The organism is Streptomyces sp. NPDC046727 (genome assembly GCF_040645635.1).
Taxonomy (GTDB): Bacteria; Actinomycetota; Actinomycetes; order Streptomycetales; family Streptomycetaceae; genus Streptomyces.
The window spans coordinates 284,250-341,920 of the sequence record NZ_JBEYYR010000005.1 but is presented as its reverse complement, the minus strand read 5'-3'; the positions used below and the strand labels follow the sequence as shown (position 1 = coordinate 341,920).

Annotated in this window: 40 protein-coding genes and 4 pseudogenes (1 of these 44 only partly in view); 25 read left to right on the top strand and 19 right to left on the bottom strand. The window is 70.0% G+C overall.

Annotation, left to right across the window (positions count from 1 at the left end; all coding sequences use genetic code 11):
• The 4 genes and pseudogenes from ABZ937_RS08930 to ABZ937_RS08915 all read left to right on the top strand — a co-directional run.
• Positions 1-344, top strand: partial view of a MarR family transcriptional regulator gene (locus tag ABZ937_RS08930; RefSeq protein WP_361687775.1) — the 3' portion only. It extends 19 nt beyond the left edge of the window; the window shows 344 of its 363 coding nt (coding positions 20-363); its start codon lies off the left edge, out of view; the stop codon is at positions 342-344.
• A gap of 50 nt (positions 345-394) precedes the next feature.
• Complete coding sequence (locus ABZ937_RS08925) at positions 395-2,110, top strand: MFS transporter (protein WP_361687735.1); 1,716 nt, start codon at positions 395-397, stop codon at positions 2,108-2,110.
• Positions 2,111-2,582: 472 nt separating this feature from the next.
• Positions 2,583-3,938 (top strand): phosphatase PAP2 family protein, encoded by a 1,356-nt coding sequence (locus tag ABZ937_RS08920; RefSeq protein ID WP_361687732.1) that lies wholly within the window; start codon positions 2,583-2,585, stop codon positions 3,936-3,938.
• Between the two features lie 351 nt (positions 3,939-4,289).
• Positions 4,290-4,439: pseudogene (locus ABZ937_RS08915) on the top strand (Sua5 family C-terminal domain-containing protein); the annotation flags it as partial.
• 59 nt (positions 4,440-4,498) lie between these two features.
• Here the strand turns inward: ABZ937_RS08915 and ABZ937_RS08910 are convergent.
• Positions 4,499-5,140: a carbonic anhydrase gene (locus tag ABZ937_RS08910; RefSeq protein ID WP_361687729.1), complete on the bottom strand. Its 642-nt coding sequence runs from the start codon at positions 5,138-5,140 to the stop codon at positions 4,499-4,501.
• 195 nt (positions 5,141-5,335) lie between these two features.
• Between ABZ937_RS08910 and ABZ937_RS08905 the strand changes: the two genes are divergently transcribed.
• Positions 5,336-6,595 carry a SpoIIE family protein phosphatase gene (locus tag ABZ937_RS08905; protein ID WP_361687726.1) on the top strand — a complete coding sequence of 420 codons (1,260 nt, stop codon included), beginning with the start codon at positions 5,336-5,338 and terminating at the stop codon, positions 6,593-6,595.
• Positions 6,596-6,930: 335 nt separating this feature from the next.
• Here ABZ937_RS08905 and ABZ937_RS08900 read toward each other — a convergent pair whose 3' ends face one another.
• Positions 6,931-9,306 (bottom strand): hypothetical protein, encoded by a 2,376-nt coding sequence (locus ABZ937_RS08900; RefSeq protein ID WP_361687723.1) that lies wholly within the window; start codon positions 9,304-9,306, stop codon positions 6,931-6,933.
• Positions 9,307-9,777: 471 nt separating this feature from the next.
• Between ABZ937_RS08900 and ABZ937_RS08895 the strand changes: the two genes are divergently transcribed.
• Positions 9,778-10,251 carry a DUF5959 family protein gene (locus tag ABZ937_RS08895; protein WP_361687720.1) on the top strand — a complete coding sequence of 158 codons (474 nt, stop codon included), beginning with the start codon at positions 9,778-9,780 and terminating at the stop codon, positions 10,249-10,251.
• Between the two features lie 458 nt (positions 10,252-10,709).
• Here the strand turns inward: ABZ937_RS08895 and ABZ937_RS08890 are convergent, their stop codons facing one another.
• Complete coding sequence (locus ABZ937_RS08890) at positions 10,710-10,859, bottom strand: hypothetical protein (protein ID WP_361687717.1); 150 nt, start codon at positions 10,857-10,859, stop codon at positions 10,710-10,712.
• Positions 10,860-11,960: 1,101 nt separating this feature from the next.
• Here ABZ937_RS08890 and ABZ937_RS08885 point away from each other — a divergent pair.
• The 6 genes from ABZ937_RS08885 to ABZ937_RS08860 are packed head-to-tail and all read left to right on the top strand — an operon-like array spanning position 11,961 to position 18,024.
• Positions 11,961-12,992, top strand: coding sequence for a ketoacyl-ACP synthase III (locus ABZ937_RS08885; protein ID WP_361687714.1), 1,032 nt, complete (start codon positions 11,961-11,963; stop codon positions 12,990-12,992).
• Positions 12,989-13,729 carry a glycosyltransferase family A protein gene (locus ABZ937_RS08880; protein WP_361687711.1) on the top strand — a complete coding sequence of 247 codons (741 nt, stop codon included), beginning with the start codon at positions 12,989-12,991 and terminating at the stop codon, positions 13,727-13,729. The genes ABZ937_RS08885 and ABZ937_RS08880 overlap by 4 nt, the downstream gene beginning before the upstream one ends.
• Positions 13,729-15,207 carry a class I adenylate-forming enzyme family protein gene (locus tag ABZ937_RS08875; protein ID WP_361687708.1) on the top strand — a complete coding sequence of 493 codons (1,479 nt, stop codon included), beginning with the start codon at positions 13,729-13,731 and terminating at the stop codon, positions 15,205-15,207. Before ABZ937_RS08880 ends, ABZ937_RS08875 begins: the two co-directional genes overlap by 1 nt.
• Positions 15,204-15,980 carry a glycosyltransferase family 2 protein gene (locus ABZ937_RS08870; RefSeq protein WP_361687705.1) on the top strand — a complete coding sequence of 259 codons (777 nt, stop codon included), beginning with the start codon at positions 15,204-15,206 and terminating at the stop codon, positions 15,978-15,980. The genes ABZ937_RS08875 and ABZ937_RS08870 overlap by 4 nt, the downstream gene beginning before the upstream one ends.
• The gene (locus tag ABZ937_RS08865; RefSeq protein ID WP_361687702.1) at positions 15,977-17,113 is read left to right on the top strand and encodes a cytochrome P450; all 1,137 of its coding nucleotides are present in this window, start codon (positions 15,977-15,979) and stop codon (positions 17,111-17,113) included. The genes ABZ937_RS08870 and ABZ937_RS08865 overlap by 4 nt, the downstream gene beginning before the upstream one ends.
• Positions 17,110-18,024 (top strand): NAD(P)-dependent oxidoreductase, encoded by a 915-nt coding sequence (locus ABZ937_RS08860; protein ID WP_361687699.1) that lies wholly within the window; start codon positions 17,110-17,112, stop codon positions 18,022-18,024. The genes ABZ937_RS08865 and ABZ937_RS08860 overlap by 4 nt, the downstream gene beginning before the upstream one ends.
• Before the next feature lie 212 nt (positions 18,025-18,236).
• Here ABZ937_RS08860 and ABZ937_RS08855 read toward each other — a convergent pair whose 3' ends face one another.
• The gene (locus tag ABZ937_RS08855; RefSeq protein WP_361687696.1) at positions 18,237-19,589 is read right to left on the bottom strand and encodes a monooxygenase; all 1,353 of its coding nucleotides are present in this window, start codon (positions 19,587-19,589) and stop codon (positions 18,237-18,239) included.
• A 377-nt stretch (positions 19,590-19,966) separates the two neighbouring features.
• On the opposite strand from ABZ937_RS08855, the gene ABZ937_RS08850 reads away from it, so the two are divergent.
• Complete coding sequence (locus ABZ937_RS08850) at positions 19,967-21,091, top strand: alpha-hydroxy acid oxidase (RefSeq protein ID WP_361687693.1); 1,125 nt, start codon at positions 19,967-19,969, stop codon at positions 21,089-21,091.
• 223 nt (positions 21,092-21,314) lie between these two features.
• On the opposite strand, the gene ABZ937_RS08845 is transcribed toward ABZ937_RS08850, so the two are convergent.
• Positions 21,315-21,449, bottom strand: coding sequence for a hypothetical protein (locus tag ABZ937_RS08845; protein ID WP_361687690.1), 135 nt, complete (start codon positions 21,447-21,449; stop codon positions 21,315-21,317).
• Positions 21,450-21,697: 248 nt separating this feature from the next.
• Here ABZ937_RS08845 and ABZ937_RS08840 point away from each other — a divergent pair, with 248 nt between their 5' ends.
• The gene (locus tag ABZ937_RS08840; protein WP_361687687.1) at positions 21,698-25,177 is read left to right on the top strand and encodes a tetratricopeptide repeat protein; all 3,480 of its coding nucleotides are present in this window, start codon (positions 21,698-21,700) and stop codon (positions 25,175-25,177) included.
• Between the two features lie 528 nt (positions 25,178-25,705).
• Here the strand turns inward: ABZ937_RS08840 and ABZ937_RS08835 are convergent.
• Complete coding sequence (locus ABZ937_RS08835; protein WP_361687684.1) at positions 25,706-26,023, bottom strand: hypothetical protein; 318 nt, start codon at positions 26,021-26,023, stop codon at positions 25,706-25,708.
• 19 nt (positions 26,024-26,042) lie between these two features.
• Between ABZ937_RS08835 and ABZ937_RS08830 the strand changes: the two genes are divergently transcribed.
• Positions 26,043-26,720 (top strand): hypothetical protein, encoded by a 678-nt coding sequence (locus ABZ937_RS08830; RefSeq protein WP_361687681.1) that lies wholly within the window; start codon positions 26,043-26,045, stop codon positions 26,718-26,720.
• 173 nt (positions 26,721-26,893) lie between these two features.
• On the opposite strand, the gene ABZ937_RS08825 is transcribed toward ABZ937_RS08830, so the two are convergent.
• Positions 26,894-27,769, bottom strand: a complete 876-nt coding sequence (locus ABZ937_RS08825; protein WP_361687678.1) for a PhzF family phenazine biosynthesis isomerase — start codon at positions 27,767-27,769, stop codon at positions 26,894-26,896.
• 466 nt (positions 27,770-28,235) lie between these two features.
• Between ABZ937_RS08825 and ABZ937_RS08820 the strand changes: the two genes are divergently transcribed.
• The 3 genes from ABZ937_RS08820 (at position 28,236) to ABZ937_RS08810 (ending at position 32,708) form a co-directional block, all read left to right on the top strand.
• On the top strand, positions 28,236-30,308 hold the full coding sequence (locus ABZ937_RS08820) for an FAD-dependent oxidoreductase (protein ID WP_361687675.1): 2,073 nt from the start codon (positions 28,236-28,238) through the stop codon (positions 30,306-30,308).
• Entirely contained in the window at positions 30,305-32,134 is a 1,830-nt protein-coding gene (locus tag ABZ937_RS08815; RefSeq protein WP_361687672.1) for a thiamine pyrophosphate-binding protein, read from the top strand. The genes ABZ937_RS08820 and ABZ937_RS08815 overlap by 4 nt, the downstream gene beginning before the upstream one ends.
• A gap of 64 nt (positions 32,135-32,198) precedes the next feature.
• Positions 32,199-32,708: an inclusion body family protein gene (locus tag ABZ937_RS08810; protein WP_361687669.1), complete on the top strand. Its 510-nt coding sequence runs from the start codon at positions 32,199-32,201 to the stop codon at positions 32,706-32,708.
• Between the two features lie 156 nt (positions 32,709-32,864).
• Here the strand turns inward: ABZ937_RS08810 and ABZ937_RS08805 are convergent, their stop codons facing one another.
• Positions 32,865-33,824, bottom strand: a complete 960-nt coding sequence (locus tag ABZ937_RS08805) for a hypothetical protein (protein ID WP_361687666.1) — start codon at positions 33,822-33,824, stop codon at positions 32,865-32,867.
• On the bottom strand, positions 33,821-35,236 hold the full coding sequence (locus ABZ937_RS08800) for an AMP-binding protein (protein WP_361687663.1): 1,416 nt from the start codon (positions 35,234-35,236) through the stop codon (positions 33,821-33,823). The genes ABZ937_RS08805 and ABZ937_RS08800 overlap by 4 nt, the downstream gene beginning before the upstream one ends.
• Before the next feature lie 598 nt (positions 35,237-35,834).
• On the opposite strand from ABZ937_RS08800, the gene ABZ937_RS08795 reads away from it, so the two are divergent.
• Together ABZ937_RS08795 and ABZ937_RS08790 are read left to right on the top strand one after the other, a co-directional pair.
• Positions 35,835-39,920 carry a hypothetical protein gene (locus ABZ937_RS08795; protein WP_361687660.1) on the top strand — a complete coding sequence of 1,362 codons (4,086 nt, stop codon included), beginning with the start codon at positions 35,835-35,837 and terminating at the stop codon, positions 39,918-39,920.
• 87 nt (positions 39,921-40,007) lie between these two features.
• Positions 40,008-40,244, top strand: a pseudogene (locus tag ABZ937_RS08790) (transposase); the annotation flags it as partial.
• Between the two features lie 432 nt (positions 40,245-40,676).
• Here ABZ937_RS08790 and ABZ937_RS08785 read toward each other — a convergent pair.
• The 4 genes and pseudogenes from ABZ937_RS08785 to ABZ937_RS08770 form a co-directional block, all read right to left on the bottom strand.
• Positions 40,677-41,789 carry an ABC transporter substrate-binding protein gene (locus tag ABZ937_RS08785; RefSeq protein ID WP_361687772.1) on the bottom strand — a complete coding sequence of 371 codons (1,113 nt, stop codon included), beginning with the start codon at positions 41,787-41,789 and terminating at the stop codon, positions 40,677-40,679.
• A 270-nt stretch (positions 41,790-42,059) separates the two neighbouring features.
• Positions 42,060-42,437, bottom strand: a pseudogene (locus ABZ937_RS08780) (transposase family protein); the annotation flags it as partial.
• 35 nt (positions 42,438-42,472) lie between these two features.
• Positions 42,473-43,414 (bottom strand): GNAT family N-acetyltransferase, encoded by a 942-nt coding sequence (locus tag ABZ937_RS08775; RefSeq protein ID WP_361687769.1) that lies wholly within the window; start codon positions 43,412-43,414, stop codon positions 42,473-42,475.
• Between the two features lie 306 nt (positions 43,415-43,720).
• Positions 43,721-44,314 (bottom strand): TetR family transcriptional regulator, encoded by a 594-nt coding sequence (locus ABZ937_RS08770; RefSeq protein WP_361687657.1) that lies wholly within the window; start codon positions 44,312-44,314, stop codon positions 43,721-43,723.
• A 109-nt stretch (positions 44,315-44,423) separates the two neighbouring features.
• Here ABZ937_RS08770 and ABZ937_RS08765 point away from each other — a divergent pair, with 109 nt between their 5' ends.
• Positions 44,424-45,434 (top strand): NADP-dependent oxidoreductase, encoded by a 1,011-nt coding sequence (locus ABZ937_RS08765; RefSeq protein ID WP_361687654.1) that lies wholly within the window; start codon positions 44,424-44,426, stop codon positions 45,432-45,434.
• Between the two features lie 157 nt (positions 45,435-45,591).
• On the opposite strand, the gene ABZ937_RS08760 is transcribed toward ABZ937_RS08765, so the two are convergent.
• From ABZ937_RS08760 to ABZ937_RS08750, 3 genes are all read right to left on the bottom strand, one after another.
• Positions 45,592-46,272, bottom strand: a complete 681-nt coding sequence (locus tag ABZ937_RS08760; RefSeq protein WP_361687651.1) for a DUF998 domain-containing protein — start codon at positions 46,270-46,272, stop codon at positions 45,592-45,594.
• A 176-nt stretch (positions 46,273-46,448) separates the two neighbouring features.
• Positions 46,449-46,886 (bottom strand): LuxR C-terminal-related transcriptional regulator, encoded by a 438-nt coding sequence (locus tag ABZ937_RS08755; protein WP_361687648.1) that lies wholly within the window; start codon positions 46,884-46,886, stop codon positions 46,449-46,451.
• 387 nt (positions 46,887-47,273) lie between these two features.
• Positions 47,274-48,977: an amidohydrolase gene (locus ABZ937_RS08750; RefSeq protein WP_361687645.1), complete on the bottom strand. Its 1,704-nt coding sequence runs from the start codon at positions 48,975-48,977 to the stop codon at positions 47,274-47,276.
• 665 nt (positions 48,978-49,642) lie between these two features.
• Between ABZ937_RS08750 and ABZ937_RS08745 the strand changes: the two genes are divergently transcribed.
• From ABZ937_RS08745 to ABZ937_RS08730, 4 genes are all read left to right on the top strand, one after another.
• A complete protein-coding gene (locus tag ABZ937_RS08745; RefSeq protein ID WP_361687643.1) occupies positions 49,643-50,470 on the top strand; it encodes a maleylpyruvate isomerase family mycothiol-dependent enzyme in 828 nt (275 codons plus the stop codon).
• Positions 50,471-50,863: 393 nt separating this feature from the next.
• Entirely contained in the window at positions 50,864-51,298 is a 435-nt protein-coding gene (locus tag ABZ937_RS08740; RefSeq protein ID WP_361687640.1) for a type II toxin-antitoxin system prevent-host-death family antitoxin, read from the top strand.
• Between the two features lie 198 nt (positions 51,299-51,496).
• Complete coding sequence (locus tag ABZ937_RS08735) at positions 51,497-52,426, top strand: DUF4232 domain-containing protein (protein ID WP_361687637.1); 930 nt, start codon at positions 51,497-51,499, stop codon at positions 52,424-52,426.
• Positions 52,427-52,656: 230 nt separating this feature from the next.
• Complete coding sequence (locus tag ABZ937_RS08730) at positions 52,657-53,559, top strand: NAD-dependent protein deacetylase (protein ID WP_361687634.1); 903 nt, start codon at positions 52,657-52,659, stop codon at positions 53,557-53,559.
• An 869-nt stretch (positions 53,560-54,428) separates the two neighbouring features.
• Here ABZ937_RS08730 and ABZ937_RS08725 read toward each other — a convergent pair.
• The 3 genes and pseudogenes from ABZ937_RS08725 to ABZ937_RS08715 all read right to left on the bottom strand — a co-directional run bounded on the left by ABZ937_RS08725 (position 54,429) and on the right by ABZ937_RS08715 (position 57,421).
• Positions 54,429-54,911, bottom strand: a complete 483-nt coding sequence (locus tag ABZ937_RS08725; RefSeq protein ID WP_361687631.1) for a transposase — start codon at positions 54,909-54,911, stop codon at positions 54,429-54,431.
• Positions 54,912-55,314: 403 nt separating this feature from the next.
• A pseudogene (locus tag ABZ937_RS08720) lies at positions 55,315-55,941 on the bottom strand (ISL3 family transposase); the annotation flags it as partial.
• Positions 55,942-56,104: 163 nt separating this feature from the next.
• Entirely contained in the window at positions 56,105-57,421 is a 1,317-nt protein-coding gene (locus ABZ937_RS08715) for a hypothetical protein (RefSeq protein WP_361687628.1), read from the bottom strand.
• Positions 57,422-57,671: the final 250 nt, after the last annotated feature.

Below are 57,671 nucleotides of genomic sequence, written 5' to 3'. Positions count from 1 at the left end.
CCACCCTGGCCACCCTGGACCGGACCGGCCCGCGGCGCATCACCGATCTGGCCGCGGTCGAGGGCGTCACCCAGCCCGCGATGACCGCCCTGGTCCGGGTGATGGAGGAGTCCGGCCTGGTCGAGCGGCGGGGCGACGCGTCCGACAAGCGGGTCACGCTGGTGTGCCTGACCGAGGCCGGTGCCTCCTATGTCCGGACGCGGCGCCAGGCGGGCATCCACGCGTTCGAGCGGTTGATCGGCGAGCTCACCGACGACGAGGTCGAAGCGCTGGTGGCGGCCCTTCCGGCGCTGAAGCATCTGGCAGAGCTCGAATGCCAGGACCGCGAAGGGCCGAAGCGGTGACCGGGCAGCCGGTCGGCCCGGTCGGCCCCGTCCCAGTGAAGGCGTTCCCGGTGGCGCGTTCCGAGGCGCGGCTGCTGGTGCCCGCCCTGATGTTCATCGCTCTGGTCGTGGCGGCGGTGGCCAGCCTCGGGACGCCACTCATCACCAGCGTGGCGACCTCGTTCCACGTCTCGCTCGGCAGCGCGCAGTGGACGCTGACCGTCGCGTTGCTCAGCGGCGCCGTCGCCACGCCGGTCCTGGGCCGGCTCGGAGCCGGCCGGCACCGGCGGGCCACGATCCTCGCCACGCTGGCGGTCGTCGTCGCCGGCAGCGCGCTCACCGTGCTGCCGCTGCCGTTCGCGTGGCTGCTGGCCGGCAGGGCGGCCCAGGGCGTCGGGCTCGGGCTGACGGCGCTGATGATGGGCGTGGCCCGGGACCACCTCCCCGAGGAGCGCAGCGCGGCCGTGATCGCCCTGATCTCGGTGGTCTCGATCATCGGGGCCGGCGTCGGCTACCCGCTGGCCGCACTGCTCGCCGAGCTCGGCGGGGTACGGGCCGCCTACGGCCTCGGCCTGGTCGTCACCGCCGCCGCCCTCCTGACCGCCTGGCGCTCCATACCCGAAGCCCCCGAAGGCCGCTCCGCCCACGTGGACGTGGCAGGCGCGGTCGTCCTGGCCGCTGCGCTGCTCCTGGTGCTGTTCCTCGCCGGCGAACGGAACCTGTGGAGCCGGCACCTCGCCGTGGCGGCGGGCCTCGCCGTCGTCGCGGTGGTGCTGCTCTGCGTCTGGGCCGTCATCGAGCTGCGCAGCACGACGCCCCTGGTCGATGTGCGGGCGGTGCGGCACCCGGCGGTCGCCGGGGCGAACCTCGCCATGTTCGTCGGCGGGATCGGCATGTACCTCCTGCTCACGCTCATCACCCGGTACGCGCAGACGCCGCACGGCGCCGGCTACGGCTTCGGGCTGACGACCTTCGTCGCCGGGCTGGTCCTCATCCCGTTCTCGGTGCTGGGGTTCGTCGCCGGCAAGCTCACGCCGCGGGTCCGGACGCGGATCGCCGACCCCCTACTCCTGGCCGGCAGCGCCGTCGTGGTCGGCGGCGGGTTCGCCCTGTTCGCGGGGGTCCGGTCGGACCTGGCCGAACTGTTCGTGGCGATGGGCGTGCTCGGCTTCGGCGTCGGCGGCTTCTCGGCCGCGATGCCCGGCGTCATCCTGGCCGTCACCCCCAAGAGCGAGACGTCGAGCGCCATGAGCTTCAACTACGTCGTCCGCAGCGTCGGGTACTCCCTGGGCAGCGCCATCGGCGGCCTGATCCTCGCCGCGGGCACCGGCCCCGGCCGCCTCTTCCCCGACGACAGCGCCTACACCACCGCGGCGCTGGTCGGCATCGGCGCCATGGCGATCACGACGGTGACAAGCCTCGCTCTCGCCCGCCGACGCTCGTCCGAGACCAACCCGTACGTCAGATGCACTCATCCCGACACTGGAGGTTCCATGCCCAAGGGCTACTGGGTCAGCGTCTACCGCACCATTTCGGACCCTGAGAAGCTGGCTGCTTACAACAAGCTGGCCCGCCTGGCCGTCGAGGCCGGGGGCGGTCGGACCATCGTCCGCGGCGGTCGGGTCGTGGCGCATGACGCCGGAATCGCCGAGCGCACCGTCCTGGTCGAGTTCGACAGCTTCGAGCAGGCCGTCGCGGCGCGCGAGAGTGCGGCCTACCAGGAGGCGCTGGCCGCCCTCTCCGACGGCGTCGAGCGCGACTTCCGCATCGTCGAAGGCATCGACTGACCGAGGTCCAGGCAGATCTTCGCTGAAGGACCCCGCCGGGAATCCTGAGGGCGGGCAGTCAACGATCGTGACGTTGCAGGCAGATGTCGGCGAAGAACGCCGCCACAGCGGCCAATGGCGCGTAACCGACTGTCCGCCGCGCAGGTTCACCACGCAGCGATCCCAGACCGTACGCCACCGCCGCTGTCGCCAAGGCGAAGACGCCCGACCCCGCGTCCGGCCCCGGGTCACCGCCGCCCAGATTGGCACAATTCGATCGATTTACCTCTCAAGGACCCACTTCATGCCATTACTGCACACAATAAGGACAATGCCGCGCCATAAACATTCCGCTCACCGCTCAGATAGCATGTTCGAACCGACGTCGACCACCCCTCCGTTCGACACCGGAATCCAGGCCACTCAGTACGAAAAGCGGCTTGGTTAACTACACAACAAATCCGCCGGACAGTTGACATCTAGAGAATTGCGGATGTTTTCGCAAATAAACGGGAGAACGACACTCGCCGTGTGGCGTCAACCACGCACGATACTGTGGGCCTCGGCTGGTGTGGCGGCACTCGGCTTCCTCATCACGCTGGAGATCGTCGCGCGCCGCTGCGCCGGCATACCGGGGCCGTTGACCGAACAGGCGAAAGAGACGATATTCGCCCCCAAACCGGGACCGCTGTACGCCGGTCTGGCATTGACGATGGTGGTGCTCACCTGGCGGCAACGGTTCATCGCGGCTGGTGTCGCGATCGGCATCGACGTCGTCTTCGGACTGGTGCGGTGGGCAGCGGGCGCCAAGGTGGCCGACGGCCATTCCTTCGGCAACGGCGCATTGTGGGTGATGCTGGGCTGTGCGGTCATCGCCGTCACACGCCGCACCGGCGAGGAACGTGTCCTGCTGCTGAAGGGCGTCGGGCTGGGCCTGCTACTGGCGGTCGGCCGCAAGACGGGTGACATCTGGCTGCTCATCACATCGAAGACCCGCCCGGCCGTCCTCGATCAGTACGTGGCAACCGCTGATCAAGCGCTGGGCAATCCCTCGTGGCTGCTAGGCCGGATCGTCGCGGCCACCAGCCCGATCAGCACGAATCTTCTCGGCCTGGTCTACGCGCAGCTTGCGGTGGCCGCGGTCGCCGTCGCGCTGTACCAGCTGCGCAACGTGGGGGTCGAAGGCCGCTTCCCGCGCCATCATCTGGTGCGCACCTTTCTGGTGATCGGCCTCCTCGGCCCGGGCATCTACATGCTCTTCCCTGTGGTCGGACCGGTCTTCGCCTACGGCCCGGGCGCCTCCGGCACCGGCGGCGTGCACTGGGCAGTGGCCAACCTGTGGCCCCACACGCCACCACCCATCGGTGCTCCGCACCCGATGACGTACGACCAGATCACCCCTCGCAACTGCATGCCCAGCCTGCACACGGCCTGGGCCACCGCGATCTTCATCCATACCCGCAAGGGCCCACGGATTCTGCGGTACGCGGGCGCGTTCTGGCTGATCGCCACGCTCGGCGCAACGCTGGGCTTCGGCTACCACTACGGCACGGATCTCGTCGCCGGGGTGGTGTTCGCGCTCACCATCGAGGCAGCCCTGCGCTCGCTCGACCGCGGCTGGGACCGGTCAGGTATCCAGCTCGTCACCTACGGGGCAACGGTCTTCGCCGCACTCTTGGTGTCTTATCGCTACCTGCCGGTGCAGATGGCCGAACATGCGTGGGTGTGCGGACCGCTTCTCATTCTGGCGATGGCCTCAGTGGTCCACGGCTACGTACGGATCCACGGCTTCTCGGAACCCAAGGCCGCGTCGGCGCGACGACCGGAACCGCAACCCGAGCTGGTATGAGATGTCTCAGCAAATGTAACCAGGGTGGCCCGCTGCTTCCGAACTCCGTACGGCACCGCGCCGAGCCCCGCTCCCTGTCGTGCGGGCCGTCGTGTTCGCGGTCGTCGGGACGGTCCTGGGGGTGAGCGCACACCACCTCGTCGCAGACGGGGCGGTGCCGTGGCAGCAGATCGGAGCCGCGGTTGCGGTGCTGTTCGCCGTGCGCAGCCCAGACTGGCGAGTGTGTCGGCGACGGTGTCATACAGGCGTCCGTCGTCACCGGCCAGGTGCCGGGGACCGACCCCAGTACGCGGTCGGGACACTCGTTGGGCTGGGTGGGACGAACGGGAAGCCGGGATGCAGGCACCTCCTCCCGCTTCGATGGCCGCCTACGCGCGCGGGCCGTACGGGTTCCTGCGCGAACTCGACCAGCAGGGGTGCGACCGCATCATCGCCTCCCTGCCGGCGGAGGAAGGATCGGGGCTCGCGATCGCCAACCGGCTGCGCCTCGCCTCGGGCCCCGGCTACCGTGTGATCAGCATCGGATTGGTGGCGTGCCCGAGCAGCCACGACCGTGACGGTCAGGACGCGGCGGGCACTGCCGCATCGACGCCGCGGGCCGCGACGAGCTGCGCACTGCCGTCGGCCAGGCGGTAGCACAGGCCCACCACGGCGGCCTGTCCGGCGGCGACCTTCTCGGCGAGCACCCGGGAGCGATCCAGCAGCAGGTCGACGGTGTGCCTTATGTGCTCGGCAAGGATCTCCTCCGGCTCCACATGTCCGGCGGCCCGCGCCGCCAGCACGCTGGGCGTCACCCGCTCCACGACGTCCCGGACGTATCCGGCCGGCGCCATGCCGTCCTCAAGCGCGGCGCACGCCGCGCCGACCGCTCCGCACGAGTCGTGCCCGAGGACCACGACCAGCGGGCAGCCCAGGATGTCCACGCCGTATTCGATACTGCCCAGCACCTCCGGGCCCATGACGTGGCCCGCGGTGCGCACCACGAAGAGGTCGCCCAGGCCGCGGTCGAAGATGATCTCGGCGGCCAGACGGGAGTCGGAACAGCCGAACAGCACGGCGAAGGGCTGCTGGGACGGTGCGATTTCGGCGCGGCGGGTGGAGTCCTGGTTCGGGTGCTCGGGCGTGCCCGCGACGAAGCGCTGGTTACCGGCCAGCAGCAGCTCGAAGGCGTCGCGGGGCGACGGGGTCTTGATCTCGGTCATGCCCGCAGCCTAGGACCCAGCACCAGGCGCCGCATCGACTGGCCAGGCTAAATCCTCCTCCCGCGACGCCGTCACACACCTTCCGCGACACCGCCGCGGGCCCGGGGCGCCACCCGCTGCCCGGGAGCAAGGTCGGTGGGCGCGGGAGCTGGACCTTTCGTAGATTGAAGAGAGAGCCGCTGGCAGGGAATCCGTGTGACACCGAAGATCGACTACCCGGGGGTGTTCGCCGCCCTTCCGAGCCCGTGCCTGGTGCTCAGCACGGACCTGGTGATCGCTGCTGCCAACCGGGCCTTCTGCGAGGTGACCGGACGGAGTCGGGGCGAGCTGGTCGGGCAATACCTCTTCGATGTCTTCCCGGACAACCCCGCCGACGCGGAGGCCGACGGGGCGGCGACGCTGAACGCCTCCCTGCACCGTGTCCTGTCCTCAGGCCAGACCGATCACATGGCGTTGCAGAAGTACGACATTCCGGTCGCCGGGAACCCCGAGGTGTTCAAGGAGCGGTGGTGGACCGCGATCAACGTGCCCGTCCTCGGCCCGGACGGAAAGGTCGCATGGATCATCCACCGGTCCGAGGACATGACCGACATCGTCCGCGCCCGCCGCACGGCGCTGCTGCCGTCGGTCAGGCCCGGCCGGGAAGCGGCCATGGAAGCCGAGCTGTACGCCCGGGCCCGGCAGCTGCAGCAGCTGAACGAGGAACTGCGGCAGGCCCACGCCCGTGAACGGCGCATCGCCGTCGCCCTCCAGGAAGCCATGCTCCACTCCCCGGACCTGGCCCGGCACCCGAATATCGCCGTGCGCTACCTGCCCGCGACCGGGTCACTGAACGTGTGCGGTGACTGGTACGACGCGGTCGACCTGCCCGCGGATCGCTTCACCGTCGCGGTCGGCGACGTGGTCGGCCACGGGCTGATGGCCGCCACGGTCATGGGCAGGCTCCGCAGCGCGCTGAGCGCCGCCACCCGCACCGTCCACGGCCCCGCTCAGGCACTGGAGGTCCTGGGGCTGTACGCGCGCTCGGTCGAGGGAGCACTGGCCGCCACCGCCGTACAGGTCCTCGTCGACTGCCACAGCCACCTGCTGATCTACAGCAGCGCCGGCCACCCCCCACCCGTCCTGCTGCACCCGGACGGCTCCTGCGAGCTGCTCGACCAGGCCACCGATCCGCCGCTGGGCGCCCGCCCCGAACACGTCCCCCGCCCCCAGGCCAACGCCACCTACGCTCCCGGCGACACTCTCATCCTCTACACCGACGGCCTGATCGAACGCCGCGGTGAGGACATCGAGGCCGGCCTTACCCGCCTGACCTCCACCCTCGCCACCTGCACCGAGTTCGGCGCGGAGCACCTGGCCGACGCCCTCCTCGCCCGCCTGGGCCTCGCCAGCGGCGCCGGCGACGACATCGCCATCGTCGTCGTCCGGCTGGAGCGAACGACTCGACCGTACTGATCGGGCCGAGGCCGTGGTCAGTGCCCGTACGGCGGTGGGGGAAGGCGGCCGGTTTGGTGCGGTCGCATGAGGGCCCTGGCAGTCCGCCCCGTCAACACAGTCGAGAGGGGGCAGGGCTTTTGTCACGATGCCGGTCATGCAGCAGCTGCCGATCCCCCACCTCATGGGCGCAAGGCAGCGGCATGCATCCGGCCGGAGGCGTGGCAGGGCCGCCTGCGGGACCAGCTGGCCGCCGCACCGGCGTGGCCGCCCGCCGCGCACGACACAGAGGGGCCCCTGCGGACCACAAGGTCCGCGGGGCCCCTCTCGTTGCTCGCAGCGGCTATACGCGAACGCTACGGGATGCCGGGCGGTGCGCCGCCTGACGTCGCCAGGCTGAACGCGTCCTGGTCGATGACGCGTTCCTCGCCGTAGAACTTGCCCAGCAGGCTACCGCTGTGCGAGTTCTGCTTCGCGTCGATCATGCAGACGCTGTATCCGTCAGGGCCGGTGGTGATGGGCAGATCCTTGACGTTGCAGTTGTCGTGAACGGTGCGGCCCAGGTCGGGATGGGCGGCTGCGCCTTCGTTGCTGGACGCGAACGGGTATTCGTCGCAGGACCGGCCGGTCAGGCGTCGGGCGTCAGCGACCGCGCCCTTACGGGGGCAGGAGAACTGACGGTTGATGTCCCGCTTGGACTTGTCGGCCTGCCGGTGAAGAGGCCTGCCGGCCGAACCAGGAAGACCGGATGCGATCGCCTCGGCGACGTGCCAGGTCTGCTCGGGGGTGACGGACGTCAGCTTGAACTCGGGTGTCACGCCGTAGAACACGCACCCCTGACGGAACGTCCCGTTGGACAGCTTCATCATGGAATCGCACCGTACGTCGGCGACGCGGATGTTGCCCCACTGCCGGCCGGGGACGATCTCGGGGTCCAGGTTCCCGAAGTTCCACGCGATGTTGACGACCGGGTACTTCAGCGCCTGATCGGCCATCGCCTGTTGCTTCCACTTCACGACGATGACTTTCGACTGACCCGACTTGATCAGTGACCCGTCGTCGGCTCCGTCGACGCTGTACGACCCGGCAGGCGCGTTGTTGTACGTCAGCTTGTACCGGAACGTCGGCTTGCCCGTCTTACCCGTCAGGCCATGGAAGTCGACGCGGAACTCCTGCTGGAACTCGCCCGACTTGTGCGACGTCAGGACGCCGGTCTTCACGGTGAAGGGGATCGACCCGACTTCAGCGCCCTTGGTGTCGATCACGTCGACGTCCAGGTTTTTCCAGATCATGCACGCGTGCTTCCGCCCCGTACGCCACCGCCCGTCCCACGGCTGGTCAAGGCACAGCGGGGAGATGAACGTCCCCTGTGTGTCGGGGCCGTCGATGATCGGATCGTCCGGCGGGTCGTCGTCGGCGACCGTCGTCGCGCCGTCGTGCATGCAGGACTCGCCTGCGGTGCAGGGCTCCAGCGTGCCGGGCTTGTCCTGGATCACCGGTCTGCCAGCACCTTCGGTGTTGGCGTCGGCGGCGAAGTCCGCCCACGTCACCGGGACCTGGTCTCCCACGGTCGGGTCCGCGTCCCCGTCGTCGGGGTCGACGGCCGCGACCGGATCAGTCGGGAACCCCATCGTCCCGAACTGAAAGTCCTGATCCCACGATGATCCACGCGGCTGCTGGTCAGCGACCGGATACCCGTACGGGCCCTTCTCGTAGCCGGACAGTTCCCACTTGGTCAGCAGCCCGCCGCTGACCGGATGCGCCCCGTACGCGGCAGTCCAGTAGATCATTCCGTGCTCGAACCTGGCGCCGCTGCCGATCCCGTCCGGCGTGGTGAACTCGTCGGATATGGGGTAGCCCAGGTAGCCGGCCTCCCATCCGGCTTCGGCCCACTTGTCGCGGATCGCGCCGCGCACGGCGTACGCCTCGTTCAGCTTCCAGTAGATGTCACCGGATTCGAAGTGCTGGCGGCGGCCGACACCGTCAGGGTTCACGATCTCGTCCGATGTGGGGTAGCCGATCGGTCCGGCCTCCCAGCCGTTACGGGCCCACGCCGCGAAGAAGTGGTTGACGACCGGGTGCGCGCCGCCCTGCGGGGACCAGTAGATCGGCCCGTTGATGAACTCGGTGCGCTTACCGACCCCGTCGGGGTTCGTCAGCTCGTTGGAGTTCGGGAATGACAGGAAGCTGCCCGGGCCGCCGAGCTCGTTGTACTTGTCGCGGATCGCGCCACAGACTTCGTAGGGGGCAGGCCAGTACACCTGGCATCCGTCCGTGACGCGGGCTTCCATCGTCTCTGCCTTGTCGGCCTGCTTCTTGCTGAACCCCTTGGGTAACTGGTCTCTGTCGGACCGCATCTGTCCTGGGATGACCGTGGCGTGCGGCCGTACGGTCGGCTGCCACCTCTGCGCCCCTGGGCTGCCGCTGTCGGCAGTCGCGGCGGTCGTCGTCGCGGTGATCAGCAGCGCTGACGCCAGGGCAGCAGCTGCGGCTTTCAGCAGGGGCACCCTATGCGGTGGTTGTCTTCTTCTTGTCACCCCACCAGTAGCGGGATGAACAGTCCCGATGACAAGGCCCTGTCTTCGTGCCCCTCGACATGGGCGTGCGCAATCGTCGGCCTGGGGACAGTGCTGTTCAACGCTCCACCCGCCGCGGTGTTCATGTTGTGCCGGCTGTCGAGTTGCCGGAGCGTGCCGAGGCAAGGCGGGCGTTCGCCAGGTCGTACGCGGCACGACTGTTGTCGCAGGAGACGGCGGTCGACTCGATAGCCAGCCCGGCTGTGTCTTCAGCTGTGCGGGAGGCGTTCACCCGATCCTGCAGCCGGCTGAGCAATGCGACCCGCGCCTCGGGCAACGTCGTCACCGCTCACAGCGCGATATCTCCACCACCTTCCAGGGTTTGATGACGTCTTGCGGGCCCCTGACACTCAGGGGCCCGGTTCGGGGCGTCTGAGCTGATGGACGGTCCAGCCATCGCGTCAGGGCTCGGGGTCGAGGGTGGTACGGCAGTCGACGAGCAGGGAGTTGGCGGGACGGTCCACGAGGACTGCGGGTACTCGGGCCACTCGGTTGCCAGGACGCCGAGTTCGGCGCCGTCGAGGGAGGCGGGCAGGAGCCCCGCCGGACTCATGGAGCACCGATAAGGAAGGATGTCCGCCAGACCAGCACGAGGAAGCGAGGCCAGCTGTGACGGAGTCGAAGCCAGTGGACCTGATCCACCTGCAGGACACGGACGGCAACCGCTGCATTGTGCGCGTCACCGGTCGCTCCCAGCCCGGCGTACTGACCGGCCACGACATCCTGCGCGCCGACGTCGTGGTGTCCGCCAGCTTCGTCGACGCACGATTGGAGATGTGTCTCTCCCAGCAGGACCTCTCGTCCTGGCAGCAGGCGCTGGCCGAGCTCACTCCGGGCGGCAACGCGAGCGTCGGCGGAGACGGGGGCCTCAATCTCGGTATCCACGTGAATGACGAGCGATCGGTCTCTGTGTGGGTCGAAGACCCTGACCGCCTCACCACGGCGTTCATGATCAGGCCGCCGGACAACTGGGTCGAAGAACACCACGACCGACTGCGGCACGTTCAGCAAGCCTGGCCCCGAGAGGTCGTGGAGACGACTTCCACGGCCTACGAGTGGACTCTGGAGCGCAGGCAGAACTCGGCATCACAGCCCACCTGACCGACATCACAAGTTCAAGCTCGGTAGCTCGCTGAACCGGAACCGTTTCGGGTGGATCCGCCGAAACGGTCAGCCGCTGACCTGCCTGGAGCAGTCACAACCTCAGCCACAGAGCGGAGGGTCCGAGGCGCCGCGATGTGATCGGACAGGTCAGCTTGCGAGCTCACTGCCCGAAGCAGCAGGCCACAACGCCTCTGGACACGGTTTGTTCGCGAGTCACCGGACACCGAATCTCGCGAGGCGGAACCGGCGCGCCTGGCCGGGCACAGAGCGCCAGGTCACACAGGTGCTCCGGCCCGCAGGATTCGGTGTCCATTCGCACATTGTGACGGCGCGCCACCGCTTGAGAGTGATCGTTTAGAACGCACTGGTCAGTGTCGCGATGACGCACCACAGTACCCCGAGGTGCCTGAAGCCGGGCGCCCGTCTTGGATAAGGCGTCGGCCTGTGAGCACTGTTCACATGCCGCCGGGCCCGCCCACGGGCATCTGCGGCGCTGTCGGGACGTAGTTGCGGGCAAGGCCGGCGTCGCGGTTGTGCTGGTGGCGGTGCGCCTCCGGGTGGCTGTACTTCTTGAGACGCCGACGGCCGGAGACTGTGTCCCGCATGAGAATCGCGGCTCGGGTGAGCAAGGTCTTCAAGGTGTTCCCCCTCGTGTATGTGGTCCCGCCAGGCAGTGTGCGCCAGCCGCCGGGGAAGTCGCTGCTGCTTTGAGCAGAACTTGAGCCAGGCCGGAGCTGCTGATCGCCTACTTGACCAGTGGGGCCAACCAGAGCACCCGGTGCCGTTGCCGGTGCTGGAGGAGTTTCTCGGCGGTGGCCTGGTGGTACTGCTGGGTTCCTCGAGTGAACCGGTGACCGCGCTGATGGCCGGTGCGCGGGATCCTGCGGGGGCGCTGCTCGGACCCTGGCGCACGGTCGTGGGGCCGGGGCGCGAGGGGAGGCGGTCTGCCTCGGCCGTGTCGGCACCGGCGCGGGGTCGCCACGGCCGGCCGCCCGTACAGTTCAGCTCGGTGACGACCTCCGGGTGCCGGTGGTCGTCTCGAACGCGGTCCGCTGCGCGGACGCCGAGCAGCATCGTCTGACCGATGTGCCGGACGCCGCACGGCTGCCGCGGCCGATCCCCCGTCACAGCGTGAAGGGCGGGGAGCGCCGGCTGAAGGGGCCGGACGAGACAGCGGCCGTTGCCGCCCGGATCGCGGAGGCTGCCGGTCATGGACCGGAGCGGGCCGCCGCGCTGCCGGCTGAGACCGGGGCGGCAGCGGAAGCATGCCGGTGGATCCGGTCGCGGAACTGGGGCTAGATCGCGCGCGGTCTGGACCGTGATCCCGCGGTTCTTCGGCAGTTGGATTTCGAGGTGGAGGTCATCCGTCGCCTGCGCTGCAAGCCCCCCTTCCTTGCAGTCCCGGACATGCGCGCGCCGGGTATCCGGGGTGCCGCCCGCGCGACTACCGTGCCGGCAGCACGGTCAATCACGCGTTGTCCGTGGCGACTGCCAACCCGCTGGATCTCCGGCTCCAGTTCGAGCCCTGTTGAGCCGGCGGAGGGCCTGGACACGCTGGTGCGCGGCTACGTGATGCATCCGAAGGGCCCACCACGGCACGTATGCGGGCTCGGCCCTGCAGAGAGGCAGTGGCCGGTCGATCGCCTATGCCAGCTGAGTACCAGCGCTCATGCGGGCCGTCCTGATTCGCTCGTAGCGTCCAGCCCATGCACATAGACCACGCTGCTCCCGAGCCGGTGCGCCGCCGGGCGGGCATCACGGCGGTGGCCTCCTGCCTCCCGGAGCTCGAAGTGACATCTCGGCAGCTCCAGGAGCGGATCACCGCGGCCTCCGGGCTCTTGCTGCCGGCGCGGATGCTCGAACGGGTCACCGGCATCGCCTCGCGCCGGGCGGCCGCGGAGGACGAGTACGCCTCGACGCTCGCGGTACGGGCGGCCCGCACGGCACTGAACCGGGCCGGTCTCGCCCCGTATGACGTGGACCTGCTGGTGTTCGCCTCCGCCACGCGGGACGTGGTCGAACCGGCGACCGCGCACATCGTGCAGGCCGCGCTCGGGTCCCGGGCGCACGCGCTGGACGTGACGAACGCGTGCAACAGCTTCGTCAACGGCATCGACACGGCGCGGGCGATGATCCTCGCCGGCCGTGCCCGCCGGGCCCTGGTCGTCACCGGGGAGACCCCGAGTCGCGCGGTACGGCACGACCCTTCCGGCCACGACCAGCTCCGGGACGGCTTCGCGGGCTACACCTTCGGCGACGCCGGGGCCGCGGTCGTCCTGGAGGCGGTGGACCGTGGCGGCATCCTCGACGTGGACACCGAGACACACTCCGAGCACTGGTCGGTCGGCGGCATCTTCGGGGGCGGTTCGCGCCATCCCCGCGGGGACGAGCACACGTACTTCCACGGAGACGGCAGCGAGCTGCGCGAGGTGTTCGAGAAGGTCGGCACGTCGGTGCTCGACCGGATGCGGCAGCGCACCGGACTGGCGTGGAGCGACTTCCGGTACATCCTGGTGCACCAGGTCACCGTGCCGTACCTGGAGCGGTTCGTGGAGCTCACCGGCGTCCCCCGGGACCGGCTCGTCGTCACGGTCCCCGAGCTGGGGAACATGGCCAGCGCCACCCTCGGCGTGCAGCTCGACCGCGTCCACGAGGAGCTGCGTCCCGGTGACCGGGTCCTGTTCGTGGGCCTGGGCGGCGGCGTGAGCATCATGACCATGGTCTGGGAGAAGGCATGAGCGCCCTGTGGGTGGTGGTGCCCGCGCACCAGGAGGCCGCGCGGATCGGGGCCACGCTGGACGCGCTCGCGGGCCAGCGCGACCGCGACTTCACCCTTGTCGTCGTGGACAACGCCTCCACCGACGGCACCGCCGCGGTCGCCCACGACTTCGCCCGCTGGGCGCCCTTTCCGGTCCACGTCCTCAGCGAGCCGGAGAAGGGTGTGGGATGCGCGGTGGACACCGGCTTCCGGTACGCGATCGAGCACGGTGCGACCCTGCTGGCCCGCACTGACGCCGACTGCCTGCCTCACCCTGGCTGGACGGCCGGTGCCCGCGGCGCCCTGCGGCGTGGCGCGGGCCTGGTGTGCGGGCGCATCGACGCGCGCCGTGACGAGCACGGGCCGCTGGGGCGGGCCTCCTTCCGGGTGCTGGTCCGCGTGGCCGCCTTCTTCGGCCGGATACGCCCGGCCCACCACCGCCGCCACGGCTACCTCGCCCCCTACCGGATGCACGCCGGGAACAACATGGCCGTCACGGCCGCGCTGTACGAGGCCGTCGGCGGGATGCCACGCCGCCCCTCCCCCACCGACCGGCTCTTCCTGAACCGGGTACGCCGGCACACCACCGCCATCGTCCACGCCCGCGACATGATCGTGGAGAACTCCACCCGCCGACTGCGCGCCTACGGCCTCGTCGGCACCGCCCGCTGGTACCTCGACAAGGGCCCGGGCCGCCACGGGGAGGACCCTCGCTGATGCTCGACGCCCTCGCCCACACCCTGCGGCGCCACCCCGACCGGCCAGCCGTCCTCGGCACCACCCGCACCGGTGCCGTACGCACCAAGGCCACCTGCGGGGACTTGGCCGACCTCGCCGACCGCTACACCGCCGCCCTCCACGCGCGGGGTGTCGCACCGGGCGGCACCGTCGGCGTCGCTGTCCGGCCCGGGCCCCGCGCTCTCGCGGTGATGCTCGCCGTGCACCGGCTCGGGGCGCGCGCCGCGGTGCTCGATCCCGGTGCCGGACCGGATGTACTGCGTGCCCGGCTCGTCCTGGCCCGCCCCCGCATCGTCCTCGCCGACGCCACCGCCCAGGCGGTCGCCGGATGGGCCCGCCCGCTCGCCCATCGGGCGCGCCTGGCCCTGCCGGACCTCGCGGAGCTGGGACCGGTGGCCACGGTCGGGCCACGACTGCCCGGCTGCGCCCCCGCCCTGGACAAGGACGTGCGGGCCGTAGCGCTGCCGCTCCCGGTGGACGGGGACGGCGACGCGGTCATCGTGTTCACGTCGGGCACCACCGCGCGGCCCCGCGCGGTGGTGCACACCCGCTCCTCGCTCGCCGCCGGCATGGCCACGGTGGCCGAACTGGTACGGCCCGAGGCCGGGCGGCCCGTGCTGGGCGGCACCTTCTTCGTCCTCGTACCGTCCCTGGCGAGCGGAGCACCGGTCGCGCTGCCCGCCCGCTCCGCGCCCATCCTGTCCCGTCAACTGCGCCGCCTCGCCCCGCAGGCCACGTATCTGACGCCACCGCAGCTGAGGCGGTTGCTGGCGGAGGGCGGCCGGTTCTGCGGGCGGGTGTGGACCGGTTCTGCTCCCGCAAGCGCCGACCTGCTCACCCGCGTCAAGCGCGCGGGCGCCGACGAGGCGTGGGGCGTCTACGCGCTGACGGAGCTGTTCCCCGCCGCGGCGGTCGAGCAGGCCGAAAAGGCTGCCTTCACCGGCGACGGGGACCTGTTCGGCGCTGCCCTTCCCGGCGTGGCGGCCAAGACCGACGCCTCGGGGGAACTGCTGCTGTCCGGCCCCGCCGTCCGCGACCGATACCTGGGCGAGGACCCGGACTGCTGGGTCGCCACCGGCGACCGGGCACACCTCGACGGCGGCCGGATCGTCCTGGAGGGCCGCCGCAAGGACATGGTCCTGCGGCACGCGGAGAACATCTACCCGGGGCTGTACGAGCCGGCGTTGCACGTCGCGGGCGTCGAACTCGCCCTGCTCGTGGGCGTACCGGCCGGCGACGGCGACGAGCGCTTGGTCGCCGTCGTCCAGCCGGGCCCCGGCGCCGACCGCGACGCGCTGCGCACGGCCCTGGAGGGACCGCTGGAGCGCATGGGTGCCGCCCGGCCGGACGCCGTGCTGCTCGCCGACATCCCGCTGTCCGGCCGCTCCCTGAAACCCGACCGCGCCGCGACCGCGCGCCTCGCCGCCCGGCGCCTCGCCGAACGGAGCCGACGATGACCGCGCCCGGCAGCGCGCCGTCGCTGTGGGTCGTCGTGCCCGCCTACAACGAGGAGGCCGGGATCGGGGCCACCCTGGCCGCGCTCGCCGCCCAGACCGACACCCACTTCGCCCTCGTCGTCGTGGACAACGCCTCCACCGACGGCACCGCCGCCGTCGTACGCCGCTTCGCCGCCGGCGCGCCCTTCCCCGTGCACCCCGTCCACGAGGAGGAGCGGGGCACCGGCGCCGCCGCCGACACCGGCTTCCGGTACGCCATCGCCCACGGCGCCACGCTGCTCGTCCGCACGGACGCCGACTGCCTGCCCGCCGCCGACTGGATCGCCGCCGCGCGCGGGGAGTTCGCGCGCGGGACGGAGATGGCCTGCGGCCGCAGCCTCCCGCGCCAGGACGAGCGGCCCTCACTCGCCGAGCGGTACCTGCTCCCGGCGGTCGTCAGGGCCACCGCCCTGTACGGTCGCTACCGCGCCGAGCACCGGCACCCGCGCTACCGCGCGCCCTACGTGCTGTGCCACGGTCACAACCTCGCCCTCACGGCCGACCTCTACCTGCGTTGCGGGGGAACGCCCCGCACCCCGCTGGAGGGACCGCCCGAGGACGTCGTCCTCCTCAACCGGGCCCGCGAGCACAGCGACCGGATCGCCCGGGCCGAACGGATGGTGGTCCACACCAGCCTGCGCCGCCTGCGGGCCTGGGGCGCCCGCCGGACCCTCCTGTGGTGCTGGGACCGCCGCTACCGGCCCGCCGACCCGAGGCAGGTGCACGTCCGTTGACCGGCCGACCGACCTCCGCCATGGCCCGCGCCCGGCGCCGCGACCGGCGCGTGTCCACCCGCTCCCACCCCGTGCTGTTCGCTCTCCTCGCCGCCACCCGTCGCAGAGCGGTCACCCGCATCGGCGGCGCGGTGCTGGTGCACGGCACCGCCCCCTACCGGCAGGCCCTCACCCGTATCCCGCTGGACCGCACCGCCGCCGGCACCACCGGCGGCGCCGCGCGGGAACTGTCCGCGGGCGGCACGCTGTTCGACCAGGAAGGCACCGGACACCGCGCCACCCGGCGCGCCGTCGCCGACGATCTCGGCGCGGCCGGGGTGGAGCGGCTGCGCCCGGTGTGGCTGGACGTCCTGGACCGCCGTCTCGCCCCGCTCCGCGCGGGTCGCGACGTCGATCTCGTGCCGCTGGCCCGTGAACTGGCCGGAGCCACCGTGTGCGCGCTGCTGGGCACGACCGGCGACCCGGAGGCCATCGCCGCGGCGGCCGCCGAGGCAGCGGCCGCTGCCGTACGCGAGCACCTGCCCGGCCCCCGGCGGCCGGGCAGCGCACGCGCGGCCGCCGCAGCGACTGTGCGGCTGGCGGCGCTACTGGCCCCGGCCTGCGGCGATGCGACGGAGCCGGCCCTGCGGGCCATGCTCGCGGTCGCCGCCGTCAACACCACCGTCGCGGCTCTCCCGCGCGCCGCCGCCTGGTGCGCCGACGCGGGGCTCTGGGAGCAGGCGGCCGACGACCGGCTGCGCCCGGCCCTGGTGGGCGAAATGCTGCGGGTGACCGCCCCCTCCCCGCTGCTGCCGCGCGTGGCGGCGGCCGACGCGAAGCTGGACGGCTGCCCGGTACGGGCCGGGGACCGTCTGATCCTGGTGGCCCGGCATGCCGCGCGGGCCCATGAGCGGCCACCAAACGCCCATCACCCGGCTCCGCCCGCTGTGGCCCAGCTCGTCTTCGGCGCCGGCAGCCACGCCTGCCCCGGCGCACGCCTGGCCCGCGCACAGCTCGACGACACCCTCGCCGCGCTCGCCCTCCACCGCCCCGCCGCCCTGCGCTCCCGGGTGGACCGGGGTGCGGCCCTGCCCGGCTGGCGCTCCCTCACCGTCCGGGCGACCGACGCCCACCGATCCTCGGAGAACCGATGACGACGATCGCCGTCACCGGCGCGAGCGGCTTCTGCGGCTCCCACGTCGCCACCACGGCCGCGGCCCGCGGCGCCGACGTCCTGTGCGTCGGACGCCGGCCCGGCCCGGTCGGCCGGCACATCCCCTGGGACGCCGCGCGCGAGGTCCCCGACCTGTCCGGCGCCGACCTCGTCGTGCACTGCGCGGCGGCCGTCGGCGACCCCGTGCCCGGCTCCCCGGCAGAGGCCGCGATGCACGCCGTCAACGTCGACGGCACGGCGCGGCTGCTGAAGGCGGCAGCCGGCCGGCCGGTGGTATGGGTGAGCAGCGCCAGCGTCTACGCACCCGGGCCCGGGCGAGCCCGCGTCACCGAGGACTATCCGGTGCGCGGGCACCTGAACGCGTACGGCCGTACCAAGGCCGCCGGTGAGGCGCTGGCGCTCGCCGCGGGTGCCGTCGTGCTGCGACCGCGCGCGGTCTACGGCGCCGGGGACCCGCACCTGGTGCCCCGGCTGCTGTCCCGCGTCCGCCGCGGCCTGCTCATGCTCCCCGGGCCCAGCGTCCCCCTCAGCCTGACCGCCGTCGAGAACCTCACCGACGCCTCCCTGCTGGCCGCCGGATGGCCGCCGGGCGCGTACAACATCGCCGACCCGGCGCCGTACGACCGGGACGAGGCGATCCGAACGGTCCTGCGCGCCCACGGCGTCCGGGCGCGCATCGGCCACATCCCGCTGCCGGTCGCCCGCGCCGCGGCGGGCGCCGCCGAAACACTGGCCCGTCTGCGCCGCAACGCGGAGCCGCCGCTCACCCGGTACGCCGTCGACCAACTGGCGCACTCCGTGGTGCTGGACGTGTCCAGAGCCGAGTCTCAAGGGTGGGTGGCTGATCGCGCTCTCAAGGACTATGAAGCGCGTTCGCGCGGGTCCAGGTGACCACCGACGAAAGCCGGGTGGGCGTTACGGCGGCCGACACGTTCCAGGCGTGGATCGGTCGCTACCGGCGTTCGGCCCAGCGGCACGGTGGCGTAGGTCTCCCCTTCGTACTTCGGCCGCCTTCACGCAGGTCTGCGAGGGATTCGGGATCCGCAGGAGCATGGGCCGGCTCGGCTCGAGCTTGGACAGCGCCCTCGCCGAGCGATCATCCGTCAGGCCGTGGTCGTGCGGGAGCTTCCGCCTGGGCGGGGGCCGATGAGAACACGGGACAGCAGGCGTGGGTGGGCCAGTGTCAGGGGCCCCGCGGTCATGTGGAAGAGGCCGGAGAAGGCGGTGTAGAGCTGCGCATCGTGGGGGACGGTGTCGATCAGGCGGTTCATGAACCAGTTGCCGGCCTTGACGGGCCAGGCGGGCCGTGACTGCTCCCAGGCGCGGTCGGGGATGGTTGCCATCAGCCATGAGGAGGCGGTGACGCGAGCCAGCCGCTGTTGGAAGACCTGCCCGTCGAGGGGAGTGTGGGTGCGCCGGCTGCAGAGCATCTGCTCCAGGAGCCGAGCTTCGAGGGCAGCGACGGTCATGCCCTGACCGTAGGCGGGGTTGAAGGTGCACACCGAATCCCCCAGGGCGATCAGCCCGTCAGGCCAGCGGGCGAGACGGTGGTAGGCGATCCTCCGGTTGACCGTGCGGGCGTAGCGGCGCACGGCGGAGGTGGGGGTGAGGGAGGCAATGGTATCGGCGATGGGGCCGGGCAGTGTGGTGGCGAAGGCGAGGAAGTCCTCGTCGCTGTGGGGAAGTTGACTTCCGCCTGCGCCGTGCAGGGTGACGTGGAGTGCCTTGTTCTCGATCTGGATCGCGTAGCAGCCCTTGTGGAAGTCGGGGGCCCGCAGCGGTTGCAGCAGGCCCATCCACGAGGGCGAGGCCTGGCCCTCCGGGCAGGAGTAGGTACGTGAGGCGTAGCCGACCTGAGCATCGACGGTCGTCGTGCGGGGGCTGGGCAGGCCGAGAGCGGCCAGCCATTGGGGCAGATGGGAGGAACGGCCCGAGGCGTCCACCACGAGGTCAGCGGCGATCTCGTCCTCGCCGTCGCCGTCCTTTACGCGTACCCCGACGACCTTCCCGGGGCCGGCCGTGCGCAGGCCGGTGACGGTCAGTCCGTCCCGTAGGGTGACGGGCTCCAGGGCCCTCACCCGTCGGCGGAGGACATGCTCCAGGAGGGGACGGGAGAAGGTCTGGATCGGCATGGCCATCGGTGTGGGCGGCGGGGTTCCCTTGGGCAGCACGGCACACAGTCCTTCGCCCCAGTCCCACACCGGCGCTCCGGCCTGTTCCAGCTCGGACCGAAGCCCGGGGAAGTAGCCCTCGAACACCTCGGCGCCGAGGGCCAGGAGGCCATGGACATGGTGTCCCTGCGGCACCCCGGCCCTGGGCGCGGACGCACTCGGAAGCGTGTCGCGTTCGATGACGGTAACGGCCTCGAACCTGTCGGCCAGCACACGGGTGGCGGCAAGACCCGCCATGCCCGCCCCGATCACCACCGCGTGCCGGACGGCCGTGTCCCTGCGCATGCTGCTCCCTTGCTGTTGCGGGCTCCCGCTGTCCCCGGGCCCTTCCCTGCCCCGGTCGGCCGACAAGTATGCCGAAACGGGTAGTCAACCGAGCACGTTCCGTGATCAGGGTGACACACCCCGAGCGGCCGGTGGTCCGACGCGGCCGCCGGCCTGGTCGTCGCGGCCGCCGGGGTGTTCCATGCGCTCTTGCAGCACGAGCCGGAACCGCATGGACGAGCTCCCCCGCCACCATCCCCGCCGCCTGACCGGTACGACCCGCGCCGCCCACGGGAGCCGCAGAAGATCACCGCCCGCCGTCCCAGCCGCATGCTCCCCATGCCGGGCTGGCCTGAACCGGGCTTGCCTCCGGTGAGTGGGCCTGGTGAGGTGACCTCGTGGCGGCAGACAAGGACAAACCTGACAACTTTCCTGGTACCGGTGGTCGAAGCCTGGTCACGCTGGACGACTACTACGCCGCGGCGCGTTCCCTGGTCGAGTCCTCTGCCTGGGACTACATCGACGGCGGCAGCGGCGATGAGACCTCCCTGCGCGAGAACCTGGCCGGTTACCGGCGCTACCGGCTGCGCCCACGCGTCCTCATCGACGTCTCCCGCTGCGACATGCGCGCCACACTGCTCGGTTCCCCGGTCGCCGTGCCCATCGCGGTCGCCCCCATGGGCTTTCACGGGCTGGTCACACCGGAAGCGGAACTGGCCTGTGCCCGCGCCGCGGGAGAGGTAGGCGCGTTGATGGTGGTCAGCACGTTCGCCACCACGCGACTCGAGGATGTCGCACGGGTGGCGCGGGGACCATTGTGGATGCAGTTGTACGTCTTCCAGGACCGCGCGGTCAGCGAGGACCTGGTCAAGAGGGCCGAGGCGGCCGGGTACCGGGCGCTCGTCGTCACCGTGGACGCCCCGGTCAGGGGGCGTCGGGGACGGGATCTGCGCAACGCTTTCACCCTGCCCCCGGGACTGGCCCCGGCGAACTTCCCCGACATCCCCGCCGACGGCTCTTCGGCCGAGCTGGCCGCGCAGCTGGCCCGGCGCATCGACCCCACCTTCACCTGGGACGACCTGGCCTGGCTGCGCTCGCTGACCCGGCTTCCCCTCGTCCTCAAGGGCGTACTCACCGCCGAGGGCGCGGCCCAAGCAGCCGAGTCGGGCGTGGCCGCCATCGTGGTGTCCAACCACGGCGGCCGCCAACTGGACAGCTCGGTCACCCCTCTCGACGCTCTCCCCGAGGTGGTCTCCGCCGTCGCCGGACGCTGTGAGGTCCTCATCGACGGTGGCATCCGCCGCGGCTCGGACGTGCTGATCGCCCTGGCCCTGGGCGCCCGGGCAGTGCTGGTGGGACGACCCGTGCTGTGGGGCATGGCCGTCTCTGGGGCCGAGGGCGCGCGGGAAGTACTGTCCATCCTGGGCACCGAGTTGGAGACCGCCATGGCGCTCTGCGGCCGTACGGACCTCACCTCCGTGGATGCCGGCCTGATACACCTGGCACCGCACTGGCCCTCCTAGGGCCTGTGCGACGGGGCGCGTGGTGGGCCTGTCACCCGACCCGTGGTGGCGGCGGTGCCGATGGTGGTAGCGGTGAGTGCGGCGGCGTCGCACCGACGCGGATCACCAGGGTGCGTGACCGCATCCTGAGCGGGGTCCAGGTTCTTGGGCTGCCCGTCATCACCGGCCGCCCCTGTGCCGATCGCTTAGAGACGCCAAGTTCGGTTGTCTTGGTTCTGGGCGGCTACTTCTTGATCTTCGCATGGCGTATGCGAAGGATTCCCACAGTGAGGTTGGCAGCGCCGACCAGGACCGAGCCGGTGGTCAGCAGGGGCTGCAGCAGCGCGAGGTGATGGCAGATGTCGTAGATGACCTGCATGGATGGCCCTCCCTGAGTCCCCTCGGGCCCGTTGCCCAGGGGTGGTTAGACCATGGGCGGTGTCGGATTTCCCGGTACGCGGGCGCAGGGTGGTGCGGGGAAAATGCGGGGTATTGCTGGAGGATCGGGCAGCGGGCGGGGAAGTCCGCGCGGGGAAAGTGCGGGGGATGGTTGTGGGCAGGACCCTTGGGCCCATCAGGAGCTCGGCTCCGGCCGAGATGCGTGTGCTTGCCGAACGTCTCCGTGCTGTGTTCGACGAAACCGATCTGGGGTCCGTCTCGGAGCTTGCCGAGCAGGCAGGAGTCGGTGAGACGGTGGCCAGTGAGGCTCTGCGGGCGGTGAGGCCGCCGACCGAGCAGACGCTGCGATGCCTGCTGAAGGCCTTCGGGGTCCCCTTCGATGATCAGTGGCGTGGTCTGTTTCGAGCGGCGTCCGCAGCAGGGTTGCGTCAGCGCGGTGAGCAGCGTGAGCTGGAACGAGCCGCGGCTGCCCGTGCCGCCCCGGTGGTCTTCCGATCGCGGTCGGCGCCCGAGATGGAACAGCGTCGCAGGCTTCTGGCGGGTCACGTTCATGTCCGCCCTGATGGCGACCTGCCGCTGGTCTCACAGGTCCGGGACCGAGGGCTGCTGGGGATTCATCCTGCCGCTCCCCTGCGTTCGAGTCGGCCTGGGGTGGTGCTGGATGCGGAACTGCCGTCGTACGTGCTGCGTGATGCTGACGGCGAGCTTCGTGGTCACGTCCGCCATGGGCGGGATCACGGGGGGCTGGTTCTTGTTCACGGTCCCTCGACCGCGGGCAAGACTCGTGCCGCCGCAGAGGCCATGTGGGCCGAGCTGGCCGGGTGGGCGCTGCTGGTGCCTGTCGTCCCGGAGTCTTTGGTGCACCTCGCTGGGGTTCCCCTGGACCTGACCCGGACGGTGATCTGGCTCAACGAGCTGGATGTGTATCTGGGGGCCGGCGGGCGGCAGGCCGAGGCGTTGACCCGGCTTTTGGCTCGACCGGAGAAGGCCTTGGTCATCGCCACCGTCCGTGCGCATCAGTTGTCCGACCTTGAGGAGGGTGAGGGGCATCTTGGCAGTGACGACGACCGAAGGCCGTCGCAGGAGCTGCCGGACAGACGGACGGCGGCGATGGTGGCCGGCTTGCTGAGGCGGGCGCGCCGGGTGCGGATGGAGCGGATGTTCTCGGCTGCCGAGTTGGCTCGCGCTGAGGAGCTGCGTGTGGATGCGCGGCTGGCAGATGCGCTCAAGTCGGCCGGCCGCTATGGGGTGGCGGAGGCACTGGCTGCGGGCCCGGAGCTGCTGGGGCTGCTCCGGGCGCACACTGATGCCCCGGATGGCCACTTCGGTGGTGCGGCGCTGGTTCATGCCAGTGTGGACGCGGCTCGGGTCGGATGGCGTCGTCCACTCCGGCATGCCGTGCTGCGGGAGCTGCTGCCGCACTACGTGCCGTCGGATCTGCGGCAGGAGGTCGACGAAGCGCTGTTCGAGCGGTCGCTGCGGTGGGCCAGAAGGCGGCGGCGCGGGTTCAGTCGGCTCTTGGTGGATGACGAGTCGGGCAGCGGTGTGGTGGCTTTCGACTATTTGGTCGACCAGGCGCAGACCAGCCTTCCGCAGGCTCCGGTTCCCGAGGTGCTGTGGTCGGCTCTGCTGGGGGCTGCGACGTCGGAGGAGGCACTCGAGCTGGGCCATCATGCTCAGCGGTGGCGGCAGGCGGACGTTGCGGTCACGGCCTGGCGCAGGGCGGCTGGTTCGTCTGTGGCCGAGGTGGCGACCGAGGCGGCTTCGGTGTTGGGGCGGCTGCTGATGGAGCGTGCGGATCCTGACGGAGCACTGCCCTACCTGTTGCAGGCGGCACAGGGCGGGGACTGGTGGGCAGGGTCCGTTGCGGTCGAGTGGTACGCGGCGCGGCGCCGGTACGAGGAGGCCCTTGCCGTGTTCCGGTGGCGGGCCACGCCGGGCAGTGCCCGCGGGACCCGGCGGGACTTGTGCAGTGTGCTGGCGGCCTTGGCCCGGTGGGAGGAGCTGGGCGAGGTTGGGCGGCGGTTTTGGGAAGCCGATGACGAGATGGCTTCGGCGCACCTCCTTGCGTGTGTGCGGTTGCTGGCCGAGTGGGATCCGGAGGGGCAGCACAGGGCGACGGACGACGAGCTGATCGAGATGTTCTCTGGGCTCGTTCCGCGTCGGTGGTGGGAGTTTCGGGTTCAGGAGCTCGTCGAGCTCCTGGGCGATCGTTCGCCGGGGTGCTCTGCCGCTGCGCTGCCGGCGTCCGGCGAGGCCGCTGATGACGAGCCTGTTCCAGCGGCCGCCCTGGTTGGTGGGCATGAACCCAGTGAGGCGGAGCTGCTGGCCGCAACGGCCGATGAGGGAGCGTGGGCTCGTTCGGAGGCATGGCACGCGTTGATCGCCCTCATGTGGTCTCAGGATCGACTTGGGCACGCGGAGGGGCTTCTACGCGAGGCAGCGGTCACCGACGAGGCCGCTGCCCATGTCCTGGTGCGGCTGCTGCGCCTGACCGGTCGGCACATGGAAAGCCTGGCCTGGCGCGAGCGTGATGGTGAGGGTGATGTCCACCTTCGTCTCGGTCTGCTGGTGGAGCAGGGGGATCTGGGCGGGGCCGCCCGTCTGGCCTCGGACAACCACCTGCGTGAGGATCTGCTGGAACTGTGTGCTGTTCATGGCCTGGCGGACGAGGCTGTGGCCCTGGCGGACGATTGGGCGCGAGAAGGCGACCCCTCCCCCGCCATGGAGCTCTACCGGCGAGCCCGCGAGTGGGACCGGCTCTTGGCTGTGGTGCCGCCCCACGCACCCGGCGACCAGCGATTCGAGGTCTTTCCCACCGATATCGACTACGTGGTGTACGCCCTGATGGAGCAAGGGCGGCTCACAGATGCCGAGCGTGCGGCGCGGCAGCTGTTCGAGGGAGGTGAGGGTTCGTATGCATTCGTGCTGGCCGACCTCATGGTTCGGCAGGACCGGCAGGACGAGGCTGCGGAACTCCTTGGGAGGATGTGGCGTGACGGGTCGACGCAACACGCTCTGCGTGCGCGAGACGAGCTCGGCCGGCTTCTGATCCGCCGAGGACGGTATGAGGAAGCAATCCAAGTCTTGCGTGATCAGTCCATTGCAGTCAGCGACAACGTCACACCGGCCCGGGACCCGTTGGACCGGATAGCGTTGGCGCGTGCGCTGGCCGGCACCGGTGCGGTTGACGAGGCGGTCGGGGAGCTGCGGCGGCACTTGGAGGTGTTTCAGCCGTACTCAACGCACCAGATCTGGCTCACTATGACGGAGCTGCTCGCGCCCGGTGGCCGCGCTTCGGAAGTTGTGGCGACACTCCGTCAAGCAGCTGAATCCGATGCCGGCGCCCGATACGCGCTGGCGCGGCACTACCTGCGCAGCGGGCACACCGGCCACGCGATAGACCTACTGAGCGGATCTCCACGTCGTAGTCGGCAATTCTCTGAGGACATGCTGTGCGCTGTTCTCCTGGCGACGCTGCTGCGCGATGAAGGACGCACAGACGCTTATCGACTGATCTTGTGGCAGGCAGCTCACCTCAATTGGCTGGAGGCAGCCCTGGAACTCGTCAGAGAAGAGAAGTGGCAGGAGTTGGACGACGTGGTGTGGGCTGTCGACACCAGCGGCTTGGTCCTGCCGGACAACTTCCGCTTTCTGCGCCGGCGTGTGGCTCGTAATGATCTCACTTTGAAACAGCAGTCGAAGTGATCGGCCAGCAGGCGAGTTGAGGAACGCTTCAGGTACGTCCGCTCGTCGTTCCTGGCGTATGCGGCGGGGCCGGCCGACCCGGCCGCCCCACGGTCGACACTCACCCCCTTGCCGACGGAAGTGCCCCTGCGGCGTCCGGTAGAACGTGCACTCATCAGCCAGTACAGGTCAAGCGGCATCCGCTTGACGGAAGCCCGACGCGGCGGCTTGTCCAGGACCGCACGGTGGGCCCGCCGGATCCGTTCAGAAGCAGATGACGGCGCGATGTCAGCGAAGCCGACCTCTCTCACCTGACCGGAACCGCGCCTCTCGATAGTGATGCGACGCATTGACCCCACAGCGCCATCGCGGTTGCATGCTTGTGGCCCTCCGGTGGGGAACCGGGGAGGGAGAAGGACCATGTCCTGACCTAGGGGGAAGAATGAGGGGAAACACCAATCGGAGTGCCAGCAGACGTGTGCGGGCCGTCTTAAGCGCCACGGTCGTGGTCTGCGCGGTCATGACGGTGCTGCCCGGAGCGGCTTCGGCTCAGCCCATGACCAGGCCGGGCGTCGCGAGCGACGGCGGAGCCGGGGTCGAGCGGATCAGTGTCGCGACCGACGGCACCCAGGGCGACGGCGACTCCGCCGGCGCCACGATCACGGCCGACGGGCGGCGTATCGCCTTCTCGTCGTCGGCGAAGAACTTCACACCCGCCAACTCGGGCATACCGGAAGCGGTGTTCGTCCGCGACCAGCGGACGAGGCAGACCACGCGGATGAGTTCCATCACCTCCACGATCCAGCGCCCGGTGATCAGCGGTGACGGGCAATACGTCTCCTTTTGGGGGCTGTTGTTCAGAGACACGAAGGTCTTCCTGTCTCAGGTGAGCTCGGGAAGCACGATCGGCATCAACTGCTCGGGCCTCAGCTGCAGCCAGCCGTCGCTGAGCACGGACGGCCGCTACATCGCCCACGTCGCCACCTTCACCCGACCGCCGACCTGGCAGCGCATCGAGGTAGCGGACTGGCGCGCCAACACCACGGAGCTGGTCGCGGAGTTCGACCACCCCGTCTCGGCCCGGCCGTCCATCAGCGGCGACGGACGCTTTGTCGCCTACCAGGACGGCCAGGCGGAGGACGTCTTCGTGTGGGACCGGACCGACGACACCTCCTCCGGCCCGATCGAGGGCCCGTCCAAGGCGGCGACACTCGTCCAGATCAGCAAGGACGGCAGCAAGGTCGTCTACCTCTCGGGCTCCGACACCTACGTCCAGGACGAGAGCTCGGGCACCGACCAACTGGTGCCGAACGTGCGGGGCGTGGCCATCGATCCCACCGGTCGCTATCTGCTGTACGCCCCGCACGACACGACCGGACCGTCGCTCATGCTGCGCGACCTGGAGACGGGCACCGACGAGATCGTCTCGAACCAGCCCGCCTCGGCCGGGACCGACGCGGTCAGCGCCGGTGGGCGCGACGTGGTCTTCCATTCCACGGCCGACGACATCATGCCCGGCGACACCAACGGCAAGTCGGACGTTTTCATCCGCCGCTTCTACTGATCACGCCGACCCTCACGCTCTCCTGCCCCCCGGCTCGCGCGCGAGCGGGGGGATCGAACTGGCGGCCTCGCGTAATCGGGAGCCGCGCGTTCACCGGTCGGCGAGGGCTCACGGTCAGCCGCTCTCTGACGACTGGGGAGACGTGTGTCTGTCCTGCCGTCGTGGCCGGCGCTTCAGCTGATGCGAGCTCCCGTGCCGCCGACACGGACGCGCGGGTCGCCCGCGCGCAGCGTCACCGTGAGTTCGCCAGGGCGGCCCAGGTCCTCGCCCTGATGCAGGGTAAGGACGGCGTCCTCGGGGACCAGGCCGAGCTCACGGGCGTACGCACCGAACGCGGCGGCCGCAGCGCCGGTCGCCGGGTCCTCTACGACGCCGCCGACGGGGAACGGGTTACGGACGTGGAAGACGGTGGCCGACTCCCGCCACACCAACTGGACCGTGGTCAGGTCCAAGCGGTGCATCAGGGCTTCGAGGCGCGCGAAGTCGTACGCGAGATCTGCGAGGCGTGCGCGTGTCGCCGCCGCGAGAACGAGATGGCGGGCACCGGCGAACGCGACATGGGGCGGGAAGGCCGGGTCGAGATCGGCGGCCGGCCAGCCGAGTGCGGCGAGCGCCTCCGTGAGGTCGGCGTCGGCGATCTTCTCGATGTGCGGCTCGACACTGGTGAGTGTGGCCCTGACGGTGCCGCCCTCCTCGGCCACCTCCACCGGTACGGTGCCGGCGCGCGTCGCGAACACCAGTTCCCCGGGGCCTAGCCGCTCGGCGAGCGCTACGGCGGTCGCGACGGTGGCGTGTCCGCAGAACGGCACCTCGGCCTTGGGGCTGAAGTAACGGATGGTGTACGCCCGCCCCTCCTGGCCGCCGAGTCCCTCCGGGGGCGCGGTCAGGAACGCGGACTCCGAGTAACCGAGGTCGGCGGCGATGGACAGCATGTCGCTGTCGTCCAGGGCGGTGGCATCCAGAACGACGCCGGCGGGGTTTCCGCCGTCGGGGTTGCTGGAGAAGGCGGTGTATCGCAGTACCTCGGGGCGGGGCGCATTCGTCGTCATACCTGCGGCAACGCGAGGCGGGCCCGCGGCTATTCCTGGACGCGGGTGGAGGCGGTGATGGGCCGGCCCCTGCGGTGAGCCGCACATCCATACAGGCCCATCCTTGGGCTACGCACGGCGATGTCGTCGGGCACCAGAAGTGGAGAGTCATGACGGTCGGGTGCACGTTGGCCGGATGCACATGTCAACGTCGCTGATCGGTCGGTCAGTTGCGGGAGTGCGGTGATGGTTTTCCCGTCGGGCCGGTGGGTGGGGTCGGCACATCCTCGGACCAGGTGCTGCATTCCACGAGTGAATTGTGCTTTCAGTGGTATCCGGCTTCCCTTCCGCCTCTCAGGAATCTTCCGCGTTCTTGCCGAGAATCCGGGCAAGTAGAAATCGCGCCACCCAAACCCTTCGACAATTTCAGGACTTTGTCTCCGAGGTGAACCGCGAAATCGTTTCGGCATATCTACGATCGCAGGCTATGACCGACACTCCACGGGACAACTCCGCCACCCGTGCCCGCTGGCAGACCTGTCTCAGGCTCGCCCGTGAACTCCTCCTCGTCGGACCCGACGGCAAAGACCTCAAGCTTGAATACCTGCACGCCCTGATAGACACGGGCCACCTCGGTGCCACCCGCCATCCGCGCAAGAAAGTCCTCGTCATCGGCGCCGGTATCACCGGCCTCGTCGTCGGCCGGCTGCTCAAGGACGCCGGACATGACGTCACCATCCTCGAGGCGAACGCCAACCGTGTCGGCGGACGCATCAAGACCTTCCGCACAACCAAGCACCAGCAGCCTTTCGCCGACCCGGCCCAGTACGCCGAGGCCGGGGCCATGCGGCTGCCCGACTTCCACCCGCTTGTCCTCGCCCTGGTCGACAAACTGGGGCTCGGCCGGCGCCAGTTCTACAACGTGGACATCGATCCCCACACCGGCAGCGGTCCCGACGTGCCCGTCCCTCCGGTGACGTACACCTCCTTCACCGGCCGGACGTGGACGTACGGCGACGACAGCCCGGACTTCGTCGAACCCCACAAGCGCGGCAACTCCTGGATCCGCGCCAACCGCGTCCAGGTGCGGCGCGCCGACTACGCCGCCGGTCCCGAGCGGATCAACGAGGGCTTCCACCTCACCGACGACGAGGTCCGCTCCCCCGTCGTACGGATGGTGGACGAAGCACTGGAGAGCGTGCGCGACTACTACTCCGACGTCGTCGACGGCAAGCGCGTCAACAAACCGTTCGACGAGTGGGTCGAGGGCTGGGCGCGGGTGATCCGTGACTTCGACGGCTACTCGATGGGCGCCTTCCTGCGCGACCGCGCCGGGCTCAGCGACGAGGCCATCGAGGCCGTCGGAACCCTGGAGAACATGTCCTCGCGGCTCCACCTCTCCTTCTTCCACAGCTTCCTGAGCCGCAGCGACATCAACCCCGGCGTCCGCTACTGGGAGATCCCCGGCGGCAGCTGGCGCCTGCCGCACGCCTTGTACGAGGGCCTGCGCGACGAGGTGCGGCTCGGTCAGCGCATGATCCGTCTCGAGTACCACGACCCCACCCGCGACACCGACCCCGACGGCACCGGGGAGGTCGGACCCGACGGGTGGGGCGTGGCCGTACAGACCGTCGACGAGAAAGACCCGAAGGAACTGCCCCGTCTGTGGACGGCGGACCTGGCGGTCGTCACCATCCCGTTCTCCGCGCTGCGCTTCGTGGAGATCGTCCCCTCGATGTCGTACAAGAAGCGCCGCGCCATCATCGAGACCCACTACGACCAGGCCACCAAGGTGCTGCTCGAGTTCAGCCACCGCTGGTGGGAGTTCAGCGAGGACGACTGGCGCGACGCGCTGGAGGGCATCGCGCCCGGCCTGTACGAGTACTACCGGCGGGGGCATGAGGCGGACACCGAGACCGTGTCCGTGCCCACGCTGCCCGAGCCGGAGGCCGGGCTGCTCGGCGCCGCCGTCAAGGACAGCCTCGTCACCGAGGAGATGCGGCGGATCGACGGCGGCCTTCCGCTGCGCGGCCCCGCCCTGCGGCCCGCCACCCACTGCTTCGGCGGGGGCTCCGCCGCCGACAACCCCAACCGGTTCATGTACTACCCCTCGCACCCGATCGCGGACAGCATGGGCGGCGGCGTCGTCCTCGCCTCGTACTCCTGGTCCGACGACGCCGCACGCTGGGACTCCATGCCGAAGGCGGAGCGCTACGTCTACGCCCTGCGCAACCTCCAGGCCCTGCACGGCAGGCGCATCGAGGTGTTCTTCACCGGCCGGGGCGCCACCCAGAGCTGGGCCCGCGACCCGTACGCCTTCGGCGAGGCCGCCATCTACACCGCGCACCAGATGACCAGCTTCCACCTGGACGTCTCCCGGCCCGAGGGCCCGGTGCACTTCGCCGGCGAGCACACGTCCCTCAAGCACGCCTGGATCGAGGGCGCCCTGGAGAGCGCCGTCCGCGCCGCCCTCGCCGTCCACCAGGCCCCGCCCGTCACCGACAGGAAAGGCCCGGACGAGGACGTCTCGGGTGCGGACCGGGAAGGAGAGTCCTCGTGAGCGTAAGCAACTCTGCTTGCACGGTCGCCCGCTATCTCGCCCTGCGGTTGGCCGAGTTGGGCATCACTCATCTGTTCGGCGTGCCCGGCAACCACCTCGGCCCGTTCCTCACCGCCCTGCGGGCCGAGGGCGACATCGAGTGGGTCGGCACTCCCACCGAGGGCGGCGCGGGCCAGGCCGCCGACGCCTACGCCCGCATCCACGGCGTCGGCGCGGCGGCGGTGACGTACAGCGTGGGCGCGTTCAATCTGCTCAACGCCTGCGGTGGCGCGTACGTCGAGCAGGTGCCGCTCATCGCCGTCAACGCCTGCCCGCCGTACGAGCAGTGGCAGAACTTCCGCGCCGTCGGGCTGCTCACCTCGCACATGAGTCCCCGTGCCGAGAGCAACCTGGACGTCTACCGGCAGGTCACGGTGGACGCGCAGGTCATCTCCCACCCGGGCCTGGCGCCCGCCCAGATCGACGCCGCGCTCACCGCGTGCGTCTCCGAGCGCCGGCCGGTCTACCTGGAGGTCATGGAAGACCTGTGGGACGAGCCCTGCCCTGAGCCGACGGAGCCGATCGTCCGCCGCGAACGGCCGTTCAGCGAGCGCAACCAGAGCATGCTGGACCAGGCGGTGCACTCGATCCTCACCCTGATCGAGGAGCACCCTGGCCCGGACGGCAGGCCCCGCCCGATCGTGTGGGCCGGCGAGGAGATCGACCGGTACCGGCTCGGTGGGGAACTCGTCGACCTGGTGGAGGCCACCGGCGTACCGTTCTGTACGACCGTCGGCGCCAAAGCCGTCGTGGACGAGGACCTGCCGCAGTTCCATGGCGTCTACAACGGTAAGGCCAGTCACCCGGACGTGCACGCGGTCTTCAAGGACTGGGCAACCTGCCGGATCGGGCTCGGGGCCTGGTCCACGTCGAAGAACCTCGGCGGTGAACAGAGCGTCGGCACCGACTGGGTGATGGCGGCGCACGGCGGCGTCAGCGTCGGCACCTCCTACTTCCCCGACGTCCAGCTCGCCCAGCTGCTGCCCGCCCTCCAGGACGCGCTGGTGAAGGCCTACGGCTCCGACGGCCTGTCCGCGGACTACTACGCCGAGTCCTACAGCTACCGGGGAGCGCGGGACGACCGCCCCGCCGGCCTGGCGCAGTACCGCGCCTCGCTGAGCGTCAGCGGTGCGCGGTCCCGGGACGCCGAACGGCTCACGTACGACGGCGTGTTCGACCGGGTCAACCACTTCCTGGGGCAGGAGACCACGGAGGACTGGACGGTCGTGTCCGACGCCGCGTTCTCCCTCATCGGCTCGATGAACCTGTCCCTGTCCGCGGGCGGCTTCCTGTCCCAGATCAGCTGGCTGTCCATCGGCTGGTCGGTCGGCGCGGCCACCGGCGCCGCGCTCGCCCCGGAACGCGATGGCGCCCGCCCGATGGTGTTCGTCGGCGACGGCGCCTTCCAGGAGACCTGCCAGGAGATCTCCACCCACACCCGGCTCGGGCTGCGCTCGGTGGTGTTCGTCCTGGACAACGGGGGTTTCTACGGCATCGAGCAGATGTTGGTCCACCCGGCCTACTACGCCGAAAAGGACCCCGCCGAGCCGGACTTCTACAACGTCCTGCACCCCTGGCACTACGACCGTCTCGCGGCCGTCTTCGCCGGCGAGGACAGCCCGGCGAGCGGCCTCAGCATCGCCCGGCCCGCGGAGCTGGACGACCTGCTGGCCCGCCTCTCCGACCCGGGTGACCCGGTCAACGCCGGTCCCCTCCTGGTCCGCGTCCGCCTGCACCGGCACGACTATCCGCGGGCCATGGCGTACAAGGTGCCGAAAACCTCATGACCGTCATCGGCGTGACCAAAAGTCTCGTCATCGAAGAATTCGCATCTCGTCGAGGGGGACAGAAATGGCTGATCTGAACGTACTGATCGCGTTCGACGCGGCCACGATCGTCGAGCAGAATCCCAACGCGTCGCGGAATCCCGACGCGCCGACGTACGTCGACCAGAGCCTGATCTACATGACGACGCGGCACGACCACATCGTCGGCACTTCGGGCGCCGAGCTGAACCTGCGGGCCGAGCCCGGGGACACCATCCGGTGGCGGGAGACGACGGTGTCGCTGGGCAGCGACTACAAGGCACTGCTGTACCGGTACGTGAGCAGCGACCGCGACCACACGCTCATCAGGACGCCGGAAATCGAGGTGGTCGACGGCATCTATCCGCTGCCGAGGGAGGGCAGCGAGGGCAGTCCGGATTTCGTGACGCAGAAGTACCAGGACCACTACTGGCGCACCACGGTGAAGAGCGTCGGCAAGGTCGTGTACCACTTCTACTTCCAGATCCTCGACCGGCACCGGCAGCTGAAGGGGTACTTCCAGTGGGACCCCTTCATCACCATCGAGGAGTCCTGACGGTCCGGCCGTGACGGGCGGCGGCGCGGTCATCACCGCCGCCGCCCAGTCGCCTCGTGCCCTGGAGCACGACTCGGGCGCGCGGTCCCTCGACGAGTTCACCGCCGACCGCGCCGGCGTAGGGCTCCCAGTGCCGTACCCGAGCACCCGGATCGGTCAGCTGCCGGCTGGGGAGTGGTGTTTCAGGGAGCGCTCGCCCGTGGTGGCCGGGTCCGCGGGCTGCCGTGGTGCGGGGACTGTCACCGGCGGGGCGGGCGGGCGGAGGTCGGCCATGCACCGCTCCGGGCCGCGCCGTCGTAGCACCAGGTAGCCGCAGAAGGCGGCCGGACCGAAGAAGATCTGCGCGGGCACGATCTGCGGGAGGTGTCCGGTGAGCGCTTGGACCGTGACGGGTGTCAGTGTCGGGGCGAGCGCGCCGAAGACGGTGACCAGTGCGAGGGCCCAGATCAGCCCCTCTCGTGCGTACGCTTTGTAGGCCACGGTGGTGAACAGGGCGTAGACCAGGAGGTCGCCCATGCCCACCACGGCGCCGAAGTCGCCGATGCGCAGTCCGGCCGACGGTGCGAAGGCATAGCCCTGTACCGCGTCGAACAGTTTCTGGGTGAGGGGGACGACGGTGGCGAAGAACAGGTCGTAGACGGCCAGTGCCAGGGCGAAGCGGGAGACGTGCCGCAGCTTCAGGCCGCCTTGCGCGTTGAGATTGGCGGCGCCGACCGCCATCAGCATGATCACCAGGCTGTTGACCAGCCAGTACGGTGTGGCGTGGGTGGGATCGTCCTGGGCGCTGCGCGCGGTGAGCCAGTCGGCGGCCAGGACCGCGGCGATGAGTGTCCAGCGCACCCCTGTCCGGCGGACGACGGGCCCGTAGCCGACGGCGAGGCCTCCGGCCAGGGTCAGTCCCAGCACGGGCGGCAGCAGCCAGCCGGGCAGGGCGAGATACAGCACGGGCAGGACGACGACGAAGCCCATCATGATGACCATGTCGTTGCCGTTGAACACGCCGACGGCCGGGCGGGGCAGGGTGACCCGCTGGAAGTAGGCGAGGGAGGCGAGGCACACGGCCAGGGCGACGGCGAGGGTCACCAGGACGAAGAACAGGGTCTGTGCGGTGCTCATGCGGCTCGCTCCCCATAGGCGAAGCTGCTTTCGACCAGGTCGCAGCGGTAGCGCCGCAGCTCGTGGCCTTCTCCGGGGACGATGTCGACGGTGGCGTCCAGGCCGGCCTCGGCGAAGTAGCGCGCGATGCCACCGGTCTCCGGTACGCAGGCGGCGGCGACCTGGACGCGTAGCCGCCCGTCCACGACGTCAGCGCGGTGACGCACCGGCCAGCGCGCGCCGGGCAGCGCGTCGAGGACCTCGATGATCTCGCGCGGTGTCACCGGGCCCTGCTCGGTGCGCAGCACATGGTCGGCCTTTCCCAGGATGAGTGAGGTCGCCGGCACGTTCGCCATCTCGCACCCCAGCGGCTCATCGGGCAGGCGCCGCACCAGGTCGCGGGTGTCGTAACGGAACAAGGGCATGCACTCCCGGTAGGGGAAGAAGGGAGTGGCGACGAGCGTACCGAGCGCTCCCGGGGCGGCCGGCGCCCCGGAATCCAGGTCGCACACCTCCACGAGGCCGATACCGGCGTCGATGTGCAGGTGACGCCGGCTGCAGATCGCACCGGCGACCGGGGTCACCTCGGTCATGCCGTACCCGTCGTGCACAGCGGCGCCGAACGTCTTCTCCGCGGCCTGCGCGAGAGCGGGCGAGAGGACCTCACTGCCGACGTTGATACGCCGCAGCCGGAAATCGGCAGGCCCCAAGCCCCGCTCACGGGCCAGACGGGTCAGCTGCCCCAGGTAGCTCGGGTAAGTGACCATCAGAGTCGGTGCCTTGGGTCCGGTGCCCGTCATGAGATCGAGTGTCTCGGCCGGTGGGACGAGGCCCACCATGCGGATCGCCGCCCCGGCCAGACGGGCGACCTGCATCTCCGCATACCCGGTGCCCGTCGCCCGGGAACTGATGTTGAACTGGACCACGTCGGTGGTACGGACGGTGCCGCGCAGCACCTGCGACAGGGCGACCAGCGCCGGCCACAGACGCTCCTCGTAGCGGGAGTACCACACCTCGACCGGCCGGCCCGTCGTCCCCGTCGTCCGGGAGGCCAGAAACGGCTCACTGCACAGGAAGTCACCGGCCCGCCCGACCAGATCGGCCTTGGTGGTGACGGGCACCGCGGTGATGTTCTCGACGGTCAGTGCGGCCGGGTCGACACCCGCCGCCCCGAAGTGGTCGGCGTAGAAAGGCGATTTGGCCACGAGGCGTTTCGCGGTACGCCGCAACGCCCGATTCGCAAGGTCGGTACGCATCTGCGGGTCCGCGGCAGGCCCGCGCAGCAGGTGCTCGACATCCTCACCCGGCGCACCGAATTCAGCCAGCGTCGCCAACGCATCCTCGACGAGCTTTTCGGCAGAACGCACATTGATCGGACGGCCGAGCACCATTGCCAGCGCCATCCTGAACTGCCGAATCCCCGCACCGAACATGACCCTCCCCCGAGCCCCGTCCTGGCCCCCCGATCAGGCCGGCCCTTTTCACCGCGCCGGCCCCTCACCGTGCCGGGGCGGGCGGCCACAGCCGCCCGCCCCGTTCCCCGTGTCAGCTGGGGCAGTTCGTGAACAGCACCGCAGCCAGGGAACCCATCACGTACTTGGTGTGCTTGAGCGTGGAAACGATCGCAGACATACCAAAACCCCCTTGCATCGTTCGCAACTGAACCCTCGCCGGTCAGCGAAGGCCCACTGATCTTCAAATGGCGCAATGTCTGCTGTCAAGCATCCATCGCACGATCAAACTTCCACCGCTAAACATTCAATCGGCGACTTTCTGCGGCCAGTTCCCGCCAAAGCCGGAACCGGAATCCCGACCGCGGCCAGCTCCACCTACCGCCCACGGCCACCAGCCCTCCCAGCCGCCGCACCAGACACACCCCAACCGGAACCGCACCCACACACACCACACGGGCCGGCGCCTCCTCCAGGCGATCCGCCTGCTGCGGTCGCCATGCCCACGGAACGGCATTGTCAGTGGCACCACGTAGCGTGTGATCATCGAACCACCAGCACTACGGGGGAAGGCCGGCGCATGGGCAAGCGTGTGGAAAAGGGCGGGTACACCGCGGAACTGACGGATGACCTGGAGGTCGTCTACCGCAATCCGCAGGGGCGAAGGCTCAAGAAGTTTCCCGATCCGCTCGCGGGTGCTCCGGGGCTCGTAGAACTGCTCGGCGCGCGGACACATCTGCGGAAGCACCGTGAGGCGTGCCGCCTGCAGGCGGGTGAGTGGGCGTCGGGCGGGCTGCGCGTCCCGCGCACCCTGGCCGACGCGGACCCGCTGTGGCGGGAGGCTCTGGAAGCCGAGTCCGTCGAGCTCACCGACGAGTTGGGGGACGGCGGCCTGTGGGCCCGTACGTATGTCGGGTTCGACGGTCGCACGCTGACCCAGGTACTTCCCGAGCAGCTCCTCCCGTACCGCGACCGCTTGATGCGCGTGCAGCACTGGGAGCCGGACGGCTGCTTCTCCACCGGCATACCGGACCTCTCCGACGGCGCGCTTCCCTTCCCCGAGCGGGTCATCGCCGCCCACCCCGGCTTCGAGGAGCTGGCGACCGAGAAGCTCCTGCTCCTGCAGGAACGCACGAACCAGTGGAGTTTCGTCTACAAGACGGACATCGACAGCGTCCTCCAGAGCCTGGAGGAGTCGGCCCCCGCGCTGCTGATCACGCTCCTCGACGAGATGGCCGACCTCGCCCTGCGGCAGGGCGATCATGCGGCAGCCGCCGCCTGGTTCGGGCGGGCCCGCACCGCCGAGCGGGTGCAGGCGCACAAAGTCGACAAGGAGTGGCTGCTCGGCCGGTACCTCATGTACGCCGAGGGCAAGGCCCTCTCCACCACGGCCCTGCGGGCCTGGGCTCGCGAGCTGGCCGTCAAGGGAGAGGCGACCGAGGCGGACCTGTCGCGCTTCCGCCAGGTGGTGATCCGCCGCGTCCAGGCATCGTACGAGGTGTACCCGCAGCTGGCCGCCGATGTGCGCAAGCTCGCCAAGGCCGCCGGCCTCGAACCCGAGAGGGAACTGGCCACGCTGCTCGGGGAGATGTTCGCGGTCGGCGGTGTCTCGCTGTCCGACGACAAGTTCTGGACCGACTGCCTCAAGGGCCCGGCCCTGGACCTGCTGGGCAGCCACGCTCCGGAGGCCGCCCGCCAAGTGCAGAAGCTGCGTCCTCGCCGTTTCGGCGACAGTTCCAAGGTGTGGCGGGACCTGCTGGAGCGCACCGGTGCGCTGGCGCTGCTCAGCGGCGAGGTGCCAGGGCTGCCCGTCGGCGAGGCCGCCGCCTGGCTGTCCGCGTGCGTCCGGTCGAACAGCGACAGGAACGGTATCTGGCCCGTCATGTACGAGATCGCCGAGCGGATCGCGCCGAAGCTGGCCGCCGACGGTGTGCCCGTGGAGTTCCGTTATCGGCGCATCGGCGACCGCTTCGACGGCACGACGCCTCTCGACCTGATCGACCTGCTTCTGGGGCACGGAGCCCCGGTCGCCGACCCTCCGGAGCTCCTCGGCCCGTCGCAGCTGTACCACATCCAGTTCAGCCACCGACCGAAGCTGGAGCATGTGCTGGCGGACGAGCGCTTCGCCCGGGAGCTGCGGGCACGAGTGCGCGCCGACCTGGAGATGACCACCGAGGACCTGGCGTCCAACAGCTGGTACCAGCCGCACGAGACCAAGGGCTGGGACCGGATCCCCCAGCTGTTCGACAATCCGCTCGGGCACGAGGAGATCCGGGCCTGGTTCGGCCGCGAGCGGGCGAAGCTGCGCGCGGGGGTCGACTTCGGGGAACTGGTCCTGCTGCTCGGCCGGCTCGTACACGCGGGCGTGGTGGTGGACCTCCTACTCAAGGACGCCGAAGCGGCTGCGGAGTTCGCGGCGGTGGACGTCGTTCCGCTGCTGATGGCGGAGCTGCCCGACACCGTCTCGCGTGCTCAGGTGGAGGAGTTGCTGGGGAGGCTCCAGCCCTACTACGTCGAGCGGGAGGGGGTCCGGGGGCCCAATCGCGGACCGATCCTGGAGGCGTTGCCGCAATTGGGCGAGCCGATACACAGCCAGGCCGCCCGCTCCCTGGTCATGGCTGTCAACTGCCGCGCGGGACTGGAGCGGCTGGTCCGCCGACTCACCCCCGTCGAGGGTGATGTGCCGCCGGCCTCCGTCACGGGGCCGGAGGAGCCGGAGGACCAGGTGAGCCGTCAGATGATGGCGCTCGCGAGGCACGGCACCGCCGTTTGGGAAGGCGATCTGGCGCAGGCCACCGCCACGTTCGACCGCGTACCCCGCGACGGCCGGTTCCGGAGAACGCACGCGTGTGCCGCGGCTCTCGCCCTGTGCGCCGTCTCGTCGAGGGCGGACGGCTCGGCGGCCCGGTCGCTGATGATGTACGCCGCCCATCCCTTCGTCACCGCTGAGCCGGGCCACTGGCGGATCGTCCACTGCGAGGTTCCCGAGGACCGTACCGACATCAACGCTCCGCATCCCGGGAATGTCTTCCGGACGGACACGTCCGTCGCCTTCGTCCTGGCCAGTGGAGGCAGAAAACCGCGGCGGACCCTGTGGGAGTACTCCCCGGACGGGGACTTTCCCGAGGACGGCCCACTGGCTGCCGCTGGCGTGAAGGTCACGCGTGCACATGTGCTGAAGCCGGTGCGTCCCGGCGGCTGGTTCACGCGCTTCGCCGAGCTGTACCGCGAGCACGGCCCGGCACCGGCCCGCCCGGAGCTCTCCGCAGCCTTCGCGGAGCGGCTGGGCCTCTCCCCGGCGGAGGCCACCGCGCTGCTGACCGCACACGTCCCTTGCGCCCCGCACCAGTTGGACGAGGAGGACGACTACCTCTCCGGCCACTACTCCGCCGACCTGGAGCCCTGGAAGGTCCGGCGCTCGGAGGCGGAACAGGCGGTCGCCGCACTGACCGACGCGCTCGGCCCCCGGTTCTTCACGACTCTCTACGACAAGCTCCTTCCCGACGATCCCGAGCAGCTGTGGGCCACAGGCCCCGATGTGGACCGGGCCGCCGAGTGGTGGCTGGAGGAGCTCGGCAGCCCTCTGCCCGTACCCACCGCGACGCTGCCCCTCGCCACCAAGGAGATATTGCCGCCCAAGGGTGAGGCGGCCCTCCCCCGGGAGCTGCTCCGGGGCAACCCGCACTGGTGGCCCCATCTGCGGCTGCCCGCGCTCCTCGGCCGGCTCGCCACCGGGGCGGACTGCCTGGCTTCCCACCGCGCGGGCCTGGTGGGCGAACCGCACCTGCTGGACCTGCCGAGGATCGCCGCCTGGCTCGCCTACCGCACCCCGGCCGGCGACCCGTTGCGCCCTGCGGTCGGCGCGGCGATATCCCGGCTGTGCGAGGAGCGGGCCGCGGTCCCCGGCCCGCTGACGCTCTTCTCTCTGCAGAGCAACTACCTGATGGGTCCGCCTCCTTCCACCGAGGCGCTCACCGCTCATCCGGCGGTCACGGAGGTGGCCGACGCTGCCTTCGACATGCGTCATCTGCGGGTGGACCCTGCCGCGCTCAAGGGCCCCGATGATCCGCTGCTGGACGCCCTGGACACCTACCTCGACTCCGTACTGCCCTCTCAGTGGCTTCCGAGCCCGTCCGGGCTGCCCGCCCTCGCGGACCTGCGGCTGCTGCTGAGCGACGACTTCGCCGCGCTCGGGGAGCACCTGGTCACCGACGGCGAGCGGCCCCAGGGCTGGGAACAGGACCCCGCGCGTTCCGTGCCGCATCTCGTCGAGGACTGCGCCAGGACCTTCGGGCTGGGTGAGGATGCCGCGTCGCTCTACCTGATGCTGCTGGCACTGCCGGACCCGTCGGACCGCAACGTCAAGGCGTGGACCGGCTGGAAGCCCAGCCGCTTCAAGGAAGCGGAGGCAGAGCTGGGCGCGTCGGGCCGAGTGGTGCGGGCCGTCCGGCCGCGAGCGGGTCGCTCCCTCTTCCTGCCGGGCGCCTGGCAGGAGCGGAAGCCGCCTCGCCTCCCGATCGAGGCGTCGAAGCTCGGTCTGCTGCCGCTGGCCAGGGAGCACCGGTCGACGTCACACTTGGCTGCGGTGCCCTCCGCCCCGCTGCCCGTGCTGTTCACGCGGGCGTGGGAAGGCGCGGCAGCCGGCTCGGCAGCACGACGGAGGTAGCGAACGCCCGAACCGGCGGGCACAAGAAAGCTCGCCGACATCGTCCCTTGTTTTGTCCGCCGAGCCGAACACGGCTCCGGTCTGAGGTTGGAGGGAGGGGATGCGGAAAGACCCCGGGGTGAGTTGTCAGATTTCGTTGCCGATGTGTTCGCTTCGGTGCCGCGGCGCGACAGGCAGCGGTGAGGCGAGTGTGATCTGCGGGGTCTGATGCTGGACGGCCGCCGAGAGTCGATCCAGTCGATGCCCGAGCGGCTGCCGGACGGGAACGTGCAGCCGCTGCAGCAGTTCGTGAACCTGTCGCCGAGGGATCCGCTGCCTGCGCGAGGAATGGGCGAGTGATCCACACAGGCACCGGCGGGCCGGGAGCCCTGACGGGGCCGGGCACGCCTCCCGGCCCGGCCGCTACTGGTACTGCTGGACCGTCAGGCCCCCACAGGGCCTGTCCGTGCCTTTGATCGTGGCCGATACCGGCTACGGCCGCAGCGTCTGTTTCCGACTCGCATCGGAGCGGGCCGCAGGCTTCACCGGGCGGGCCTTGCGGAGGGCGATCCGGTTCAGCTTCGTCCGATCCCGCTCGGAGACCTCAGGCGCGAACCTCGGGCTTCCCGTCGCCGTCGGTGGCGGAGACGTACTCGTGCTCCAAGCCGGCGAGGCAGGCAGGCACTGTGCTCGCTGCGGCGGAAGGGTCCAGCGAATCAGCTCGTGGGGGACGCCGGCGAGCGCTGTGTGAGCGGTTGAGCCAGGATCATCAGCCTCTCAGCCGGCGTGAAGGATCCGAAAGCGATCGGGTTGCGCCGGGTCCCGTTCCACGACTTGGACGGGCGGCCAAGCCCATTGCCAGACACCGATGCCTGGCGTGCGGGAGAACTGGATCGGCCCGCGGGTGCCTTCGACTGCAACACACGGCCAGGATTCGGCCATGCGCGCCCGGTCCGCGCCCTGAGAACGCAGCACATCGGCGAGGACGGCGATCGTGTCGTAGCCCTCGAAGGCGACGAAGGAGGGCGCTACGGCAAGCTGTTCACGGAGGACCGTCTCGACTCGTGCACCGAGCGGGCTGAGACGCTCGGGCAGGTAGCGCAAGAACGGGATCGCGGCGCTGTCGTCGCCCAGCAACGTCGCCCATTCGGCGAACTCCGGCTGTCCGGCCGGAGCACCGACCATGATCTCGGCAAGACGCTCGTCGCCGCGGACGGACTTGACGATCGACACTGCCGGCTCCGGGTGGCCGACCAGGAGAAGGAGGGCCGTCGCGCGGTTGTCGACGAGTTCGTCGCTCAAGGCTGTGGGGGCGATCGCGCGCATGTCGAATTCAATGACGGTGCCGCCGCGCGGAGCCAGGTAGTCCCGCAGAATGCGGGCCCCGGATGCCCAGTAGGCACTCGGTTCGGTTGCTACGGCGATTCGACTGTGACCCGCGCCGAGGAGGAAGTCGGCGAAGGTCTGCCAGCCGTGGGACTGCGCCGGGGCGAGGCGCGCGACCCATTCCGTCGGCTGTTCGGTGAGCGCGTCGAGAACCGCTGAGGAGCAGAGGAACGGCAGGCCGAGGGCGTCGGCCCTGGCGGCAGCGGCACGAGCTACGACACTGTGATACTCCCCCGCCAAGGCAGCCACTCCCAGGCTGGCCAGTTCGTCCACGGCCGCCGCGGCCCTCTGCGGATCAGCCGCGGTGTCTCGGACCACCAGCTCGAGTGGTCTTCCGAAGATTCCGCCGACGTCATTGACGTCGCGAACGGCCAGCTCGAGTCCAGCGAGCAGGTGTTGGCCTGCTTCGACCCAGCCAGGCCGAGTCAGCGGAACGAGAGCGCCGATCTGGACGGATGAGCCGTCAGTCCGTTCCGCTCCAGGCGGCGGTAGTGGCGCATTCATGCGTTGGCGTCTCTCGGGTGACGATTCGGTCGCAGATTGCCCGGAGCGCAGGCCCGGGTCCGTGGAGCCCCCACATCCGTCGCCCCTGCCGCTGTGATCATGGAGTGGCAGCGTAGCCGGACCACTTGGAAAATCCAAGCGATCGAGCGGTCGTCGGTGGCCGACCACTGCTGAATGCTGGACGCCATCGCGCGGAAAGGACCAAAACTGCCCGCCGAACTCGGCCCTTCCAGACGGCTCACGAACTGTGATCAGGTGGGCCATCAACGCCACGACGACCTGCACATTCGCCGAGAACCGTGGCTTCGGCCGGAGCGGCCACACACCGGTCACCGACCGCGATGAGCCTGCCGCCCACGATCCACATCCGGCCCGGGTATCGGCCGGGCGGGCGGCGGGCTCGAGTGCGAGAAGGGGCCGCAACCGCTGGATGACCCTGCACACCGTGGCCGGCGAGACCCCGAAGAGCGGTGCCGGCTGCCGCATGGTGAGGTTCGTCCGGTCGTAGACAGCCAGCAGCAGCACCCGGTCAGCAAGCGGCAGACACCATGGCCACCCGATGCGCGACCCCTCGTCACCCCGCCCCCGCACCATCCTCAGCAACCGCTCGAACTGCTTCAGCCACAACCCCGTGAACGTCTCCCCCAGCCCTCAACACCCACACATACAAGGCAAATGCCCAACTACGGCCTCCTGCAACACGCTTCGCCGTGCGAGCCCCGCCCCAGCTCGTGTACGTACCGCCATTCGTTGGAGAACGGCCGGTAGCCGAATGCCTGGCTGATGGCCAGCATCGGGGCATTTGCCGCGTCATTGCCAGTGAAGGCGTCGGTGCAGTCGGCGTCGCGGGCACGGTGGAGCGAGGCGGTCTTGGCCAGCCGGGCCAGACCCCGGCCGCGGAAGGCGCGACGGGTGCCGGGCATGGCCGACACATGGCGGCCCCGGCCGTCGGTCGCGGCCAGAGTGAAGGAGACCACCTCGCCGTCGAGGCTCACCACCGACGTCAGGTCCAGGTCCGTGAAGGGGCGTTCCCAGGTACGCCGCAGCCAGTCCTCGTAGGTCGTGGCGTCGGCCGGGCCGTCGCTCGGTTCGTCGGCGCCAGCCTCGGTTTCCACCACGTACAGCGACTGCGGATCAGCGTCCAGGTCCCTGCCAGTGTGCAGCCGGACGCCGGTCGGCAGCGGGAGGAGCGGTGGGGCGGCTGCCGTCAGGTCGAGCCGGAGGACGCGGCCCGCGCGGCTACGACGGTAGCCGTGGCGCTCCGCGAAGGGGTGTGTGCCGGGTTCGTCGTTGGTCCAGGCATAGACGTGGGTCGCCCCCACTGCGGCGAGGTGCTTCTCGGCCGCGGCCGCCAGGGCGTGCCCGACGCCGTGGCCCCGGTGGTCTGGATGGACATGAGGGGTGGCCTCGGCCCGGCCCCCGACGCTGCTGTCGTGCAGCAGTGACGCGCGGACAGCGCCAGCAACCCTGCCGTCCCGCTCGGCGACGAACAGCCGCCGGCACTGCGCCGCCGCTGAGGCGGCGGAAACCTCCCAACGGGCCCACCGCGCACGGGACGTAGCTGCTCCTGTCGGCCGGCTCCGGACGTGGCTGAGGACCCCGCGCTTGCGTGACCGGGAAGCCAGAACGCTGCCACGGCCGGCCGTTGGACCCCTTTTGGCGCGGCTGGCGTCCTGCGCCCGTTGGGCGATCCGGACGCGTCCGAGCTGGACCAGGGCGACGACGGCGAAGAGGACTGAGTGCCAGGAGCCGACCGGGGCGCTGGTCAGCTTGCACGCCGCCGCCTTCGTCAGCCGCTTCGCGCCGGTCGCCGTCCGCTCCCGGGCAGCGCGCGGCCCGATGCCGGTACCCTTGTCCGCTTTGACGCACTCGCCTTCGAACCGCTCCTTGCCGAGCGCGCGGCCGGGTTCGCTGGTCCGCGCGCGACGATTTCAGCTGCGGGCCCGAGAGCGGTGTTCCGTCTTGGCGTCGCCGCTCCCTTCGCTCGTCAAGATCGCGCTTGCGACAACGTCGAAGAGGTGATCGGCGCGTGGCGCGAGCGAGGGTTGATCGCCTAGCCACGCGAGCGCCGCTATCAGCGCAAACAGATCGGTGCCATCGATGTCGGTCCGCGCTGCGCCAGCAGCCTGAGCACGGGTGAGGAGCCGCGTGCCAGCCGCGCGCATGGTGACACACGAAGCATGGAGTGCGGATTCGCTGTCCTCGATGGCGGCCGTCATGAGCGCCACAACACCCCGGTACTCATGTGCGCACGCGACGCAGTCGCGCACCCACGAAACGAGAGCATCTGTGGGTGAGCTCGACATTTCGAGTTCACCTGCCCTTGCCGTCAGCCCGTCGAAGCTCGTGCGGAGCAAGGCATCGAGCAGCGCCTCGCGCGTCGGGAAGTGACGGAGCAGCGTCGCGAGCCCCACGTCGGCCCTGCGTGCGATGTCACGCAGGGATGCGTCGACGCCCTGCTCGGTGATGACGGCACCCGCAACTGCGAGTAGGTGGTCACGGTTCTTCCTGGCGTCGGCCCGCATCTGCCCCTCTTGACTATCCGGATCAGTGATCCATATATTCGGATCAGTGGTCCGGATAAGCGGATCACTGATCCGATCAGCGTATCCCAGTGCGCGGACAGGGGAAACAATGCCGACACGAACGATGAAGGCGATCCGGGTCCACGAGCACGGCGGCCCTGAGGTGCTGCGTTACGACGAGGTGCCCACTCCCGAGCCGAGGCCGGGTGAGGTGCTGGTTCGCGTCCATGCGGTCGGCGTCAATCCTCCGGACTGGTACCTGCGCGACGGGCTGACCAACCTGCCCCCTGAGACGAGGCCGAGGTTCACCTTGCCAGTGATTCCGGGGACGGACGTGTCGGGCGTTGTCGAGGCTGTCGCTGAGGATGTGGACGGTTTCTCCGTCGGTGACGAAGTCTTCGGTCTCCTTCGCTTTCCCAGCTTCGATGGCAGCGCGTATGCCGAGTACGTGGCCGCGCCCGCGTCGGACCTCGCACGCAAGCCGGCCGGCATCGATCACGTACACGCCGCCGGAGCACCGATGGCCGGGCTGACAGCGTGGCAGTTCCTGATCGAGCTCGGGCACGATCACCCGTCGCCCTTCCAGGCTGCGCAGCATCGCCCGATGGCACTCGACACCAACACGACGGTACTCATCAACGGCGCCGCGGGCGGCGTAGGGCACTTCGCACTACAGCTGGCGAAATGGAAGGGCGCACATGTCATCGCGGTGGCATCGGGCGCGCACGCATCGTTCCTGCGCGGGCTCGGCGCCGACCGGTTCATCGACTACACCACGAGTCGTCCCGAGGAACTCGTGCACAATGCGGACCTCGTTCTCGACACGGTCGGTGGCCGTGACAGCAGTCGCTTCCTGCGCACCCTCAAGCGCGGTGGCGCGCTGTACCCCGTGTTCTTCGCTGAGTACGACGCTGAAGAGACCGCGAAACTGGGCGTCACGGTCTCGGGCACCCAGGTCCGCTCGAACGGCGCTCAGCTCGCTGAACTGGGACGTCTGCTGGATGCGGGCACGGTTTGCGTCGCGATAGACAGCACGTTCCCGCTCGCGGAAGCCCGAGCAGCGCACGAACGCGCCGCCCGAGGGCACATCCAAGGCAAGATCGTGCTCACGATTGCGTAGAGGCCCTCACCAGGGCGTTGGGCGTGGCGGGGGGTGAAGAGGGGCAGGGGGCGAGGCATGGGAAGACCTCAGGCCTCGCGATACGAGCCGGATTGATGCCCCCGGCGTCGGCCAGGACGTGATGCCTGCCGGAACGAGTCGACCGCCAGAAGCCTCATCAGTTCCCGGCAACCCGCGCGGCATGTCCTCTCGGCAGCGCATCCTGCATGCGATTCGCACGGTGGAACAAGCCGTGGACACCGATGGACAGCGCCCACACCAACAGGGGAAACACCGCTACCCGCTCCATGCCACCCATCCCGAGTCCAAGATAGCGGCCGGAGAGAAAGAGCCCGAAGGCCGTGATCGCCGTCGCCCCGAGCAGGCTGCTCGCCCAGCGCAGCGGACCCGGCACATCGTCCGCCAGACCGACTCCCGTCAGCACAAGGCCGATGTTGCCCATGGCCATGATGAGCAGCGCACCCAGAACATGCTGGTTTTCGTGGACGTCCGAAGGTGCCAGCCCGGCCAGTACGAAGCCCAGTCCGGCGCAGGCCAGCAGGCACCGGGCCACCATCGCGGTCGCGCCTGTGCGCCACAGAGCCCCGGCGAAGACGACTCCGACGATCAAGAGTGTTCCCACAGTGACGAACGAGGCGTTCATCAGGCCGTGTTCGGGCGAGCAGACATAGCGTTGTTCAGGTTCCGACTGCATGGCGCAGTGAGCGTTGCCCAAGTCGCTGATGTTGTTCCTAGCCCAACTGTACGGCCTGTTCCAAGCCGACTCGACGATCCCGTGGGCCACGAAGAACTGCGTGACACCTGCGACCCACGCAACGTATCCGATCCGAGCCTTCAACTATCCGCCTTCTTTCGCACGGTTCATGTGCGAACAGCGGATCATGAACGGCTGGTCTCCGGCACTCCGGCGAGCCTCCGGGCACGAGGTGGGGCTGGCCCTACGTACAGCCACGCCCACCAGGCTCACTGCACCGCTGCCGAACACTGGGCACCTTCCACGCCGGCGGAGGCGCGTCACTGGGAGGGTTCCAGTCCCCAGGTGGCGGCTCGGGCAGCGGCGGCCGCGCGGTTGGGCAGGTCGAGCTTGGCGAGGATGTGCTCGATGTGGGTCCCCACGGTGCGCGGTGTGATGTGCAGCCGCTCGGCGATCTCCCGGTTGGTGCGCCCTGCGGTCAGTTCGGCCAGCACTTGGAGCTCTCGGGGTGAGAGTCCGCCAGGCCCCCGCGCCGCCGGGCGCCGCGCGTCCACGGCGGGGTCGGCCGCGGCGGCCTCCATGGGCCATGGCCGTGGCCGTGCTCGGGGGTCGACGGCCGCGGTGAGGGCCTCGGTGAGCAGGGTGATCACTGCGCGCGCCGGATCGGGCGTGCACCGCGGCCGGCACGTGCTGATATTCAGCATGCCGACGTACCGGCCGTCGGTGGCGAACAGGCACTGGGCCACGTTGTCCTGCACGCCGAGGGGACGCAACCATCCTGGAAGCCCGGGGATGCCGCCAAGAGCTGCCAGGGGACGTCCCTGAGCCAGAGACCGCCTCGGGCCGGGCTGCGGAGCACGGGGAACACCGGGTCGTGATGGAGGCGGGTCTCGATATAGGCCGTGGCGTCGTCCGGGTAGCTCCCCGCCAGGGTGGTGTGGCGCCGGCGCAGCGGATCCCACCGGGCCAGGGAAGCGTGGTCGTACTCCATCACCTCCGAGAGCGCCGAAAGTACCGTGTCGACGCCGGCCGCGCCGCTCGTGGCGGTCCTGGCGGCCTCACGGACGTGGATGGCCGCGTCCAGGATGTCCGCCGTGCTCCGCTCCTCTGCCACCCCCCAAGGATGATCATGTGTCCGGAATGCGTCAATCACGAAGGGTGTCGTGCACGACCTGACCGTCCACGACGGTGAGCACGACGGGGATCTCCGGGATGTCGTGGGGGGCTGCGGCGAGCAGGTCCCCGTCGAGCACGCAGAGATCGGCGACCTTGCCCGGTTCCAGGGAGCCCTTCCAGTCGTCGGCGAAGTCCTGCCAGGCCGCGTCGATCGTGTACGTACGGATCGCCTCGGCCAGGCCGATGCGCTGCTCGGGGCCGCTGACCCGGCCGCCGGCCTTCGACTCGCGCAGCATCATCGTGGCGACGCCCTGGCGCCAGTCCGGGTACGTGACCGGAGCGTCGGACCCGCTGGCGACCCGCACGCCGGCGTCGATGGCATCACGGTACGGCCATGCGTACGCGGCCCGTTCGGCGCCGACGAACTCCTCCTCCATGTCGGCGACGGTCCACTTGATGGTGGGGTTCATGTTGACGCCGAAGCCGTGCGCGGCGAGCACCTTCATGCTGTGCGCGGTGAGGAAGTCGCCGTGGATGACGTAGTGGCGGGCGTCGGGCCGCGGGTGCTCGGCCATGGCAGCGGAGAAGGCGTCCGCGACGGTGTCGATGGCGCGATCGCCGGTGACGTGGACGCCCAGTTGGTGCCCGAGGGCGTGGGCACGCCGGATCATGGCTTCGATCTCGGCGATCCGCTCGGCGTCGCTCTCGCCGCCGACGCACAGGGAGCCGCAGCCGCCGCCGACGTACGGTTCGTGCATCCAGGCGGTCTTGTTGGGGACGATGCCGTCGGCGAAGATCTTGACTCCGTGGATCGCGAGGCGGCGCGGATCGGTGTCACCCAGCTCGCCGAGGGTGGTGAGGGTGCGGGCGAACTCCTCGGCGGTGCTCGCCATTCCGGTGGGCAGGAGCAGGACGCCGACGCGAGCGGTCAGTTCGCCGTCGGCCAGCAGTCGGCGGTAGACGTCGAGGGTCTGCGTGCCGAGCGCGCCCCGCATGATGCCGTCGCCACCGGGGCCGAGGCCGGGCTCGGTGTAGCTGGTCACGCCTAGCCGGGCGAGCGTGGCCAGCGTCGACCTGATCGCGTCGGTCCGCTCCTGTCGGCTGAGCGGCGGCAGCGCGTTCTGGACGAGGGCCTGGGCCCCTTCGTGGAGCAGCCCGGTCGGCTCCCCGGTTTCGTCCACGACGATGGCCCCGCCGGGCGGCGCGACGGTGTGCCGGTCGATCCCGATGAGCTCCAGTGCCTTGGAGTTGACCCAGGTGGCGTGGCCGGAGAAGGAGTACAGGACGACGGGGTGGTCCGGGCTCACGCCGTCGAGGTCGTGCCGCGAGGGTTGCCGTGAGGGGTCGAGGACGCACTCGTCGAGGTAGCCGGCGTCCCAGCCGTGCCCCGTGATCCACTGCCCGACGGGAACCCTCTGGATGGCCGCGCGCAGGGCCTCGGCCAGGTCCGCGAGGGAGGACACGATGGGATGGCCGAGGTCGAGGGAGAGCGGTGGTGTCGCCATGCCGAAGGCACATCCGTGCAGATGGGAGTCGTTGATACCGGGAAGCACCGTCGCCCCTCGTAGATCTACGACCCGGGTGCTGGGGCCGACGAACGGCGAGATGTCGTCTCGCCCCCCGACGGCGCTGATGATCCCTCCGGTCACCGCCAGGGCCGAGGCGACGGAGAACTCCGCATCGACCGTGACCACCCGTCCGCCGAGAAACACCAGATCCGCATACGGTTCCACAGAAGGTCCTTTCGAAAGCCGGGTGCACCACGGCCACCCACGAACACTCTCCCGAGGACTATGGCCACGCCCCCGCCCTCCGCACATCGGTCATCCCACCGATACGGGCACTCGCGGTGGCAGGTTGGCGTTCGACGGGCCTCCCGGCGCGGTGGCTCGACCGGGCAGAAACAGGTGGGGACGAAGCTCCGAGGGGGACACCGTCCGAACGCAACATGCCCCGGCGCGGGAGGGGCCGCCTGTGCCGGACCGCCGATTCAGCAGCACGTCAGAGCCGCGTCAGAACCGCGTCAGAGTGCTCTGCCACCATGGAACACGTGCACGGCACCGAGGGAGACCGCGGCAGCCGGGAACAAGGAGAGGTGCCCGGAGTGGCTTATCGGGGACCAGGGCGACAGCCCGAAGTCGGATCCTTTGCGGGTCCACGCAGGTTCGAATCCTGCCCTCTCCGCAACACACCACACGAGCCGCGTCGGCGGTAGAGACATCATCGAGTGACGGCTCAGCGCGGGTCGCTTCGGTCACTCGCCCAACGTCCATGCGTAGCTCAACGGCTTCGACGGCGGGGGCGCGCGGGGGCTTGCCGCGCGCCCCCGAGTCTGGTTGGGTACCAGCGCCCCAGGCACCTTGGACCTGCCGGGCCGGTGGGGAGTGGAGCGAGCAACGTGCACACGACGGTACGGCAGGACGGCTCGTTGCCCTTGCCCGACGGGCTGGGACAGGCGATCCGGGGCACCGCCGAGGAGATCGCCACGCTGGTACGGAACGCCGGCGACACGGCGCTTGCCGTGCCGGGGTCGCAGTGGACCGTCGGCGAGGCCGCCGCTCACCTGGCCATCGCCAACGAACTGATGGCCGACCTGGCGGCCGGGCGGGAGCGCCCCTACGGCGACGGAACGCCCCAGAGCCTCGCCGGGGCCAACGCGGAGTCTCTCGCCGTCTTCCGGGAGCGCCGGGCGGAGCCTCTCGCGACGATGATCATGAAGCAGGCCGAGGCGTTCCTGGACGCTCTGGCACGTCCCGCGGCCGACAGCTGGGCAGCAGCCACACCCCTCGGTCTGATGAGCCGGTCCGTTCTCGCGTCGTACCTGCTCACCCACATGCTCGGCCATGGCTACGACCTGGCTCGCGCCCTGAAGCGTCCACACATGGTCGACCGGGCACGGGTGGGCCTGTGCATGCCGTTCATGCTCTCGGTCATGCCGCGTGTCGCCAACCCCGCAGCCACGGCCGGGCTCACGGCCCGTTACCGGATCCGGCTCCGCGGGGGCGAGGCGTTCGGCGTGTCCCTGGCCGACGGGGCCGTGCAGGTGACACCGGGGGCACCTCCGCAGCGCGCGGACTGCACCATCGTGCTCGAACCCGTCGCCTTCCTGCTCATCGCGCTGGGCCGGCGAAATCCCTGGCGCGCCATCGCCCAGGGGCAGGTGCTCGCCTGGGGCCCCCGGCCGTGGCTGGCCTCGCGCTTTCCGACCCTGTTCACCGCACCCTGAGCCGTCTTGCGGACGGCTACGCGGAAGGCCGTGGCTGGATCAGGTGGTGGCGATCGGGGAGTTCCATGGGCGGTGGGCACGCCGGCCGTACTGGGTGCTGGGGCCGGTTGATCCGGTCCACCGGCGGAACGTGGCCTGACCGCTACCGGAACCCGCGGAATCTCGGCAGACAGCAGCCGACCGCGGTGCCGCAGGGGGCTCTCGCCGAGCCGAGGCCGCTGCTGGGAGGGCGGAGGGCGGGATCGGGGATCCACTGGTGGACGGCCCATCCGGATGTGACAGGCATCCGGAGGACGTCTTGGCCTCGTGAGCAGGATCGTCGGCCCCGGCATCCCACCGCCCATCCCTGGAGCAGGCGGCCTCCGTTCCGTCGTACGGGTAGCGTGGGTGCGTATGGACGTCGAACTGATCGAAGGCTCACCGGAGTTCGGGTGCCTGATCGGCCAGGTCGAGGAGACCGGCGAGCGCGTCCGGGTCACCGTGGACGGCGAGCCGGCGGGAGTGCTGCTGGCGGCAGCCGAGTTGGCCGCACTGGAGTACTGGGCCGCACGTCACCACAAGGGCGCGCGGCCGGAGGGCGAGCCGGCACCCGAGTACCCTCCGGGTCCGACGGCGTACGGGCCGTACGTCGGCTACAGCCATCCGCACGGCGGGATGACGCTCACGCGGGACCGTGTGGTCGTGGCAGAGTTGCGCTCCGCCGAAACGGTGGCATGGCTGGAAGAACAGGCCATGTACGGGCGTCAGGGGTACATGGGGCCGAAGCAGTCGGCGGCGTTCGCCGAGTTCCTCGCCCGTCAGGACCCCCTCGACGTCACCGAGCACTGAACGCTGCTTCGATCGAGCGGACACGTCGACGAACAATCACGGTTGATCGGCACGGGCAACGAGGAACGACACCGGCCGGTGACCACGACGTACATCGGCTGACCTTGCCCCAAGCCGCGCATTCTCTGTGACACGCTCGTGACTGGAACTATGGCTTCCATCACAGCCTGGTGCTCATGCCCCTGATGGGGTGACCGGATGCGCAGAGCCATCTCCCTCCCTCCGGCCCTCGCCGCACTCCTGCTGCTCACGGCGTGCGGATCCGACCGGTCGGGCACCCTCGGCGCGGACGCGGCGGCCCCCACATCCCGGGCCTCCGTCACCGCCCCGCCCGTGGACGGTGTCCGGATCACGTCGGTGACCATCCCTTCCGGCACACCCACCCCGGGCCCAAGCTCCGACGGGGTCTCCGTCCACGCCGACCCGCTTCCCACCAGTGACTCCGGGGTTTCGGCCGCCTACGAGGTCACCAACGACGGCACCCAGGCGCTGACGTACACGATCGTGTTCGACTTCACCACGGACGCCGGCGAGGTCATGGGCAACAGACAGGAGACCGTGCGCTCGGTCGGACCCGGCGCGACCGTGCGCGGCACGGTCCGGATGGGGGTACCGGCCCCCGGAGCGTCCGGGGTGACCCGCGTCAAGGTCGCCGGAGTGACCAAGGTGCCCGCCGCCGAGGCGCCGCCCGCGCCCGGCGAGTGCCCGCCCTCCGGCATCCGCCTCACCGCCGATGACGGCGACGCGGCGATGGGGCTGCGTGTGGTGGGGCTGCGCCTGGAGAACTGCGGGAAGCGGAACTACTCACTCGACGGCTACCCGCTCCTGGAACTGCTGGGCAAGGACCACTCCCCCGTCGAAGGCGTCCGGATCGTGCGGGGAAGCGGCGGCATCAGCACCGGTACCGCATTCGACGAACCGGCCCGCCCGCTGGTCCTGAAACCGGGCCAGAGCGCCCTTTCGGGCCTCATGTGGCGCAACACCACCGAGTCCGGCACCCCCCTCGACGTCCCCTACGTCAGGGTCCGGGCTCAGCAGGGCGCCGATCCGGTGACCGTGACACCCCACCTCGACCTCGGCACCACCGGCAAGCTGGCCGTCCGTGCCTGGGCACGCTCACCGGAGTAGGGTTCGTGCCCGGTCTGGCAGCGGGTCGTCCACCATCGTGATCTTGATACCGGCCGATCCATGCGACGGTTACGCCCCACGCGCACCGGTGGCCGGCCCGTACCGAATGGGCGGGCGGCTGCCCGTTGTCGTCGATGCCGCACAGCGCCTTGGAGGCGCAGGGCACGGTGCGCGCCCTCCTGCCGATCGGTGCGACCGACTGAAGGCAGCCTGTCTCGTACGCTGGCGGTATGCGCATGCGCCCTACTCTGAGCTGGACCCCCACCGAGGACCTGCCGCCGGGCACCACGGATCTCAGACCGGTCGCCGATGCGCTGAGCGCCGGCGGTGTGCTGGTGCTCAGTGGGGCGGGCATCTCCACGGAGTCGGGTATCCCCGACTACCGGGGCGAGGGCGGCAGCCTGAGCCGGCACACCCCGATGACCTACCAGGATTTCATCGGCAGCGCCCAGGCCCGGCGCAGGTACTGGGCGCGCAGCCACCTCGGCTGGCGCACCTTCGGCCGCGCCCGCCCCAACGCCGGGCACCGATCCGTGGCCGCGTTCGGGCGGCACGGTCTGCTCTCGGGTGTGATCACCCAGAACGTCGACGGTCTGCACCAGGCGTCTGGGAGCAGGGACGTCGTGGAACTCCACGGAAGCCTGGAGCGGGTCCTGTGCCTTTCCTGCGGTGCCACCAGCCCGCGTCGCGAACTCGCCCGGCGGCTGGAGGCGGCCAATGCGGGGTTCGAGCCGGTGACCGCCGGAATCAACCCGGATGGTGACGCCGACCTCACCGACGAACAGGTCGAAGGCTTCCGCGTGCTGCCCTGCACGATCTGCGGCGGCATCCTCAAACCGGACGTGGTGTTCTTCGGCGAAGCCGTTCCGCCGCAGCGGGTCGAGCACTGCCGCAAGCTGGTCCGTGAAGCGGCTTCGCTGCTGATCCTGGGATCCTCACTGACGGTGATGTCCGGGCTCCGGTTCGTCCGCCAGGCGGCGCAGGCCGGGAAGCCGGTGCTGATCGTGAACCGGGACCCGACCCGGGGCGACCGGCACGCCCTCACCCGCATCGCACTCCCGCTGGGAACGGCCCTCACCACCGTGGCCGACCGGCTGGGCATTCCCGTCGAAGGAGCCTCGGACCACGGCTGAGGCACGCTGAGGGACAGGGCGGATCAAGGCCGTCACCGCCACGTGCGAAAGACTTCGATGGCCGCCCGGACAGAGGACGCACCAAGCAGTCGCTGCTCCAATGCCGGGGAAACAGCAGCGAGCAGGCCGATGCAGTGGATGCCGTAGTCGCGCAGCATGGCGGCCCGGCACGGCCGATGCCGTGCAGGGCCTGCATCGGTCCGCAAAACCGTTCACGGGTCAGAGAACGCGCCTACAACCTCCCACCCACCACCCCGCTTTCTCCATCAGCAACGACTTCTGGACGGCGGTGACGAGGGTGGCTTTGTTTACGAGTCACGGTTCTGGCACAACTTCCGTGCGCACTCGTCCTTCGTAACAGTGCGTGACGTACACGTGAAGCTGAATCTGGTCTCTCGGCAGGCTTAGTGTTGGATGACGGCAAGGAATGCGGTTCGAAACGGGAGAGGTGTCAGCGGTGCTGGTCGTGTTCAGGTGCCGGTCGTGCACTGTTCCCTTGTCGAATCCATTGGAGCGATGTGAGTGGAGGCCGCTGGCGTCGGTAAAGGGCAGGGGGCACTACACGTACGGCCCGTCGACGGTGCCTGTAGGTTCCTTTTCCGGTGACCCAGATCCGTACGGTCCCGCTGGTTCGATTGCCACCTGGGTGATCAACCCGTTGGATGGCGTGTTGCTGCGGCCCCACATGGACCTGTCGCGGCTTTATGGATGTTGTCGGCGGGACGGACTCAACGGACCGAACTTGCTTTGCGCTCGCTGCAACAGCGAGGTCGGGATCGAGATCTCCGATTGCTGGACCGAGTACGACATCCGACTGTTGAGCACAGCGGTCTCGAAGAGCCCTCACGATCGATCGGCGAGTCTCGACATCAGCATGACAGCAGGACACGTTTCCGGAGAAGGTCGAAGCCTGCGCGGCCGAACATCTGGCGCTTGAGCATCTTGATCCGGTTGACGTGGCCTTCGACGACTCCGGAGTTCCAGGGCAGGGTGAGGCCGGCGATGACGGCATCGCGGTCTCGGTCAATGCCCGCGGCGAGGGTGTGGAGGCTGGGCAGGTCGTCCTGTCGGACGGCGTCGAGCCAGTCTGGCAGGCGTTCGCCCTGGCGCTCGGTGAGCATGACCGCGAAAGAGCGGACGTGGCGGGTCAGAGCGTCGAGTTCGGGGCAGCGTGTGCGGACGGCCTTGAGCTGGAGCTGCCCGAACTCGGCGAGGGTGTCCGGGTGCCGGAGGATCCATCCGGCCACGACGCGGGGCGAGGGCGGCCTGGCAGTCACCGGCCGTGGCGATGTGCGCTTGTCGTGCAGGTAGGCGCGGACGCGCTGGTAGCTGCCCTTGTAGCCGAGCAGCACGATCCTCTTCCCAGAGCTTCCAGGCGTTGGTGCAGCCCTCGTTCCAGCGGTCGTCCAGGTACGGCTTGTAGTCGTCGAGGACGGAGGGCCGGTTCTGCCATTGGCCGGTGAACAGTTCCTCCGGCGTCGCGACGTCGGCGAACTGCTTGACGGTCCGCCAGGTCATCCCGAGCTGTCGCTGTATCGAGCGTTGGCTGTGCCCTGCCTTCAGCAGGGCGTGTTCGGCAGCGTGCCGGGACCGGGTCCGGTCGGCGAACCGGTGTCCGCGTGGCCATGGCGAAGTGGAGGGGCCCACGGCCGTGACCGTCGCAGGCTGGGGCTCAGATGTCGCGGGTGTCAGAACATGGAGGCAGCGACGATGCTGGGCGACACTCCGCTCGGCGGCCTCGCTCAGGTTGTGCCAGGGATGCCACCTGTCCGCGACCTGGACTGCCTGCGGCGCTCCGGCGGCGGCGCCCTCGGCGAAGAACGGTGCTCGGTCCCGGCAGACCACCTCGACGGCTGGCCGCTGGGCGAGCCAGGCCGCCAGACTGGATGCCTCCCGGTCCGGGAGGAGATCAATTGGACGGCGGGTTTCGACGTCCACCAGGACAGTGCCGTAGTGGCGGCCCTTGCGGGTTGCGTACTCGTCGACACCGACCACCCGCGGCGCCGGCACCTCCGGCTCAGGTAGCGCGTCGACCAGGCGCAAGACCGTACTCCGGCTGATGGACATGCCGAGCATGGCAGCCAAGCGGGCGCCCGCTCGCCCGGCCAGGGCAAGGCCGACTGAGGCCAGGGTGGAACGCAGCCGCTCGGTGCGCTGGCCATACCTGCGGGTCAGGCCGGATATCTGCTCCACGAACGTCCGGCGCGGGCGCTTGGCATTTCGGCACCGGAACCGCCGGACCCGCAGCTGGAGGACAACGCTTCGTCCGGCGCTCGGGACATCAGCAAGAAACCGCAGGTAGGAGCTGTGAACCCCCGTCGAGGAGACTCCGCATCCCGGGCAGGCAGCGCCAGCCGTCGTGCACTGTGCGGCGATGCGCACTTTCTCGATATCAGCGTTCACAGACCGCACCGCGACGTCCGCGATCGCCGGGAACAGCAGCTCCTTCAGCCGGAGCGCGACCTCATCCACGGCCCGGAATGTCAGCCCACCCGCGCGGACCACAGTCTATTTTCGGGCGACTTCGCACGCCGCTTGGGAAGGCTCAGCCGTCACTCACCGTGCCCACTGCACGGAACCTGTGCCAGAACCCGAGAACGGGAGGCACTTGGAGGCCGGGGTTGTTTTTTCGAACAGGGTCAGGACAGTCGAGACCTGAAGGGACTACCAGCCGCGCTCGGGCCGCGGTGCGCACCTCGGGCGTCTCCATCGGGTCATCGCGCAGTACTGCCATCCGTCCCAGGGCCTCCGGGCTGGCGGGTGCCGAGGTGATCGCCACCAACCGCGCCGTTTCCTCGCAGTCCCAGAGCGACTCCGTGTACACGTAGTCCAGACCGTCCCGGTCTATGGCGGCGAGCGCCTCCAGGTACGCCGTCCGCTCGTACGAGTGTGGGGTGCGCAGCCAGAAACGCCGCAGGTAGGGCACCGCGTCAGCCGCGTCGGGCCCGAACCGGGCCAGGCGGCGGGCTGTCCGGTCGGGACCGCACCAGGTCCGCGCCGCCCATTGACGGGCGAGTTCTTCCATGAGTCCCGGCAATGCCTCGGCGCCGGGATAGTCAGCCAGGACTTCCGCTCCCAGCTGAGCCAGCCAGGGGCGTTCGTCCTGCGCCCAGCCGTGCGCTGCCGGTACGGCGGCGGCTCCGAGGCGCTCGACGGCCCGCCTGAGCGGAGGCAAGGGCCGACGGTCATCCGCGGTGCCCAATGAGGAGACCAACGGGATCAGTTCCTCAGCAGGCTCTCGGCTGTTCAGCACACGCAATGCGTGGAACTTCATGGCGTCTTCTGTGCAGTTGTCGGCGAGGAGGGTGAGAAGCTCCTCCGTGCGGAGCCCGGCCAGTGATGGACGCGCAACGGACGGGCGGCTTTGCACCTCGATCCCGAACCGCGTCCACGGCTCGGAACACCACGGAAGCTCCGTTTCTCCGCCGATGCGAGCGCGTGCGACGTCACCGAGGTCTTCCCACCACTCTGCCGGCCAGCCGGCTGACACCGACTCCAGTACGGGGACCCAGTGCTCGCCCTCCCGGATATACGTGCGAAGCCCGTCCCAGGCCTCGTCCGATCCGGCGAGAGCCAGCAGCTCAAGGACGTCGCAGGCCCGCAAGCAGGACTCCTCGTCCCCTGCCAGCTGGTCCACCACCGGCGTTGGGGACAATTCCAGGTCCTGGACCAGCCGCGCCAGGTACAAAGACCGATCGTCGGTCCCGTCCCATCGCCAGTCACGGCGGATCCCGTCGTACACGAACACGGCGGCTCCCCGGGGGTCCTGCAGCGCTCGTATCGCGCCCAGGCCACGCCCTCGTTGCAGCAGGCCCTCGGCGGACTCGGGGTGGGCATATGTCATCGCGTACTCATCGCTCATCACCCGGAACCCTGCCCGACTCCGGCACCGACCCGCCAGGCGATATCGGTCGGGTCCTACCAGACGCCCGCTCTGGTCGAACACGCCCAGCCCTCGACAAGGCGGGGGTGCTGTCGAAACTCGGGTTCTGGCTCAGCTTCTGTGGTGACGCCCGGCGCGTGGTCCCTCGGGACGGCAGATGTGGGGAAACCGGCTGGCCAGGGGCCTGGCCTGACGCGCACGGCCCGCTTCACGAAAGTTGTGCCAGAAC

Excerpts from the sequence above, each read along its gene's own strand:
- ABZ937_RS08920 (WP_361687732.1), top strand. The coding sequence starts at position 2,583 with ATGTTTTCGCAAATAAACGGGAGAACGACACTCGCCGTGTGGCGTCAA.
- ABZ937_RS08910 (WP_361687729.1), bottom strand. The coding sequence starts at position 5,140 with ATGACCGAGATCAAGACCCCGTCGCCCCGCGACGCCTTCGAGCTGCTG.
- ABZ937_RS08890 (WP_361687717.1), bottom strand. The coding sequence starts at position 10,859 with ATGCGGGACACAGTCTCCGGCCGTCGGCGTCTCAAGAAGTACAGCCAC.
- ABZ937_RS08885 (WP_361687714.1), top strand. The coding sequence starts at position 11,961 with ATGCACATAGACCACGCTGCTCCCGAGCCGGTGCGCCGCCGGGCGGGC.
- ABZ937_RS08880 (WP_361687711.1), top strand. The coding sequence starts at position 12,989 with ATGAGCGCCCTGTGGGTGGTGGTGCCCGCGCACCAGGAGGCCGCGCGG.
- ABZ937_RS08875 (WP_361687708.1), top strand. The coding sequence starts at position 13,729 with ATGCTCGACGCCCTCGCCCACACCCTGCGGCGCCACCCCGACCGGCCA.
- ABZ937_RS08870 (WP_361687705.1), top strand. The coding sequence starts at position 15,204 with ATGACCGCGCCCGGCAGCGCGCCGTCGCTGTGGGTCGTCGTGCCCGCC.
- ABZ937_RS08860 (WP_361687699.1), top strand. The coding sequence starts at position 17,110 with ATGACGACGATCGCCGTCACCGGCGCGAGCGGCTTCTGCGGCTCCCAC.
- ABZ937_RS08855 (WP_361687696.1), bottom strand. The coding sequence starts at position 19,589 with ATGCGCAGGGACACGGCCGTCCGGCACGCGGTGGTGATCGGGGCGGGC.
- ABZ937_RS08845 (WP_361687690.1), bottom strand. The coding sequence starts at position 21,449 with ATGCAGGTCATCTACGACATCTGCCATCACCTCGCGCTGCTGCAGCCC.
- ABZ937_RS08825 (WP_361687678.1), bottom strand. The coding sequence starts at position 27,769 with ATGACGACGAATGCGCCCCGCCCCGAGGTACTGCGATACACCGCCTTC.
- ABZ937_RS08820 (WP_361687675.1), top strand. The coding sequence starts at position 28,236 with ATGACCGACACTCCACGGGACAACTCCGCCACCCGTGCCCGCTGGCAG.
- ABZ937_RS08810 (WP_361687669.1), top strand. The coding sequence starts at position 32,199 with ATGGCTGATCTGAACGTACTGATCGCGTTCGACGCGGCCACGATCGTC.
- ABZ937_RS08805 (WP_361687666.1), bottom strand. The coding sequence starts at position 33,824 with ATGAGCACCGCACAGACCCTGTTCTTCGTCCTGGTGACCCTCGCCGTC.
- ABZ937_RS08800 (WP_361687663.1), bottom strand. The coding sequence starts at position 35,236 with ATGTTCGGTGCGGGGATTCGGCAGTTCAGGATGGCGCTGGCAATGGTG.
- ABZ937_RS08795 (WP_361687660.1), top strand. The coding sequence starts at position 35,835 with ATGGGCAAGCGTGTGGAAAAGGGCGGGTACACCGCGGAACTGACGGAT.
- ABZ937_RS08785 (WP_361687772.1), bottom strand. The coding sequence starts at position 41,789 with ATGAATGCGCCACTACCGCCGCCTGGAGCGGAACGGACTGACGGCTCA.
- ABZ937_RS08770 (WP_361687657.1), bottom strand. The coding sequence starts at position 44,314 with ATGCGGGCCGACGCCAGGAAGAACCGTGACCACCTACTCGCAGTTGCG.
- ABZ937_RS08765 (WP_361687654.1), top strand. The coding sequence starts at position 44,424 with ATGCCGACACGAACGATGAAGGCGATCCGGGTCCACGAGCACGGCGGC.
- ABZ937_RS08740 (WP_361687640.1), top strand. The coding sequence starts at position 50,864 with ATGGACGTCGAACTGATCGAAGGCTCACCGGAGTTCGGGTGCCTGATC.
- ABZ937_RS08735 (WP_361687637.1), top strand. The coding sequence starts at position 51,497 with ATGCGCAGAGCCATCTCCCTCCCTCCGGCCCTCGCCGCACTCCTGCTG.
- ABZ937_RS08730 (WP_361687634.1), top strand. The coding sequence starts at position 52,657 with ATGCGCATGCGCCCTACTCTGAGCTGGACCCCCACCGAGGACCTGCCG.
- ABZ937_RS08715 (WP_361687628.1), bottom strand. The coding sequence starts at position 57,421 with ATGAGCGATGAGTACGCGATGACATATGCCCACCCCGAGTCCGCCGAG.